This is a genomic window from Ramlibacter humi, assembly GCF_004681975.1.
In the GTDB taxonomy this organism is placed as follows: domain Bacteria; phylum Pseudomonadota; class Gammaproteobacteria; order Burkholderiales; family Burkholderiaceae_C; genus Ramlibacter; species Ramlibacter humi.
In genome coordinates this window covers 56290-112269 of record NZ_SMLK01000004.1, presented here as the reverse complement: position 1 = coordinate 112269, position 55980 = coordinate 56290, and the positions used below count along the sequence as shown (strand labels likewise).

The following is a 55980-nucleotide window of genomic DNA, read 5'->3' as shown; positions in this document are numbered from 1 at the left end:
GCCACGGGCAGCCCAGCCGCCGCGCCACGTCGGCCACCCACTGCTCGCTTTCGGCATCGGGGCCGATCAGCATGGGCTCGGGCACGTTCGCGCGCACCCAGGAGGCGATGGCCGGCGCGCTGCGCACCACCTGCGTCGGGATGCGGTAGACCTCGTCCAGCGATTGGTAGCGGTGCAGGTGCGGATCGACGGTCACCACCCAGTCAAAAGCCTGCGACGCCAGGCGCCCGAACGTGCGCGACGTGATCGCCTCGCCTTCGCGGAAGCGCGCGTCCTGGCGCATGTAGGGCAGGTAGGGCGCGGCCAGCGCGATGCGGCGGGCGCCCATCTCGCGCAGCGTGTCCGACAGGCTCCACAGCGTCATCAGCTGCGGGTCGGGGTCGCGCAGCGCAGCGGCGATCACGACGTCGTGGCCGCGCACGTCGCCGTCGATCCGCAGGTACGACTCGCCGTCCGGAAAGCGCCGGAAGTCGAGCGCGGCCACCGGCGCTTCGATGGCGTGCGCCAACGCGGCCGTGAGCCGCTCCGCCCCGGGCAGGGCCAGCAGGCGCAGGTTCATCGCGAGACCTCCCGGGTCGGCGTCATGCGGGGCGATTGTCTTGGAAGCCGGACGCTGGCGGAGCGGCAATGGCTCATCAGGGCTGGAAATTCAGGGCGCCAGCCGCTCGCGCAGCCAGCCCGCGCCTTCCCGCGTGTACCGCAGCCGGTCATGCAGCCGGCTCTTGCGGCCCTGCCAGAACTGCCACTCGTGCGGCACTAGGCGGTAGCCGCCCCAGTGCGGCGGGCGCGGCGGGTTCAGCAGGAACTGGGCGCCGTATTTGGCGGCATTGGCCACCAGCACTGAGCGGCCGCTGATGACCTCGCTTTGCGGGCTGGCCCAGGCGCCGATGCGCGAATCCAGCGGGCGGCTGGCGAAGTACGCGTCGCTCTCCGCGTCGCTGGTTTTCTCCACGCGGCCTTCGATGCGCACCACGCGTTCCAGCTCCACCCAGTGGAACTGCAGCGCGGCATAAGGGTTGCCGGCCAGCTCTCGGCCTTTGCGGCTCTGGTAGTTGGTGTACCAGACGATGCCGCGCTCGTCGTAGCCCTTGACCAGCACGATGCGCGTGCTGGGGCGCAGGTCGCTGCCCACGGTGGCCACGGTCATCGCGTTGGGTTCGGGCACCTCGCCGGCGATGGCCTCGGTCAGCCACTGGTCGAACTGCTTCAGCGGGTCGGCATGGCTGGCTTCCTCGCTCAATTCGGCGCGCTCGTAGCTTTTGCGCAGCTCCGCGAGGCGGTCGGACGTCTTGCTCATGGCGCGATTCTGGCATCCGCCGCCGCGGCGCCTCATCCTGAGAAAACCCTGCTGTTGTGCCCAGGGTTCTGTCCCGTTGCGATCGATGGGCCGACACCCAGGCTCTTCAGTGCCGATGCGTTGCCGCGCCGGGTGGACCTCCCGCGCGGCCATTAGGATGCGGCCATGACAACCGGACCCTTGTTCATCGGCTGCGGCGCCGGCTTTTCCGGCGACCGCACGGACGCGGCCGGTCCCGTGGTGGACACGCTAATCGCTCGCCTGCGTGAAAGGCCCGGTGCGCGCGCCTGCCTGATGTTCGAGACGCTGGCCGAGCGCACGCTGGCGCTGGCGCAGCTTCGCCGCCGCGACGATCCTTCTTCGGGCTACGAGCCGCTGCTGGAAGACCTGCTGGAGCCGGTGCTGGCGCGCTGCCTGCAGCACGGCATCGGCATCGTCGGCAACTTCGGCGCGGCCAACCCGCCGGGAGCTGCGCGGACGATCCGCGCGCTCGCGAAGCGGCTGGGCCTGCCTTCGCCGCGCATCGCGGTGGTCACGGGCGACGATCTCTCGTCGCCGCAGCACGCCGCGCTGCTGCGCGAACACGCCGGGCCGGCGCTGGACAGCCTGAAGGTCGTGAGCGCCAACGCGTACCTCGGCGCGCGCCCCATCGCCGATGCGTTCGCGGCGGGCGCGCAGGTCGTCGTGGCCGGGCGTGTCGCCGATCCCGCGCTGGCGCTGGGGCCCGCGATGGCGCACTTCGGCTGGCGCGACGACGACTGGGACCGGCTGGCGGGCGGCACCATGGCCGGCCACCTGCTGGAATGCGGCGCGCAGGTCACGGGTGGCTACTTCGCCGATCCGGGGCTGAAAGATGTGCCCGATCTGCACGTCGTCGGGTTCCCGGTGGTGGAGCTGTTCGAGGACGGCTCTTGCATCGTCGGCAAGGCCGAAGGCACCGGCGGCATGGTGAGCCTCGCCACCGTGAAGGAGCAGCTGCTCTACGAAGTGCACGACCCCGCGGCGTACCTCACGCCGGACGTGGTCGCGGACGTCACGGACGCGTCGGTCGAAGCGGTTGGCGGCAACCTCGTGGCGCTGCGCGGCGTGCGTGGCCACGCGCGGCCGCCGACGCTGAAGGTGAACGTCTTCCACGAAGGCGGCTGGCTGGCCGAAGGCGAGATCTCGTATGCCGGCCCACGCGCCGCGGAGCGCGCCCGCCTGGCGGCCGACGTGCTGCGCAAGCGCCTGCCGTCACTGGATGCGCGCTTCGACATCATCGGCGTGAGCAGCGTGTTCGGCGACGACGCGGGCCGCACCCCGATGTCCCTGCCTTCGCCGGCCATGCGCGATGCGCGCATGCGTGCGGCGGCCGCGCACCCCGACAAGCGCCAAGCGCAGCGCCTGGTGCGCGAAGTCACGGCGCTGTACACCTGCGGGCCCGCGGCCGGCGGCGGCGTGCGCACCGCGCTCACCGCGCGGCTGAACAACCTGTCCTGCTACGTGCCGCGCGAGAGCGTCACGCCGGCTTTCCACCTGGCGGGCGAGGGAGACCTGTGATGGACACGTTCCCGCTCTGGCGCCTGGCCCACGGCCGCACGGGGGACAAGGGCGACCGCTCCAACATCAGCGTGATCGCCTGGGACCCGGCCTTCTGGCCGGTGCTCGTGGACCAGGTCACCGAAGACGCCGTGCTGCGGCAGTTCCGCTGGCGCGAGCCGCAGGGCGTGCGGCGCTTCCTGCTGCCGAAGCTGCAGGCGATGAACTTCGTCATCGACGGCCTGCTGGACGGCGGCGTGAACGAGGCGCTGAACCTCGACACGCACGGCAAGACGCTGTCGTTCCTGCTGCTGGAATTGCCGGTGCAGGTGCCGGCGGAACTGCGGCCGCTGCTGCGCGGTTGACCGCGGGTGCGCTCAGGCCGGCGCCTGCATCTTCGTCTCGCCCCCCAGCGAAGCCAGCAGCTCCGGCAGCAGTTCCGCCAGTTCCGAAGTCGCGATCGCCGCGTCGGCGTCGAAGCCGTCTTCGCCCTTGGGCGCGTCTTCCACGCCGCGGATGTCGATCTTGCGGATGGCGAACTGCTCGGTCAGCACGAACGACACCTTGTCGTTCCAGGTCAGCGCCAGCTGCGTGGGCAGCTTGCCTTCGGAGATGTGCTGGCCGATCTCGTCCAGCTCCAGGTTGTGGCGGGCGTAGCGCACCACCGAGCGGTCTTCGCCGGAGTGCTTGAGTTCCAGGTCGCGGTCGATGGAGAAGCCGGCGGGCGCTTCCTTGGTCGTCAGCCATTCGGCCATGGCGGTGGCGGGCGCCATCGCGGTGGACAGCGGCGAGAGCACCAGGACGTGCTTCAGTTCGGCCATCACGTCCACCAGCTGGCGCACCGCGGGCTCGGCGGCCTTCATGCTGCCGGCGGCGACCACCAGCGCGCGCTGCTGCAGGTCCAGCCACACCACGTGCGTGGCGCGCTTGCTGAACGCGCGCGGCAGGAAGGTGTGGACGATCTCGGCCTTCAGCTCGGACTTTTCCTTGCGCCCCGGCTTGCGCCCGTGTTCGGCCTCGATGGCCTTGCAGCGCGCTTCCAGTTCCGCGCGCACCGCGCCGCCGGGCACTGCCTTGCGCTCGACGGCCAGTTTCAGGATCCATTGGCCGGCGACGTTCTCCACCATCGCCCCGTTCTCGGCGCCGCGCGGCGGCATCCAGCCGACCGACAGCTCCTGCGTGGGCTGGCAGGGCTGGAAGGCGAGGCGCTGCAGTTCGGCCTCCAGGGCCTCGAGCGCCGGGGGCGTCCAGTCGGGGCCGATGCGGTAGACGACGATGTTCTTGAAAAGCGGCATGCGGGAAGCGGCGGATGAAACGACTTCGAAGGGTCCGCATTCTCGCCGGTCCGCGGTGGTGCCGCCGCGGCGTACGAATGGTTGCGTGCCGCGGGACCGATCGGGGCGCGCCCAGCCCGCGCGGCCGTTCACGCCGGTGTGCCCCCAATGAGACATCCCCCGCGGCGGACCGGGGTCCATCCGCGGGGGATGCGGGGGATGCCGGGCGGCCTGGCAGCCGCCCGCGCCGTCAGCGGTCGGACGTGACGAACAGCAGCTGTTCGACGCCGCCCGGCAGCGTGACGCCGCCGTCGACGATCTGCACCAGGCTGTTGCGCGAGGCCGGCACGCGCACCTGGTCGCCTTGCGAGCCGCCGCCGCGAAGCATCTGGCGCGCCTCGCCGAGGTTGACCGGCACGCTGGACTGGTTGGCGTCGACCGCCGGCGAAACCAGCAGGTTGTCCGCGCCGCCGAACACCGCCTGCACGCTGGCCGGCGCGTTGACCACCTGCACGGCGCTGCCGCCGGCCGAGGCAGCCGGCGGCAGCGCCAGCGGCACCTGGATCACCGGCACGAGCAGCGTGCGTGCCGGCGCCAGGGCCTGCTCGGACACTTGCTGCGGCACCGGAGCGGGCGCCGGGGTGGCCGCAGCGACAGGGGCCGGCGCGGGAGCCGGGGCGGGCGCCGGCGTGGCGGTCGCGGGCGGCGTCACGGCCGTGGGCAGCGCGATCTGCGTGCCGCCGGCGTTGATCACCTGCGTGACCACGTTGCCGATCGAGGCCAGCGGCGCGGCGCCGTAGTACCACGTCACCTGGCGCGTGGCGCCGGCGCCCATGGAGCCGTAGTTCATGAAGATGCCGTACGAGCCGTCCTGGTTCGGGGTGACGACGTCGGAGGTGCGCGGGTCCTTGTTGATGATGTTGCCGAAGCTGCAGCACCAGTCGGTGACCGTGTCGGCGTCCACGTTGGTGGAGTGGAACAGTACCGCCGAGCCCGGCGCTCCGTTGGTGGAGGGATCGAACTCCGAGATCACGATCGAGCGCGCCTGGTCGGACTGCGACGAGATCGGCTGGAAGCCCGACGAGGTGATGTTGCCCTTGGTCTTGACGTTGGTGTCGGTGATCGCCACGTAGTCGTCGCGCGTGCCCACCCACAGCCGCACGTTGTCGATGGCGGAAGCGCTGGTGTTCACCGTGCGGGTGACCGCCTTGATGAACTGGTCGCCGGTGCCCAGCGAGTACTCGTGGCTCATGTGCACGGTGCTGCCGCTGGACGCGTCCGTCAGGTCGTAGCCGACCAGGATGGTGCCCACGCCGCGGGACAGGCCCACGGTGCTGACCGCCAGGTTGCTGATGGACGACTGCAGCGAATCGGTGCCGCCGTTGCTGGCGATGATGGAGCCGCCGTTGTTCCAGCCGGCCGTGCCCGCGCCGCCCAGGCCCACGCCCAGGTCCATGTCGTAGTTCCAGTAGGTGAGCTTGAACCACTGGTTCAGCACCGGGTCGCGGTAGAAGGGCTGGCGCAGGTTGCCCATTGCGTTGACCGAGTCGGTCAGGCCGTTGCCGATGGCCAGGTTGCCGTTGTCGAAGGACTTCGGCGCCACCGTCGTCAGCGCGCCGTCGCTGTACACCTGCAGCTTGTAGGCCGCGCCGCCCAGCCCGAAGTGCGCACCGGCCACGTCGGAGCCGGAATCCTCCAGCAACTGGTACAGCGTCCTGCCCGTGCCGGCCAGGTAGCCCGCGATGGTGCCGTAGTTGGCGTCGATGCCCGACACCGACGACTGCGTGGCCGCCTGCCGGGCCTTGATCGTCAGGTCGGGCGTGCCGGCGTAGGTCGCCGAGATGTCCTCGATGGACAGGTTGCCACCGGCCGACAGCACCATGGTGTCGGTGCCGGTGCCGGTCATCTGCAGCGACAGGCCGTACAGGTCGAGGTTCTGCCCGGAGGCCAGCGTCATGGACCGGCCGGCCTTCAGCACGGACTGCGACGCGGACGTGATCACCGCGCTGCCCGCCGCCGGCTGGTAGGTGCCCGACGCCGAGATGCCGTCCGTGGCCCGGATGTCCAGCGCGTCGGCTGCGGCGATGCGCACGCCGTCGACCCAGTACATGTTGAAGTGGCGGGTATCGGCGCTGATGGTGTTGCCGGACAGCGTCACGTACTCGTTCACGTTGACGTCGCGCCCGTACAGGCTGATCGCGCCCGTGCCCGCGGACAGCGAAACGTTGGGCTCGAAGGCGATGTCCACCGAGTGGTCGTTGGCGGGCACGCCGCCGGCCAGCGCGCCGCCCAGCACGACGTTGCCGCCGTGCGTGTCGACGCTGCTGCCCTGCGCGAAGCGGATCTCGCCGGTGTTGCTGCCGTCGTTGTTGGCCGATGCCACCAGGTTCAGCTTGCCGCTGGTGGAGGCGATGGACACGTTGGTGTCCACCGTCACGCTGTGGTGAGCCTGCAGCGTCAGCGTGGCGTCGCCGCCTGCGGCCTTGGCGATGTTGTCCTGCACCAGGATGTCGCCGCTGCCCGAGCCGCCCGCGCTGGTCTGGATGGTCACGTTGCCGCCGGCCAGTTGCGCGGCCAGCTGCGCGCCCGTGATGTCGCCGCCGCTGGCGGCGATGGTGAAGTCGGTCGGGTCGATCAGCCAGGTGCCCGACCGGCCCTTGGCCGCCGCGGTGGTGATGCTGGCGCCGTCGGCCACGCGCACGCGCGCGGCGCTCGTTTCCACGAAGCCGCCATTGCCGCCTTCGGGCGCGCCGGCGTCGATGCGGCCGCCCACGCTGGTGACGCCGTGCTCCATGTCGGACAGCAGCAGGATGCGGCCGCCATGGTCGGCGATGGTGCGGGCGCGCAGCTCGCCGGTGTTGTTCACCGCGGCGTCGACCAGCTCGCTGGCCGTCTTCGCGGCCAGCACGATCCGGCCGCCGTCGGCGCGGACCGCGCCGCCGTTGGCCACCAGCGCGTCCAGCGTGCCCTGCTCGATGGCCACGCCCACCAGGCTGTCGCCGCCGAAGTTCAGCGTGACCTTGTCGCCCGCGGCGCCGGCCATCGTGCCCAGGCGGGCGGTGACGGTGCCGTCGTTGCGCACGGCGCGGCCGATCAGCGCGACGTAGCCGCCGTCCGCGGCGTTGATCTGGCCGAGGTTGCGCACGTCGCCCGTGCCCGTGCCCTGGAAGGTCGCGCGTCCGGCCATGAAGTCGGCGTCGGAGATGCCGCGGGTGGACGCGACGAGGCTGCCCACGTCCACGCGGGCGCCGGCGCCGAACAGCACGCCGTTCGGGTTCACCAGCCAGACCTGGCCGTTGGCGCGCAGCGCGCCGTTGATCACGGAGCCTTCGTTGCCGACCACGCGGTTGAGCGTGATGGCCGACGCGTTCGGCTGGTTGAACTGCACGGAAGCGCCGGAGCCGACGTTGAACGACTGCCAGTTGATGGCCGCGCGCTGGCTGCCCTGGTCGATGGTCATGGTGGCGCCGGCCGAGCGGATGCCCGCCTGGCCGGCGGTCACCTGGCCGCCGGTGGGCAACGCGCCCGCGGCCACCTGCGCCAGTGCCGGCGCGGACAGCAGCACGGATGCGAGCACGGCGCCGCACACGCCGGCGGACTTGCCGCGCGAGCGCGCCGTCTCGGCAACGGCGACGAAGGCGCCCAGGCGGGCGGACCAGACTTTGCGATGGATTCGGTTCATGGTGGGGATTCGATGGGTTAGAACGTCAGGCCGGCCTGCACCAGCAGGCGCGTGCGCGGGGCGGGTTCGCTGGTGGGCGCGCCGCCGTGGACGCGGGTCGCCAGCGCCACGCGCAGCAGGCTGTTGCCGTAGCCCACGTTCAGGCCGACGCCGGCATCGGCGATCTGGCGCGTCTGGCCGGCGGCGTTGATGGGATGCGCCGCGCGGGCCAGGCCCCAGTCGGCGAAGACGGTGCCCTGCACGCGCGCGTCGCCCACGGTGCCCAGCGGCGCGGCCAGTTCGGCCTGCGCCACCAGCGCGTTGTCGCCGGCGAGTTCGCCCAGCGGGTACGCGGGCACGCCGCCCACGCCGCTGACGGTCAGGCGTTCGCTGCCGTCCAGGTTGCGGCCGTTCAGCACGTGCTGCGCGCGCACGCCGGTGGTCAGCTGCAGCCGCGAGGGCAGGGCGCTGACGCGCGTGGCGGCCAGGTTCAGCTTCGACCAGCTGCCGGCGGTTTGCGCGCCGGCCGCGTCCAGCGCGCCCGCGGCGGCGTCGCGGAAGTGCAGCGTGCCGAAGGTCACGGTGGCGCTGGCGGCGGTGATGCCGTCCATGCCGAACACGCCGTGCGTGCGGTTGGTGCTGGCGCGCAGCACCAGCGCGTCGCTGGTCTTGCGCGTGCTGGTGGCGGTGGCGCCCACTTCGTCGCGCAGGTCGCGGTGCACCAGGCCGGCGCCGAGTTCGACCGAGGCGTTGCGGGTGCGCTTCCAGGGATGCGTGGCCGACAGCTCGTAGCTGTCGGCCGTGCCCCTGGCGCCGAGCGCCGAGTACACGTCGCCCAGGCTGTAGGTGGTGCGGCCGACCGCGCCTTCGATGCGCGTGCCGTCGCTGCGCGCCAGCGCCGAATACGCGACGCGGGCGTTGAGCAGGTTGCCGTTGGTGCTGGCCAGGCCCGTGGCGCCCAGGCGGTCGCCGCGGCCGGTGGGCGAATTCCAGTTCGCGCCGAAGGTGACGCGCTCGCGGCCGGTGTAGCGGCTGCCGTGGTTGTCGGCCAGCACGAAGCCGTCGTAAGGCGCCGTGGCCGTGGTGCCGATGGCGAAGTCGGAGGTGCCCACCTTCTGGCCGGGCAGCACGTCGGCCTTGACCACCTGCACGCCGGGCGTGTCGTTGATGATCAGCATGGCGCGCTCCAGCGTGTCGAGCGACACGATGTCGCTGTCCTTCACGTCGTCCAGCAGGCCCTGCACGACGTCGTCGCGCACCAGCGAGCGGTTGTCCAGCACGAAGCGGCCGTAGTTGCCCTCCACGACGCGCACCACCAGCTGGCCGTCGGTCAGGTCCTGCGCCGGCACGTAGGCGCGGGCGACGAAGTAGCCCTGCGCGCGGTAGTAGCGCGTCAGGCGCGTGGCGAGTTCCTCCATCTGCGCCAGCGTCATCGGCTTGCCGGCGGCGTCCTGCACCTGGGCCTGGAGCACGTCGGTGGCGATCACGCGGTTGCCTTCGACACGCACGCTGCGAACGGGCACGGCCTTGCCGCCGTCGCCGGGCAGCGCTTTCATGGGCGCGGGCAGCGGCGCGATGGTGGGAAGGGCGGGCGCGGGCGCGGCGGGCGCGGCGGGAGGCGTGGCCTGGCGCAGCACGTCGCCGGCGGTGGGCGGGGTCTGCGCGAGCGCGTGGCCGGCCAGCGCGAGGGCCAGCGCGGGAGAGAGTCGGATGGAAGTCATAGGGAAGCGGCGCGCCGGACCGGGGACGCGTGAAGGGAGAAACGATCCGTTACGGCGATGCTCGCGGCGCGGCCGCCGGCGTTAAGCGCGGAAAAGCGGGGGAAAGCGCCGGGAACCGCCCGGCTGTTGCGCGGCGGCGACCGCGGTGCGGGATGTGCCGGCGCGGTGCGGCCGGTGCGGCGCCGCTCAGGATCGGGCGCGCCCGGCGACCGCTGCCTTCTCCATCGGCTCGATGTACATCCTGCGCACGTTGGGGAAGCGCTCGCGCACCTGCCGCTCGATGCGCTGAAGCGCTTCGGCCACGGCGGCGGCGCTGGCGCCTTCGCGGGCGCCGACCTCCAGGGTCACCAGCGCTTCGTGCGCGCCGATGTACATCGACAGGATCGCGCCGACGCGCTGGATGTCGGGTTCGGCGATGGCGATGTCGCGGATGCCGCGCGCGGTCTCGGGGCGGATGCCTTCGCCCACCAGCAGGCCACGCGATTCGCGGATCAGCAGCACGGCCACGCCGGCCAGCAGCAGGCCGATCAGCACCGATGCCGCGCCGTCGAGCTGCGGGATGCCGAAAGCCTGGCTCGACCAGACGCCGGCCGCCGCGATGGCCAGGCCGGCGAGCGCGGCGCCGTCCTCGGCGATGACGGTGAAGGTCGTGGGATCCTTGCTCGTGTGCAGGGCCTGCCAGAACGGCCGGTCCGGGTTGTCGCGCCGGAACTGCCGCAGGCCGATGGCGAGGCTGGCCGATTCGAACACCGCCGCGCAGCCGAGCACGACGTAGTTCCAGAACACGTCGCGGATCGGTTCGGGCGAACGCATGTGCTGGATGCCTTCGTACACCGACACGCCGCCGCCCAGCCCGAAGATGAGCACGGCGACGATGAGGCTCCAGAAGTACAGCTCCTTGCCGTGCCCGAACGGGTGGTCCGCCGAAGGCGGCCGCCGGCTGCGCCGCAGGCCCACGAGCAGCAGCACGCCGTCGCCCGAGTCCACCAGCGAATGCACGCCCTCGGACAGCATGGCCGAGCTGCCCGTGAACGCGGCCACGGTGAACTTGGTGGCGGCGATGGCCACGTTCGCGGCGATGGCCGCGTAGACGGCGCGGGCGGATTCGGCCATGGCGGCCATGGTGCGGCCGAGCCGCGCGGCGCCTTGTCGGCGGCCATCGCGTGTTCACCATGTTTCGGCCCATTCCCACATGGCGGGGCGCCCCGCGCGCGCACGCTTTGCACCCATCCCCAGCAAAAGGAGGTTCCATGGAACGACGAACGCTTCTGGATGCGATGCTCGCCACGGCATTCGCAGCCCTGGGCGGCCCGGCCCTGGCCCAGCCGCGCGACGAACCCGAGCGGCGGCGCGAAGGACCGCCGCGCGGGCCCGACATGCGCGAACGCCGCGGTCCCGAACGGTACGAACGCGACGAACGCCGCGGCCCCGAAAGGGACGGCCGCGGTCCGGAGCCGTGGCGTCGCGGCGGCCGCCTGCCGCCCGAATACCGCAACCGCAACTACGTCGTGGACAATTGGCGCGCGCATCGGCTGCCGCCACCGCCACGCGGGCACGAGTGGATCGCCGTCGGCGGCGACTACCTGCTGGTGGTCATCGCCACCGGCGTGATCGTGCAGGTGCTGGCCGGGCAATGACCCGGCGGGCGGCGCGGATGCGCCGCTCCCATGCAGCACACCTTCGACGCATTCCTGCGGGCCGCGGGCCACCATCCGGTGGTGGCGCTGGCGTTCATCGGCGCGATCGCCTTCGCCGAATCGGTCGCCATCCTCGGCACCTTCGTGCCCGCCGCCGTCGTGATGTTCGCGGCCGGCGTGCTGGTGGGACAGGGCACGCTGGATCTTGGGTGGACGCTGGGCATCACGGTTGCGGGCGCCGTGGCCGGCGATGCCATGAGCTACGAGCTGGGACGGCATGGGCAGGACCGCGTCCGCGCGTGGGCGTTCTTCCGCCGCTACCCGGGCGCGATGGACCGCGCCGGGCGGCTGATCGACCGGCATGGCGCCGTAAGTGTGGTGATCGCGCGCTTCACGGGCGCGGTGCGCGCGTTCGTGCCGCTGCTGGCGGGACTGGCGCGCATGCCGCCGGTGCGGTTCTACACGATCAACGTGGCCTCGGCCCTGCTCTGGGCGCCCGCGCACATCCTCCCGGGCGTGGTGTTCGGCGCTTCGCTGCACCTGGCCGAGCAGGCAAGCGGCCGGCTCGCGATGCTGGTGCTGCTGCTCGCGGCGCTGGTCTGGGGAGCGGTCTGGCTCGCGCGCCTGACCTTGCGCGCGATCATCCCGTTCACGCGCTGGCTGCGCGGCCGGGCCATGGGCGCGATCGGCCACCGCACGCAATGGTGGGCGCGTTTGCTGCGCCTGTTCCTCGACCCGGCCAGTCCCGGCTCGGAGGCCCTGTTCGCCGGCCTGGCGATCCTGCTCGGGTCGATGTGGGTGTTTCTGGGCATCGCCGAAGACGTGGTCTCGGGCGACCCGCTGGTGGCGGTGGACCAGACGGTGTCCACTTTCCTGCAACAGCTGCGCACGCAGCCGATGGACCACGCGATGGTCCTCGTCACCGAGATGGGGAGCGTCGGCGTGCTGATCCCCGTCGCCGTGGCCGTGCTGGCCTGGCTGCTGGCCCGCCGTTGCTGGCGCACGGCCGGCTACTGGGCGGCGACGGTGGCCAGTTCGGAACTGGTGGTGTGGGTGCTGAAGCGCACGCTGGGCAGGCACCGGCCGGTGGAGCTGTACCAGGGCCTGGAGCAGTTCTCTTTCCCCAGCGGCCACGCCACCAACAGCGCGGTGGTGCTGGCCTTCCTCGCCTTCCTGCTGACGCGCGGGCAGTCGCCCCGCTGGCGCATCGCCGTCGCCGGCACGACCGCGGTCTACGTCGCCCTGGTGGGGTTCTCGCGCCTGTACCTCGGCGCGCACTGGCTGTCGGACGTGCTGGGCGGCTTCAGCTTCGGGCTGGCGGCGGTCGCGCTCTCGTCGATGGTCTACACGCAGCACGCGGTGAGGGAAACGATCGAGCCGAGGCGGCTGGCGCTGGTGGCGGGCGCGGTGCTGCTCGTGGCCGGCGCGGCCTGGAGCGCATGGCACGCGCCCGCCGACCTCCGGATGTACGCGGTGCACGCCACGCCGCAGGCGACGACGCTGCAGGCCTGGGCCGGCGGCGGCTGGCGCCTGCTGCCCACGCACCGGCGCGAGATCGCGCATGAAGCGCGCGAGCCCATCACGCTGCAGGTGGCGTGCACGGAGCAGGCCTTGCGGGAGGCCCTGCGCCGATCGGGATGGGAGCCCGCGCCGCGGCTGTCCATGGCTTCCGCGCTGCAGGCGATCGCCCCCAGCCCCGAGCTGAGCGAGCTTCCGGTGCTGCCGAAGTACGACGGCGGGCTCGAGTCGAAGCTGAACCTCATGCAGCCCGCGGCGCGTGGCGACCGCACGCGCAACGTGCTGCGGCTGTGGCGATCCCGATGGGAGCTGCCGGGCGGCGTGCCGATCTGGTACGGCGCCTTCGCCCGCCAGCACCAGACCCACGCCAACTACGGCCTCATCCGCGAGAGGCCGCAGCCCGCGCGCGAGTTCACCGGCAGCCTGCCGGCCGCGGGGCTGGTGCCCGCGGTTGCGCACGGCCCCGCGCAAGAGCCGGAGCTTCTGGTGTGCGAGGGCGGCTAGCGCTTACGCCGGCGACGCGTCCTTCCGCACGCCGCGCAACGGCAGCGACCGCATGCGCCGCCCGGTCAGCGCGTGCATCGCGTTCGCCAGTGCCGGCGCGACGGGCGGCAGGCCCACTTCGCCCAGGCCGCCCAGAGGGCCGTCGCTCTCGACGAACGTGATGTCGATCGCGGGCACCTGGTTCATGCGAAGGATCGGGTAGTCGGGGAAGCTGTGCTGCGCGACCGCGCCGTCCTTGATGGTGATCGCCTCGCCCAGCGCCGCGCTCAGGCCCATGATGATGCCGCCCTGCACCTGCTGCGCCGCGGTGTCGGCGTGCACCACGTAGCCGCAGTCGACCACGGCCGTGACCTTGTGCACCGCCGGCAGGCCGCCGGGGTCCAGCGACGCCTCGATGACTTCGGCCACCACGCTGCCGAAGCTTTCCACCAGCGCGATGCCGTGCGCGTGCCCCGCGGGCAGCGGTGCGCCCCAGGCGGCACGGCGCGCGGCCTCGTCCAGCACGCGCAGGTGCCGCGAGCCGGGCGGCAGGTGCCTGCGGCGGAACTCCAGCGGATCCTGCCGGGCCGCTTCGGCGAGTTCGTCGATGAACGATTCGGTGAAGAACCCGTGCTGGCTGTGCGCGACGCTGCGCCACGCGCCGTAGCGCACGTGCGTGGGCACGGGGACGGCGACCATGCTCTGGTTGGCGATGGCGTAGGGCAGGGGGAAGCCTTCGTTGATCAGCTCGGGCGTGTCGATGAAGCGCTGCTGCCAGGCCTGCACCTGGCCCGCATCGTCCAGCGTCGCTTCGATGCGCGTGGTGACGGCGGGGCGATAGGCGCCTTGCGCGAAGTCTTCCTCGCGGCTCCAGATCAGCTTCACGGGCGCGGGGGCGACCACCTTCGCGATGGCGACGGCTTGCGCCAGGTGGTCCTTCTTCGGCGCGGACCGGCGGCCGAAACCGCCGCCCACCGACATCGGCGTGAACTGCACGTCGGCCATAGGCAGGCCGCTGACGTCGGCCAGGTTGGCGCGCGCGCCCAGCGCGTCCTGCTCGCTGCCCCAGGCCTTCAGCTTGCCGTCCTGCCACTGCGCGGTGACGTTGATCGGCTCCATGGTCGCGTGATGCAGGAAGGGCACGGCGTAGGTGGCGGAGAAGCGCGTGCCTTTCACCCTGGCCGCATCGCCCGCGGCGTGGACGGACTTGCCCTCGCCGCCGTCGAGCGCGGCGTTGAAGCGGCCGGCGATCGTGTCGCTGGTGACCTGCGCGTTGGGTCCGGATGAGAACTGCGGCTTCAAGGCGTCGAGCCCGGTGCGCGCGGCCCAGTAGCCGTCGGCGACCACGGCCACCGCTTCGGGCAGCTTCACCACCTTGCGCACGCCGCGCACCGCGATGGCGGGCGCTTCGTCCACCTGCACCAGCTTTTCGCCGTGCACGGGCGACGCCTTCACGGTCGCCACCAGCATGCCCGGCAGGCTGACGTCGATGCCGTACTGCGCGCGGCCCGTCACCTTGGCGGGGATGTCCAGCCGCGGCGGCGCCGTGCCCACCAGGCGGAACTCGCTTCGCTGCTTGAGCGCCACCTGCCCGGGCGCGCCGGACTCGGCCGCGCGAAGCGCGAGCTCGCCGTAGCGCAACGACCGTCCGCTGGCGGCGTGCCGCACCGTGCCGGCTTGCGTGGTGAGTTCCGCGCGCGGCACGCCCCACTGCGCGGCGGCGGCCTGCGCCAGCATCTCGCGCGCGGCCGCGCCCGCGGCGCGCAGGCCCATCTGCCCGGTGAAGCGCACGGACGCGGAGCCGCCCGTCACCTGCATGTGCGCCAGCCGGCCGATCTCGCCGAACGCCAGCAGCGCGCCGCCGCGCGCGAAGCCCGGCGCTTGCCTGCCTTTCAGCAGGAAGCCTTCGATGAAGTAGCGGTTGGCGAAAGCGGGGTCGGCCGGCGCCTGCTCGGCGCGCACCTGCTTCCAGTCGGCATCGAGTTCCTCGGCGGCCATCATGGCCAGCGCGGTGAGCGAGCCTTGGCCCATGTCCGAGTGCGGCACGTAGACGGTGACCACGTCGTCCGTGGCTATGCCGATCCAGCCGCCCAGCAGCGCCGGCTTGGCCATCTGCCGCGCGCGGCGGCCGAAATAGGCATCGCGCCCGGCCACGCCGAGCACGCCGACACCGAGCGCGCCGCCAAGGATGGCGCCCGTTCCGATCAACCAGGTGCGGCGCTTCATGATGTCACCTTCGCGGAAGCACCCGATGCCACCCGCGCCGCTTCATGGATCGCCTGCCGCACGCGCGGGTAGGTTCCGCAGCGGCAGATGTTGGTCATCGCCGCGTCGATGTCGGCGTCGCTGGGCGAAGGCTTCTGCGCCAGCAGCGCGGTGGCGGCCATGATCATCCCGGACTGGCAATAGCCGCACTGCGGCACTTGCGCCGCGATCCAGGCCTGCTGCACCAGGTGCGCGCCGCCCAGGCCTTCGATCGTGGTGACCTTGGCGCCTTCGCACGCGGAGAGCGGGTACACGCAGGACCGCACGGCCGCGCCGTTGACGTGCACCGTGCACGCGCCGCAGGCGGCGATGCCGCAGCCGAATTTGGTGCCGGTGAGTCCCGCCGTTTCGCGGATGGCCCAGAGCAGGGGCATCTGCGGATCCGCGTCGAGGCTCCTGGGCTGGCCGTTGAGGGTGAGGCTGACCGGCATGGTGTCGCTCCTTGGCTGTGGCGTGGCGCCATGGTGCGCCCGGCCCCTGCCGCGGCAGTGGCCGTGCATGCCAATCCACATTCCCAACGCGCCATCGCGCGACCTGCCCGGCATGGGCGCAGGCCGCGAGAGGAGGAGCACGCGGCCGGGCAGGGCCGGCCCGCGGTTACGGCGTCTCTACCCGGCCGTCCGGGTGGCGCGCGAAGCGTTGCGCTTCACGGCCGTGCACCGGCGCCGCGCTGTCCCAGGGCCAGCCGCCGAACTGCGTGCGCTGGTAGTCCTGGAACGCCTGCATGATCTCGGCCTTCGTGTTCATGACGAAGGGGCCGTGCTGCGCGACCGGCTCGGCGATGGGCCGGCCCTGCAGCAGCAGGAACTCGGCGCCGCTTTCACCGGCCACCAGCTCGACGTCCGCGGTGGACGCGAGCTCCAGGCCGGTGCCCGACTCGAACGGCTCGCCCGCGACGCGCGCATTGCCGCTGAACAGGTACAGCGCGCGGCGCGTCCCGGTTCGCTTTGTCGCAGGCACCGTCCACTTCGCGCCCGGCTCCATGCGGAGGGTCCAGATCGCGACGTCGGCATCGGCGCGCGAGGCCCACGAGTCTTTCGGCGGCGGCAGCGGTGCGCCCGCGCCTTCCAGCGCGCCGGCCACGACGCGCACGACCGTCTTCCTGCCCGCGCTGTCGCCGGCCACGAGCTCAGGCACGCGATCCGCCCAGAACATGCTGAACGCCGGGTCGGCCATCTTCGAGGCGGCGGGCAGGTTCAGCCAGATCTGGAACAGCTCGGCCGGATTGCCCTGGTCTTCGCGCAGCAGCGGGAACATCTCGGAGTGCACGACACCCCGGCCCGCGGTGAGCCACTGCACGTCGCCGTTGCCGTAGCGCGCGGCGGCGCCCAGCGAATCGGCATGGTCGACCAAGCCCTGGCGCATGACCGTGACGGTCTCGAAGCCGCGGTGCGGGTGGCCCGGGAAGCCGGGCACTTCCTCGCCGTGGTACATGTTCCAGCCGTCCTGGCCACTGAAGTCGTTGCCGAGCGGGCGGCCTTCCAGCGAGGCCTGCGGGCCGAGCTGGCCATTCGCAGCCGGGTAGTTGTCCACGTGGTGCACGCAGAACAGGAACGGGTCGATGGTGGGCCAGACGAAGCCCAGCGGGAAGCGGCGCAGGACGGGTGAGGTGGTCATGGCAGACAAATGGGGGCGCGAACGCGGGCGACAAGGGTGCCCGCGCGGCCCTCAAGTGTCCACCGCCAGGGGCCCGTCGAACATGCCGTTCAGCGTCTCCAGCCGCACAGGCTCGCGGCGGTCGGGCATCGCGGCCTGCAGGCCCAGCGCATCGGCCGTCACGCGAACGCGCACACTGTCGCCGCCGCCTGCCGGGCGATAGTCGTAGACGCCGGGCCGCCACACCTCCGAAGCCATGTGCAGCCGTTGCGTGCCCAGGACCTCACCGATGCGCTTCTTCAAGGCGCCGCGTTCGACCTGGATGGCCTGCACTTGCGCGAACAGCGCATCGACGCCGCGACGGTCGCCGCCGGCGCGGCTGAGTTCGAAGGCCTGGTTCAGCAGGCCGCTCTCCTGTTCGACAAGCGCCGAGACACGCGAGCGCAGCGCCACTAGGTCTTCCGCCGGGTCCATGCCATGACATTCTCCGGGCCGCCGCCGGATGGCGGGAAGGCCTGCGGCGCGCTTCGCCGTCGGGCAGGCACCGACATCGGCACCGGAAGGGGCCGCCTCCGGGGCGGCGCTTACCTCGGCGCTTGCGCGGCTTGGTCCAGCGCCGTGTGCGCCCGCTGCGCTGCTTCGGCGAGCCCCCTTCGCGCAAGCGCGTCCGCGGCGCCGCGCAATTGCCCCGCCGTGAGTCCGGCGTTCATGCCGATCCGCACGTGGGACTGCAGTTGCGACTCGACGCCGGCCAGCGCGGCGAGCGCGCCCACGGTCGCCAGCTCGCGGCTGGGCCAGTCGAGGTTGTCCCGGCCGAAGATGTCCCCGAACAGGTGAGCCTTCAGGAACTGGTCGATCGCGGGCGCGAACTCGAACAACGGTCCCTTGACCGGCGCGCCGGAAAGCCGGGTCTGGTTGGCGGTGCCGGCCGCGAGCAGTTCCTGGCCCCTGGGCACCGGCGCTGGGTCGCGCCCGGGGGCGTCCTGCACGCCACGCTGCTTGCGCGCGTCCAGGACCTTCATCAGTTCGCCAAGCGCGTTGAGGCTGCGCGGAAAGCCGGCGTACGCATAGAGCTGCACCAGGATCTCCCTGGCGTCACTGACCGTGAGGCCGGCGTCCAGCCCCTCGTTCAGGGCCGTGTTCAGCCGCGGCATGTCGCCGGTCGCCATGGTGGCGCCGATGGGGGCGATCGCTTCCTGCTTGCGTGAGAGCAGCGCGTCGGAGGTCATGGTCTGCGCCCGCGGTACTGCTCGTCGGTCACCTTCTCCATCCACACGACGTTCCTGCCGTCCAGCGCTTCCTGGATCGCGATGTGCGTCATCGCGGTGGTCGGCGTGGCGCCGTGCCAGTGCTTGTGGCCGGGCGGGCACCAGATGACGTCGCCGGCGCGGATCTCCACGATATCCTCGCCTTCGCACTGCGTCCATCCGCACCCGGCGGTGACGATGAGCGTCTGCCCGAGTGGATGGGTGTGCCAGTTGGACCGCGCGCCGGGCTCGAACGTCACGGCGGCGCACGAATGGCGGGCCGGTGCAGGGGGCGCGTTCAGCGGGTCGATGCGGACCGTGCCGGTGAACCACTCGGCGGGGCCCTTGGTGGACGGTTGCGATCCTGCGCGTTTCAGTTCCATGGTGCTGCTCCTGTGCCGGGATGGATGTGCATCAGCCGGCGCTCGCGCCGGGCGCGAGCTCGCCGTATCAGTGCGCCGCCTTCACGCGCAGCACGTTGCCGCGTTTCGCGAGCTGGCAGGCGATGACCTGGCCGATCTGGCCGGGGCCGATGACGACGACGACGTCTTTCATGGAAACCATCGTAGGCCCCGAAGCCGTTGAAGGAGAGCGGGCTGCCGGCATGGCCTCATGAGGCGCGCTCATGAATGCACGCCCCTGCCTAGAATCGGCGAGCCATCCTCTTCCATCGACCGACATTGCCGCGCGAGACCCTCAACGACCTGCTCGCCTTCCTGGCCGTTGCGCAGGAGCGCAGCTTCACGCGCGCGGCCGCGAAGCTCGGCGTGTCGCAGTCGGCGCTGAGCCACACGGTGCGCGCGCTGGAGACGCGCCTGGGCGTGCGCCTGCTGACCCGCACCACGCGCAGCGTCTCGCCCACCGACGCCGGCCAGCGCCTGTTGCAGACCGTGGCGCCCCGGCTGGAGGAGATCGAGGCGGAAGTCGCCGCGGTCAGCGAGCTGGGCGACAAGGTGGCGGGCACGATCCGCATCACCGCCACCGACGTGGCGATCGATGCGGTGCTGTGGCCGCGGCTGGCGAAGGTGCTGGCCCAGTACCCCGACCTCCGTGTCGAGCTTCACACCGACTACCGGCTGGTGGACATCGCGGCGGAGCGCTACGACATCGGGGTGCGCTACGGCGACCAGGTGCAGAAGGACATGGTGGCCGTGCGCCTGACGGCCGGCGAGCCGATGAGCATCGTCGCGGCGCCCGGCTACTTCGAAACGCATCGCGTGCCGCTGGCGGTGCAGGACCTCGCGCGGCACAACTGCATCAACCTGCGGCTCGCGTCGGGCGGCAACTACGCGTGGGAGCTGCTCCAGGACGGCAAGCCCGTCGAGGCCCGCGTCACGGGGCAGATGACGTTCAACGGCGCGTACCAGCTGCTGAACGCGGCGCTGGCTGGCCAGGGGCTGGCTTTCCTGCCGCGCCACCTGACGCAGCCGCTGGTGGAAGCGGGCCGCCTGCGCAGCGTGATGCAGGACTGCTGCCCCACGTTCCCGGGCCTGCACGCCTACTACCCGAGCCACCGCCATTCCTCGCGCGCGATGCGCGTGGTGATCGACGCCATCCGGCACGGCGATTGAAGCGCCAGCGCCGGCCGGCTTCCACGACGCAGCACGTGAGGCCGTCCGGGGGCGGTCTCAGCGCCTTCGCCGAAGGGTGGACCGTCCCTTCCTCTCCGCATCGGCAAGCTCCGCGGATCCCAGCACGAACTCCGCGGTGTTGGCCAGGCGTTCGACGGCCAGGTCGATGAATGCCCGCACGCGGGCCGGCTGCGCCGCGCGGCTTCCGTAGTAGAGGAAGACGCTGGATTGGTCCGACATGTGCTTGACCAGCAGGGGAACGAGACGGCCGGCTCGGATGTGTGAAGCGGCCGCGATGGCGGTGAGCATCCCGATGGCATGTCCCGCCAGCACCGCTTCGGTTTCCAGGGCTTCGTCGTTCACGCAGAGCGCGGGAACGACTTGCTGCGGCATCACGGTGTCCCCCTCCTTCACGTACCAGGGCACCAGGCGCCTGGTGCCCGGACTGCGGAACGCGGTGCAGCGGTGGGCCGCGAGCGCCGCAAGCGTGTCGGGGGCGCCGTGCCGGGCCAGGTAGGCGGGCGCGGCGCAGATGATCAATTGCAGCGGAAACAGCCTGCGCGCGACGACACCTTCCGCCGGAGAGGCGCCGATGCGGAAACCCACGTCCACCCGGTCCTCGACCCAGTTGCCGATCCGGTCGTCGAGCTCCACGTCCGGCTGAACCTCGGGGTACCGCCTGCAGAACTCGTCGAGCACCGGCCACAAGGCGGGCTGGAGCGCGGAACGTGGCGCGACGATCCGCATCGGGCCCGCGATCTCGTCCCTGGCGCGCCGGGTGGCGGCCAGCGAGCGCTGCAGCGCGGCCAATGCCGGCACGGCGGTGTCCAGCAACTGCCTGCCTTCGTCGGTGAGCGCCATGCTGCGCGTGGTGCGGTGGAACAAGCGCACGCCCAGGTGCTGCTCCAGCTGCGCCAAAGCTTGGCTCGCCGCCTGCGGCGTCATGCCTTGCGCGTCAGCCGCCTTGCGCAAGCTGCCCAGCTCGGCGGTTTTCGCGAAGACGGTGATTGAACGGAGTTCATTGATGGGCATGCGGGGTCAATTATCAAGTTTCGCTTGTGAATCCTTCAAGCCGTCGACGGCTAGTGCTCACTGGCAGTGAGGCCTAGATTCGCGCCATGCAGACCATCGAATTGAACAACGGCGTCGTCATGCCTCTCGCGGGCTTCGGCGTCTTCCAGATTCCCGACCCTCGACAGTGCGAGCAGGCCGTCACGGATGCGGTTCGCGCCGGCTATCGGCTGATCGACACCGCGGCCTCCTACCTGAACGAAGCGGCGGTCGGGCGCGCACTCCGCGGTAGCGGAGTGCCGCGCGGTGAGTTGTTCGTCACCACCAAGCTGTGGGTGCAGGACACCGGGTACGAGCGTACGCAGCAGGCACTGGACAAATCCCTGGAGCGCCTGCGGATGGATTACCTCGATCTCTACCTGATCCACCAGCCGTTCGGCGACGTGCATGGCTCGTGGCGGGCGATGGAAGAAGCCTTGAAGGCCGGGAAGGTCCGCGCCATCGGCGTCAGCAACTTCCATCCCGACCGGTTGATGGACATGGTCATCCAGCACGATGTGGTTCCGGCGGTGAACCAGATCGAGGTGAACCCGTTCCTGCAGCAGGAAGATAGCGCCAGGTTCATGCGCGAGAACAACGTCCAGCCGGAAGCGTGGGCGCCGTTCGCGGAAGGAAAGAACGACCTCTTCCACAATGAAGTCCTGACGGACATTGCGCGCAAGCACGGCAGGTCGGTGGGACAGGTCGTGCTGCGCTGGGTGGTGCAGCGCGGCATCGTGGCCCTGGCCAAGTCCGTGCGCAAGGAGCGCATGGAAGAGAACATCCGGATCTTCGACTTCGCGCTGGACGACTCGGACATGGCGCGCATCGTGGAACTGGAGACCGACCGCAGCAGCTTCTTCTCGCACCGTGATCCAGCCATGGTGAAGTGGATCAGCGAGCGCAAGCTGGACATCTGACCTGCACGACCACCCGGGTCGCTGCCCGCGCGGCCGGCTGAGCCAGGGCCCCGGATTGATCGACCCGACTCATAAGCCCATGCCGCGACAGGCGCGTCTGCGGCGAGGGCCCGCTCCTACCATCCTCCGACGCACTCGACCTCCGCGTGCCTACACCGCGGATGGCGCGCCTCAACCAAGCTCGCGCCCTTCAAGCGCCTGAATTCACCACGGAATGCGCAGGACCGACCGATGAACTTCCAAGACGATCTCCCCCTCACGCGGCGCGACCTTCTCATCGCGGGCGCCGCCTCGGCCGCGACGACGCTGCCGGCCACCGCATCGGCGCAGGGCGTTCCCGCAGAGCCGCCGCCCGCGATGGCGCCGGTCACGCTGGACGTGAACGGCATGCAGCGCACGCTCGAACTGGACACGCGGACCACGCTGCTCGATGCGCTGCGCGAACACCTGCACCTGACGGGCACCAAGAAGGGCTGCGACCAGGGCCAGTGCGGCGCCTGCACCGTGCTGGTCAACGGCCGCCGCACCGTGTCGTGCCTCACGCTCGCCGTGATGAACCAGGGCGCGAAGGTCACCACGATCGAAGGCCTGGGCACGCCGGCGCGGCCGCACCCGATGCAGGCCGCTTTCGTCAGGCACGATGGCTTCCAGTGCGGCTACTGCACGCCGGGCCAGATCTGCTCGGCGGTCGGCATGCTCGACGAGATCCGGCGCGGCGTGCCCAGCCACGCGGCGGCCGACATCGCCGCGCGCCCGCTGCTCTCGCCCGCCGAACTGCGCGAGCGCATGAGCGGCAACCTCTGCCGCTGCGGCGCCTACTCCAACATCGCCGAGGCGATCGGCGAAGTGGCGGGAGTGAAAGCATGAAAGCCTTCAGCTACGAGCGGGCCACCACGCCCGCGCAAGCCGCGGCGGCCGTAGCGGCGCGGCCCGGCGCCAAATTCGTCGCCGGCGGCACCAACCTGCTGGACCTGATGAAGCTGCAGATCGAGGCGCCGGTGCACCTGGTCGACATCAACGGCATCGGGCTGGATCGCATCGAGCGCACCGTCGACGGCGGCCTGCGCATCGGCGCCCTGGTGCGCAATGCCGACCTCGCCACCGATGCCACCGTGCGGCGCGACTACGGTGTGCTGGCGCGCGCGCTCGTCGCCGGCGCGTCGGGCCAGTTGCGCAACATGGCGACCACGGCCGGCAATCTGCTGCAGCGCACGCGCTGCCCGTACTTCTACGACGGCAACATGCCGTGCAACAAGCGCCAGCCGGGCAGCGGCTGTTCCGCCATCGGCGGCTACAGCCGCCAGCACGCGGTGGTGGGCGGCAGCGGCGCGTGCATCGCCACGCACCCGAGCGACATGGCCGTGGCCATGCGGGTGCTCGACGCCACGGTGGAGACCACGAACGCCGCGGGCCGATCGCGCGTGATCCCCATCGCCGACTTCCACCGCCTGCCCGGCAACGAGCCGCACGTGGACACCACGCTGGAGCCCGGCGAGCTGATCACCTCCGTGGTGCTGCCGCGGCCCGCGGGGGGACGGCAGCTGTATCACAAGGTGCGCGACCGGGCTTCGTATGCGTTCGCGCTGGTGTCGGTCGCCGCGATCGTGCAGCGCGATGGCACGGGCTGCGTGGCATTGGGCGGTGTCGCCCACAAGCCGTGGCGCGTCGAAGCCGCCGATGCCGAGTTGCCGCGCGGCGCGAAGGCCGCCGCGGACCGCCTGTTCGCGGATGCGCGCCCCACGGAACACAACGCCTTCAAGCTGCCGCTGGCCGAACGCACCATTGCCTCGGTGCTCGAGCAGGCCAGGAGCTGACCCATGAAATTCGACACTCCCGCGACGACCAACCCGATCGACCAGGGCAAGGTGGTCGGCAAGCCGGCCGATCGCATCGACGGCCTGCTCAAGACCACCGGTACCGCGCCGTATGCGTATGAGCGGCACGACGTCGCCGCCAATCCCGCCTACGGGTGGGTCATCGGCGCCGGCATCGGCAAGGGCCGCATCCGGTCCATGGACCTGGAAGCCGCGCGGCAAGCGCCTGGGGTCCTGGCCATCGTCACCGCGCAATCCGCGGGCGCGCTGGGCAAGGGCAGGATGAACACGGCGAAGCTGCTGGGCGGCCCGGAAGTCGACCACTACCACCAGGCCGTCGCAGTGGTCGTTGCGGAAACCTTCGAGCAGGCCCGCGCTGCCGCGCAGCTGGTGAAGGTGGACTACGAACGCGCTGCGGGCCGCTTCGACCTGGCGAAGGCGAAGGACGACGCCGCGAAGCCGGACGACATGTTCGACGGCAGCGCCGATTCCAGCGTGGGCGATTTCGCGGGCGCGTTCGCGGCGGCGCCCGTGCAGGTGGACTCGACGTACACGACGCCCGACCAGACGCACGCGATGATGGAACCGCACGCCACCATCGCCGCGTGGAACGGTGACCAGCTGACGGTATGGACGTCCAACCAGATGGTCGACTGGAGCCGGGGCGACCTGGCGGCCACCTTGAAGATCCCGAAGGAGAAGGTGCGACTGGTGTCGCCCTTCATCGGCGGCGGCTTCGGCGGCAAGCTGTTCGTCCGCTCCGACGCCGTGCTCGCCGCGCTGGGCGCCCGGGCAACCGGCCGGCCGGTGAAAGTCACGCTGCAGCGCGCGCTGATGATCAACAACACGACGCACCGGCCCGCGACCATCCAGCGCGTGCGCCTGGGCGCGAACCGCGACGGCACCCTCACCGCCATCGCGCACGAGAGCTGGTCGGGCGACCTGCCGGAGGGCAAGCCGGACAGTGCCGTGCACCAGACGCGCATGCTCTACGCGGGCGCCAACCGCCTGACCACGACGCGCCTGGCCACGCTGGACCTGCCGGAGGCCAACGCGATGCGCGCGCCAGGCGAGGCGACGGGCCACATGGCGCTGGAAGCCGCGATGGACGAACTGGCCGAGAAGCTGGGCATGGACCCGGTGCAGCTGCGCATCCGCAACGACACGCAAGTGGTGCCGGACCACTCGCCGCCGAAGGACGATCCGCAGGGGCGGAACGCGCAGGCGGCGAGCGGGCAATCCAGGGCGGCCGGGCAGCCGTTCTCGCAGCGGCAGCTGGTGCGATGCCTGCAGCTGGGTGCGGAACGCTTCGGCTGGAACAGGCGCAACGCGAAACCGGGGCAGGTGCGCGACGGCCGCTGGCTGGTGGGCATGGGCGTAGCGGCCGCCTACCGCGGTGCGCCGACGACGAAGTCCGCGGCGCGCGTGCGGCTGGACCGGCGCGGCATGGTCACCGTCGAAACCGACATGACCGACATCGGCACGGGCAGCTACACCATCATCGGGCAGACCGCGGCGGAGATGCTGGGCGTGCCGCTGAACAGCGTGTTCGTGCGACTGGGCGATTCCGAATTCCCGGTGTCATCGGGCTCCGGCGGGCAGTGGGGCGCCGCCAGTTCGACCGCCGGCGTCTATGCGGCCTGCGTGAAGCTGCGCGAGGCGGTCGCGCGGAAGCTGGGGCTGGATCCCGCGGCCGCGGTGTTCGCGGATGGCCAGGTGCGGGCCGGCAGCCGGCGCGTCGCGCTGCGCGACGCGGCCGCGCAAGGCGATCTCGCCGGCGAGGACGCGATGGAGTTCGGCGACTTGTCGAAGAAGACGCAGCAGTCGACCTTCGGCGCGCATTTCGTCGAAGTCGGTGTCGATGCGTTCACCGCCGAGGTGCGGGTGCGCCGCATGCTGGCGGTGTGCGCCGCGGGGCGCATCCTGAATCCCAAGACGGCCCGCAGCCAGGTGATCGGCGCCATGACCATGGGCGTGGGCAGCGCGCTGATGGAGGAACTGGCGGTCGACAGGCGCCTGGGCCTGTTCGTCAACCACGACCTGGCGTCGTACGAGGTGCCGGTGCACGCGGACATCCCGCACCAGGACGTCATCTTCCTCGACGAGACGGACCCCATGGCCACGCCCCTGAAAGCCAAGGGCGTGGGCGAGCTGGGCATCTGCGGCGTCAGCGCCGCGATCGCGAACGCGATCCACAACGCGACGGGAGTGCGGGTCCGGGACTATCCGGTGACGCTGGACAAGCTGCTGCGCCCGCGGATGCAGGCCGGCTGAGGGGCATGGCTGGAGTCACGCCGGCAGCAGCGGGTGCGCCGGGATGCTCGAGGCGATCCGTTCGCGGGCACGACCGCGGCCTTCCTGCGGCCCTGTCCCTGATTGCGCACCAGGGCGGCGCCGTTCACGAGGACAGCGCCGCCAGCAGCTTCTCGGCGGCCACCGGCTTGTACAGGCAAGGCATGCCGGTGGCCTTGATCGTCGCGATGCGCTCGGGCGCGGTTTCTCCCGTCACGAGAAGCGTGCGCACCGAGGGCATGCGGGCCCGCACGGCCAGCAGGAAGTCGAGTCCGCTGTGCGGGCCCGGCAGGCGGAAGTCCGACACCACGGTGTCGACGCGATGCGTGCGCAGCTGGCGCTCCGCATCCTCGGTGTCGGCCGCGCAGTGCACGGTGCAGCCGTAGGAGGACAGCAGCGCCGAAAGCGCGTCGCGGTTGTCCGCCTCGTCGTCGATGACCAGCACCGATCGCGGCAGGCGCGCCGGCTCGGCCAGGCCGGCTTCCGCATGCGCGTCGTGCGCCACGCCGCCCGCGTGCAGCGTGCGATCGCGCGGCACCCACACCCGAAAGCGCGTGCCGCGGCCGGGCCGCGAGCGCAGTTCCACCGGATGCCGCAGCAGCCCGGACAGGCGCTTCACCACGGCCAGGCCGATGCCCAGGCCGAACGAGCGGTCGCGCTGCGGGTTGTCCACCTGGAAGAACTCGTCGAAGATCTTCTCGCGGTGCTCGGGCGCGATGCCGATGCCGGTGTCGACGACTTCGAAGCACAACACACCGCGGCCCGGCGCCGCGCGGGCAGCCACGAGGATGCCGCCCGCGTGCGTGTACTTGATGGCGTTGTCCACCAGGTTGCCCAGCAGGCGCTCCAGCAGCTGCGGGTCGCTCAGCACCCCCAGGTCGCCCGGCGCCCGCACGCGCAGCTGCACGCCCTTGGCCGAAGCGCGGTCGGCGTACGTGGTCTGCAGCGAGAGGAACAGCTGGTGCACCGACACCTGCTGCAGCCGCGGCTGGATGGCGCCGGCATCGAGCTTGGACACGTCGAGCATGGTGTCGAGGGAGCCGCTGAGCATGCGCACCGAATGGCGCAGGCGCTCGACGGTTTCGCCTGCCGACGCCGGGAACTGCGACCGCGCCAGCACCGACGTGAACAGCGAGATGGCATGCACCGGCTGGCGCAGGTCGTGGCTGGCGGCCGCGAAGAAGCGGCTTTTCTCGCGCTGGGCCGCTTCCACCAGCGCCACCTGTTCCGCGAGCTGGCGGGCGAGTTCCTCCTTCTCGAAGCGCACCGTCAGCGATTCGGCCAGCAGGTCCGCCTGGTGGAAGGTCCAGCGCAGGCACACGGCCAGGTAGAGGGCCATCGCCAGCCCGAACACCCAGCCCACGCCGCCGGACCAGAAGTCGGCCAGCACCAGCCCCAGCCCGGCGGGCAGGCAGTACGCAGCCACCGTCTGGCGATGCGACGGCAGCATCGCGGCCGCCGTGGAGACGGCGCCCATCATGTACGTGGACAGCAGCGCGCCGTACGCGAGGTCGTGGCCGGGCTTCAGCATCCACGGCGCGAGCCCCCACGCGATGCCGTGGGCCAGGATCAGCCGGGTGCGGCGGCTCAACTCGCGCGCGAGCCCTTCGTCGGGCGGCAGCGGGCGCGTCTCGCGCTGCCGCCAGTAGTGCCAGGTGTAGAAGGTGAGGGCGAAGACCAGCGCGGTCCACGCCAGGATCCAGGGCGACCCCGTGCGCCGGTAGAACAGGCCGCACATCACGCCGGCGAAGGGAAACACCACCAGCAGCCGCATCGGCGTGACACGCCGCAGCAGGAATTCCAGCTGCACGCGCTGCACGGAGGCGGGCAATTCCTTCGCGCTGGCGCCGGTCACGTATGCCAGCAGTTGCAGGGGCGCGCGAAGCAGGGCATGCGCCGCGGAGGCGGTCGGCGGCATCGCGTGCGTCCCTAGTTGCTGAACAGGCCGATCAGTTCCGCCCGCGAGCGCACGTTGAAGACGAGGAAGATCGACGAGACGATGTTCTTCACCGACCCGAGCGACAGGCCCGTCTCGTGCGCGATGGCCTGGTTGTCGTGCGAGGAGAGGATCAGCTCCAGCACCTGCACCTGCCGCTTGTTCAGCCTGTCGTCCAGCGGGCGGGCGGCGCGCGGGGGCGATGCGGCGCGTGGCGGCCCGACGCCCGTCGCGATGGCTTCCACCCGTTCCAGCAGCGCGTGCAGGCTGGCCTCGTGGCCCGTCTTGCAGACATAGGCGACGGCGCCGTGCAGGGCCGCTTCGTCCTGGATGCGCGCGTCCTGCAGTCCCGACACCACGATGACCGGCACCGACGGGTGCAGCTGCCGGACCAGCTGCAGGCCGGCCAGGCCGCGCGTGTCGGGCAGGTGCAGGTCGAGCAGCAGCACCAGCACCTCGTGCGCATGGTCCTTCAGCCAGGCCAGCGCATCCGACAGGCTGGCCGCCTCGGCCAGCGGGAACCGGTCACCGAAGCGCTGCCCGAGCAGCGATCGCAGGCCGGCGCGCACGAGGACGTGGTCGTCCACCATCAGGATCGTCCGCGGCGATCCTGCCCGGCCTGGAGGGGGATCGCCGGCGCCTGCGTCCGGGCCAGACTGCTGGAAATGCATGCGCCGGAGAATAACGGCTCATTCCCCGGCGCCACATGACTGGAGTCAGGCCCGCGCTGCCGCGGGCCCGCAGCCGGCTACTTGTGGTAGTAGGTCTGGATGTTGCGGCGGTACGCGTCCGGCGACTCGACCCACATCACCTGCTTGGCCACGGACGCATCCGAGCCGAAGCTCAGCGAGGTGGACACCGTGCCGGTGGTGGTGGGCAGGACGCTTTCTTCCACCGCGTCGACCAGCGTGAAGTCCGAGCGGGTGCGGCGCATCTGCACGTAGCCCTGGGACCACGGGTAGGCGTTGCTCGCCGCGAAGGAGATCGTGCCGCCGCCCGTGCCGAAGGCCGTGAACGCGCCGACGGTGGTGGGGTCGATCGTGGGGAACACGCCGGCGGCGCCGGCTTCGGCCAGCGTGAGCGGGCGGCGCTCGATCTTGAAGCGGTACACGCCGTCGGTGGGCGTGCTGGCCGGCGTCAATTTGGTGCCGCTGCCGTCGTAGGTGGTCACGGTGTACTGCGCGTTGTCGGGGATGGCGGCGATCTGCGCGTCGGTGAGGCCGGCCGCGGTGACGCCCGCGCAGTTCGTGGCCAGCAGGTACGTCTCGGTGCCGCCGCCGGCGATCATCCAGCGGCCGCCCAGCACGGGCTGGTCGTAGCGCAAGCCGCTGGGCGGAAGGCCCGGGCCCGTCACGATGGCGTAGGCGACGGTGCCGCCGTCATTGGCGGTGTTCGGGTTCTCGATGTTGAACTCCAGGCCGGTCTGCACGCAGGTGCCGCCGGACAGGCCATGGTGCTGCGACGTGACGGCGAACCACTCCAGGTTCAGCGTGCGCTGGTCGCCGTGCAGGCGCCAGATGCCGTCGGTGGGGCTCTTGCGCACCTTCCAGTTGTCCAGGCGGCCCAGCTCGACGCCCTGCGCGGTCTTGATCGAGAACGACACGTGCGCGGTCACGCCGGAGGGGTTGGCGTAGTCGATCTGGCGGAACTGCACGTCGGAGAAGGTGGCGCCGACCAGGCTGCTCATGCCCGTGAACTCCGCGACCGAAGTCGCTCGGTTCATGTCGGCCCACAGGAAGTTGGTGGTCATCAGCGGCGTGATGTCGCCGGACGCCGGCAGCCCCGTCGCGAACTTGCCGATGAACGCCTGCAGCGCCTGGCGCACCAGGTCCTGGTCGCTCGCGCTGCTGGCGACGTTGGTGGCGCTGAGCGTCGCGGGCGAGGTCTCGGCCGCCGCCTTCACCGCCAGGTCGTCGGTGACCGTGACGGCGTTGACCACGTTGGAGATCGTCGCGACGTTGGCGGTCGTGTCGTAGCTCACGCGGATGACGTCCAGCGCCTTGTCGATGGCGTCGGACTTCGGCGTGAAGGACGTGTGCAGCAGGTCGATGGCCGCGTCGACGCCCAGCGCGGCCAGCACCGGCAGCAGCTTTTCCTTCAGCTTGGCCACTTCCGCGTCGATCTGGGCCTTGCTCGCCAGCCCGCTGTTGCCGGCCTGCTCGAACTTGTCGAAGTAGTTCAGCGCCAGCTGGCCGGCGATGTTGGACACCACCAGGTCGGTCAGCTGGGTGATGTTGATCCGCCCGTTGACGTCGGCCGCCGTGGCGATGGAGTGGACGGTCGCGTGGATGCCGTTGGCCGACCCGTCGGCGCGGAACACGAAGGGCGCGGTCATGCCCGACACGTCGATGGAGTAGCTGCCGTTGACGCCGATCTCCGCGGAGCGGATGGCGCCCAGGGCGTCCTTCACCGTCACGGTGCCCACCAGGGGCGCGCCGACGGCCGCGACGCCGGTGATCTGGCTTCCGGCCGCGCCATCGCCCGGGGAGGAGGAACCTCCGCCGGAGCCGCCGCAAGCGGCCAGTGAAGCCGCCAGGACCAGGGTGGCGCCGCGCAGGGCCCAGGTTCTTGTCGATCGCATGAAAGTGCCTTTCCGTCCGTCGTTGACTGTTTGTCCGACGGTGGAGGCTACCGATGCCAGCGGATCGCACCATCCCTTGTTCATGGGGTCGGGGCCGCATGAAGCGCCGGCCCGGACGTGAGAACATCCGGACTGCGTCCAACCACCGCGGCGCCGCCGCCGACATGCCGAACACCGCCCCCATCAGCGTCGCACTCGTCGAAGACGATCCCGCCATGCGCGGGATGCTGGAGCGGGTGATCCGCGCGGAGCCCAGCCTGCGCTTCGCCTTCGGCGCCTCCACGGCGGCCGAACTCCTGGCCTGGTTCGAGCGCAACGAGGTGGACGTGCTGCTGGTGGACCTGGGGCTGCCGGACCGGCCGGGCCTGGACGTCATCCGGCGCTGCCGCGAACTGCGGCCCGCCTGCGCATCGATGGTGCTGACGATCTTCGGCGACGAGGTGAACATGCTCGGCGCGTTCGAGGCCGGCGCCAGCGGCTACCTGCTGAAGGACGGCACCGAGAGCGACCTGGCCACCCACATCCTGAGCCTGCATGCCGGCGGCTCGCCCATGTCGCCCACCATCGCCCGGCAGCTGCTGGTGCGCTGGCGCGGGCAAGGCCCCGCCCCGGCCGATGCCGCGCCCGGCGCCGATTCGCTTTCGCCGCGCGAGACGGAGGTCCTCAGCCTCATCGCCCGCGGCTTCACGTATGCCGAGGTGGCGGCGCGCATGGGCGTCCTGCTCTCGACGGTGCAAAGCCACGTGCGCAACATCTACGGCAAACTGGACGTGCACAACAAGGCCGAAGCCCTGTTCGAGGCGCGCCAGCTGGGCATCCTGCGCTGAGGCCGGCGAAGGGCATGCCCGGCGAGTCTCCCAACGCCCTGCCGCACCGGTGGCGCTGGTGGCTGTTGCTCGCGGCGCTTGCCGCGCTGGCGCTGGGCTTCTGGGTGTCGTTGCGGCCGGTCGTGCTTCCCGGCGGCGACATCCTGACGATCGACCACGCGCAGGCGCAGCTTCAGCCCGATGGATTGCCGGCTTACGACGGTCCCGTGGACCTCAATCGGCGCTGGGACACCGAGTTCCCCGGGCGTGGCGGCCGCGCCCGCTACGAGGTCGCGTTGCCGCCCCACGCCGGCACCGAGCCCATGGCGCTGCTGTTCTCTCGCGTCGGCAGCCAGGTCGAAGTGCGGGTGAACGGCGCCACCGTCCATGTCTGGGGAACCCTCGGCGATCCTGCCTACGACGCGGCGAAATTCCCGGTGATGGCCCTGGTGCCGGCCGCGCTGCTGCACGCCGGCCGGCCGAACGAACTGCGCGTGGACGTCACCCTCCAGCCGATGCGCCTGGGCGGCCTGTCGGTGTTCCACTACGGCCCGCACGATGCCATCGAGCGGATCTACGACAACCACCGCCGCTGGCGGGAGATCGCCTTCCTGGTGTTCGCGGTGGGCCTGGCGGGTATGAGTGCGTTCACCGGCGCCCTGTGGCTGCGGCAGCGGGTGCCCCTGTATGGCTGGTACAGCCTGGGCGCGCTCTTCGGCGTGCTGCGGATCGTCGAGCGCGCCGCTCCCGCGGTGCCGGTCCCCTGGCCCTGGATCGGCGCGCTGGGGGCCATCTGCTACCTGTTCCACATGGTGCTGATGTGCCGCTTCTCCGTGCTCGCGACCGGGCCGGCGCCGCGGGCGACCGACCGCATCCTCGACCTGGGGACGCTGTTCAGCGCCGCGACCGCGATGCTGGCCTATGGGCTGCACTGGCCCTGGCTGCTGACGCTCGGGCTCTGCGCCACCGCCGCCGTGTCCTATGTCTGCATGTGGACCGTGGGCCGCCGCGCGTGGACCAGCGGCGACCGCAAGGCCTGGGTGCTGGCGGCCGTCCTCGGTGCTTCGATCGCCGCGGGCGCGCACGATCTCGTGTTCGTGCGGCTGTCCGGGGCCAACGGACTGCACGCCACCTACCTGCAGCACGCCATGTTCGGATTCGCGCCCGTCATGGGCTGGCTGATCGCCGAGCGCTACAGCCGCACGGTGGCCGGCTTCGAGGCGCTGAACCAGGACCTCTCGCGCCGGGTGGGCGAGCGCGAACGGCAGCTGAAGGCCGCCTTCGACGCCATGCGCGAGCAGCAGCACCACCAGTCGGTCGCCGACGAGCGTCAGCGCATCATGCGCGAGATCCACGACGGCGTGGGCTCGCAGCTGGTGGCGCTGCTGAACATGGTGGAGCGTCCGCAGGCGGACTCGCGCGAGTTGCGCGAGCACGTGCAGCTCGCGCTGGACGAGATGCGCATGGCGGTCGATTCGCTGCAGCCCGCCAACGACGACCTCGCCACGGTGCTGGCGACCCTGCGCTACCGGCTGCAGCCGCGCCTGGAAGCGGCGGGCATCGCGGTCGCGTGGGAGGTGGCGGAGCTTCCCGAGCGGCGCGAGCTGTCGCCGCACGTCGTGATGCACGTGCAGCGCATCCTGCTCGAAGCCTTCACCAACGTGCTGAAGCACGCGCGCGCGACGCACATCGCGGTGCGGGGCTACCTGGATGGCGAGGGGACGGCCGTCATCCTGCAGATCGCCGACAACGGCGCCGGCTTCCGCGGCGATGCGCAGCCGGAAGGTGCGGGCCGGCGGCGCGGCGGCCGGGGGCTGGACAACATGCGGTCGCGCGCGGCCGCCATCGGGGCGCACCTGCGCATCGAGCCGTCGCCCGCAGGCGGCGCCTGCGTCACGCTCGCCTTGAAGGTCGAGAAGGAAACGGGCCCTTAAGGCCTTTTTCACGCCCGGCGGCCGCACCCCGCTGACCGGTGCCTGACGCGCCGCGTGACGGAACTTCCGCGATGTATCAGTATCCCAATTCGCCTGGGACCGGGATGCACCGGGCGCGGAGGTCAACATGCAAACAGGCCATCACGTCGCACACACCGGCGCGCGAGAGCCGGTACGCGGCATCGCATCGCGGGAGTCGCCTTCATGGGCGACACGGGTGATCGCGATGCCGTTGTCGTTCTCCGGCGAGCTCGGCGTCGCGATCGCGTGCGCGGCCGTGGCGATCGGCATCCGGTTCCTGCTCGATCCCTGGCTTGCCCAGCAGCACGTCTACACCATCGCCTTCGCCGCCACGGCGGTGGCCGCGCTCGTCGCGGGCTGGCGCGCGGGCGTGGTGTGCGCGCTGCTGGCGCAACTGAGCAGCAACGTGCTGTTCGTCGAGCCTCGCGGGACGTTCTCGACGTCCCCGGAGGACGCAGCGCAGGCGGCGACCTTCTACCTGATGGCGCTGGTACTGCTCCTGGTCACGAATGTCGCCGTGCGGGCCCATCGCGCCCTCGGCTCGCTGGTGCTTCGCCTGCGCCATGCCGACGAAGCCAAGACCGAACTGCTGGCGACCATCGCCCACGAGCTGCGCAATCCCGTTTCTGCGATGCAACTGGCGGCCGACCGCGTCGAGATGGACGACCGGCCCGAAGTGCGGGAGAAAGCGGTCGCCGTGATCAACCGCCAGCTGGCGCATGTCACCCGGCTGGTGGAAGACCTGACCGACGCTTCGCGCATCCACAACGGGAAGATGTCCCTGTTCACGGCGCCGCACCGGGTGTCCGAGCTGCTGAACCGGGCGAGCGAACTCGTGGAGCCGTCGCTGCAGCGGCGCCGGCAGCGCCTGGTGTTGGAGTGCGCCGACCAGGTGGTGAAAGTGGACAGCGCCCGCATCGTCCAGGTGTTCGCCAACGTCCTGCACAACGCTTCGAAGTATTCGCCCGACGGCACGGGCATCCGGGTCACGGTGGAGACCCTGGGCAAGCAGGTCTGCATCAAGGTGATCGACGAAGGCGTGGGCATCCCGAACGAGAAACTCGAATGGGTGTTCGACTGCTATGCGCAGGTGAAGACGGGCGGCGACGGGCTGGGCCTGGGGCTGTCGCTGGTGCGCAGGCTGCTCGAACTGCACGGCGGCACCATCAAGGCGCTGAGCCGCGGCGCCGGGGAAGGCGCCACCTTCGAAGTGTCGCTCCCCCTCGCACCGCCCGAATGAGCTGCCGGAAGCGCCGCGCGGCTATTCCTTCACCGCGCCCGTCAGTCCGGAGACGTAGTACTCGACGAAGAACGAGTAGATGACGGCCACGGGCAGCGAGCCCAGCAGCGCGCCGGCCATCAGCGCGCCCCAGTGGTAGACGTCGCCTTCCACCAGTTCCGTCACCACGCCCACCGGCACCGTCTTGACCTCGGACGAGGACACGAAGGTGAGGGCGTAGATGAACTCGTTCCAGGACAGCGTGAACGCGAAGATGCCGGCGGAGATCAGGCCCGGCACCGACAGCGGCAGGACGATCTTCCACAGGATCTGCAGGCGGCTGGCGCCGTCGATCAGCGCGCATTCCTCCAGCTCGAACGGGATGGAGCGGAAATACCCCATGAGCAGCCAGGTGGAGAACGGAATGAGGAAGGTGGGGTAGGTGAGGATCAGCGCCCAGGTGGTGTCGAACAGCCCCAGCTTGAACACGATGGCCGACAGCGGGATGAACAGGATGGACGGCGGCACCAGGTAGGCCAGGAAGATCGACAGCCCCATCTGGCGCGAGCCGCGGAAGCGCAGGCGCTCGATGGCGTAGGCCGCGAGCACCGAGCACAGCAGCGACACGAAGGTGGCGACCACCGAGACGAACACCGTGTTCCACATCCACTCGGGATAGGACGTGTGGAACAGCAGCTTCTCGAAGTGAGCCAGCGTCGGACCGACCACCCAGAACGGGTTGCCGCCGCGCGAGAGCAGTTCGTTGTCCGGCTTGATGGACGTGACGACCATCCAGTAGAACGGGAACAGCAGCACGAAGACGAAGATGGCCAGCGGGAGGTAGACCGTCACCACCCGCCGCGGCAGCGACGAGAGGTAGGCCATGCCCTGGGTGTCGGTGTCGCCGGCTTTCATTCGTTGTCCGCGCCTTGCTGCCACGCGCGCCGCTGCAGCCCGAAGTAACTGAAGAGGATGGCCGCCAGCAGGAAGGGCACCATCGCCACCGCGATGGCCGCCCCCTCGCCGAGCGCGCCGCCGGAGATGGCGCGCTGGAACGACAGCGTGGCCATCAGGTGGGTTGCGTTCAGCGGGCCGCCGCGCGTGAGCACGTAGATCAGCTGGAAGTCGGTGAAGGTGAACAGCACCGAGAAGGTCATCACCACCGCGATGATGGGCGTCAGCAGCGGCAGCGTGATGTAGCGGAACCGCTGCCACCCGGTGGTGCCGTCGATGGCGCCGGCTTCGTACAGCGAAGGCGAGATGGTCTGCAGGCCCGCCAGCAGCGTGATGGCCACGAACGGCACGCCGCGCCAGATGTTGGCCGCGATGGTGGACAGGCGGGCGTTGATCGGGTCGCCCAGGAAATCGATGTAGCGGTCGATCAGGCCCATCTTCACCAGCGCCCAGCTGACGATGGAGAACTGCGCGTCGTAGATCCACCAGAAGGCGATGGCCGACAGCGCCGTGGGCACGATGTACGGCAGCAGGATCACGCTGCGGAAGAAGGTCTTGAGCGGAAGGTTCTCGTTCAAAAGAAGCGCCAGCCACAGGCCGAGCGCGAACTTGATGACGCTGGCCACCGCCGTGTAGAAGAGGGTGTTGAACAGCGCGAGCCGCGTGACCTGGTCGTCCCACAGGAAGCGGTAGTTCTCCAGGCCGATCCATTCGCCGCCGCGGCCGATCTTGGTGTCGGTGAACCCGAGCCACACGCCCAGCCCGAGCGGGTAGGTGAGGAACAGCAGCAGCAACACCGCCGCGGGCAGCATGAAAGCCAGCCCGAGCAGGTTGCGGCTGTTCTGCAGGCGATGCAGCGCGCCGGGCGTGCCCGGCGCGTCCGCCGCGGCGGCGTCAGACCTTGTAGTAGCGCTCGGCACGCTGCTGGGCCCGTTGCATCGCTTCCTTCGGCGTCTTGGAGCCGCTGACGGCTTCGGCCACCATGTTGACGACGATGAAGTCGGCGCCCGCGCCGGCCGAGGCGTAGCCCAGCTTGCCGGCGTAGCCGGCCGGCCGCATGTTCTTCACGGCGTCTCGGTACGGCGTGACCTTGGGGTCGGCCGTCCACAGCGGGATCTTGGTGTACGCCTCCAGCGGCGGGGCCGTGTAGCCGCCCGACGCGGCGAGCCAGGGCTCGAACTGCTCCTGCTCCATCATGAAGCGCAGGAACTCCTTGGCGGCCTTCGGGTACTTGCTGTACTTGAAGATCATCTGGTTGAAGAACAGGTGCGACTCGGTGGGCTGGCCCACCGGGCCGACCGGGAACGTCGCGTGCTGGATGTCCTGCGCGATCTCCTTCATCTTGGGATCCGGCGAGTTCTTGGCGGCGTAGTAGATGGAGATGCCGTTGTTGGTGACGGAGATCTGGCCGTCCAGGAATGCCTTGTTGTTGTTCGGGTCCAGCCACGACAGCGTGCCGGGGATGAAGTTGGCGTACAGCTCCTTGCCGTAGTCCAGCGCCTTGGCGGTCTCGGCGCTGTCGATGATCACCTTGTTGTTCTTGTCGACCAGCATGCCGCCGAAGGCCCACACCAGCCAGTTGCACCACAGGCCGTCGCCGGTGGCGTTGCCCAGCGCCATGCCGCCGGGCGTGCCCTTGTCCTTCAGGGCCTTGAACAGCTTGAGGAAGTCGTCGGTGGTCTTCGGGAAAGCGTCGAAGCCGGCGGCCTTCACCATGCTCTGTCGGTACACCATCATCGAACCCGCGCAACCCAGCGGCACGGCGATCCACTTCCTGCCGTCGGGGCGGCAGTAGGCCTGCGCGCCCGGGAACCAGCCGCCGTACTTCTTGCCCAGGTACTCGGACAGGTCGGTCACGTCCAGCAGCTTGTCCGGGTACAGGTTGGCGTCGTCGTTGGTGGACAGGATGATGTCCGGGCCGCCGCCGGTGTTGGCCGCCACCGCGGCCTTGGGACGCACGTCTTCCCAGCCCTCGTTGTCCACCCGCACGTCGATGCCGTACTTCTCGGTGAACTTCTTGACGTTGGCCATGTACTGGTCTTCGTCGCCCTGCACGAAGCGCTTCCAGCGCAGCACGCGCAGCTTGGCGCCTTTCTCCGGCTGGTTGGCCCATTGCGCCTGGGCCACGCCCGGCCAGAGCATGGGCAGCGAGACGGCGGCGGCGCCCGCGGAAGCTTTCTTCAGGAACTTGCGACGGTTGTCGGACATGGTGTCTCCTTCGTGGTTGGATGGCGCAAGGGAAAACCGGAAAGCTCAGGCGGCCAGGCGCGCGCCGGTGGACGCGTCGAACAGGTGGGCCCGCGCCGCGTTGGGACGCAGGCGGATCACCTGGCCGGGATGGAACTCGTGGCGCTCGCGGAACACGCTGGTGACGTCCACGCCCGCGAGCTTGGTGAACACCTGGGTGTCGGCGCCTGTGGGCTCGACCACGATGACCTCGGTGGGCACGCCGTCGCCTTCGCCGGCCAGCTCCATGTGTTCGGGCCGCGTGCCGTAGACGACGCTGCGGCCGTCCTCTGCCGCGGCCGCGTTGGCCGGCATGGGCAGTGACGAGCCGTCGCCGAACTCGATGCGCGCGGCGCCGGCGGCGCGGCGCACCACGCCGGGCAGGAAGTTCATCGCCGGCGAGCCGATGAAGCCGGCAACGAACTGGTTGGCCGGCCGGTCGTACAGCTCCAGCGGCGAGCCGGTCTGCTCGACCACGCCGTCGCGCATGACGACGATGTTGTCGGCCATCGTCATCGCCTCGATCTGGTCGTGCGTGACGTACACGGACGTGGTGCCCAGCCGCTGGTGCAGCGCCTTGATCTCGGTGCGCATCTGCACGCGCAGCTTGGCGTCCAGGTTGGACAGCGGCTCGTCGAACAGGAACACCTGCGGGTCGCGCACGATGCAGCGCCCCATGGCCACGCGCTGGCGCTGGCCGCCCGACAGCTGCCGCGGGTAACGGTCGAGCAGCGGCTCCAATCCCAGGATGGATGCGGCCTTGCCCACGCGCTGCTGGACTTCCGCCTTCGACTGCCTGGCCAGCATCAGGCTGAAGGCCATGTTGTCGCGCACCGTCATGTGCGGGTACAGCGCGTAGTTCTGGAACACCATGGCGATGTCCCTTTCCTTGGGCAGCATGGCGTTGACGACGCGCCCGCCGATCAGCACTTCGCCGCTGCTGATCTCCTCCAGTCCCGCGATCATGCGCAGCAGCGTGGACTTGCCGCAGCCCGAGGGGCCCACCAGCACGGTGAACTGCCCATCCTGGATGTCGATGTCGACGCCCCGGATGATGTGGGCCGCACCGAAATACTTTTCGACTCGCCTGATCTGAACGGAAGCCATCGTGTCCTTGCAGCTGGGGTCGCGAACCCGGATTCACCGGCAAGGCATTCGAATCCCCGGGGGTTCCGTCCGGCAATCGGGGAAATACCAAGCATGAGGCGTCCGGTCAGGTTGAACTGATCAGTGGTGTTTCAGTTGTTTTTCGCGAGTGCGGTCCCGTTGGCGATGCGTCCGCATTGAACGTATAAGGCACGTGGGCCAACCGGGTCCGACGCAAAAAAGGGAGGCAACCATGGTGAGAGTCCGCGCGCGCCTGTTGCTGGCAGGCGCAACGTTTTCCCTGTTCTCGTTCGCCGCGCTGGCCGCCGGCGTCAGCGTGCGGATGGACGACGCCGATCCGTCCACCGCGCCGTTCCCGAGCAACCGCTTCACGGTGTTCGACGGCACGCAGAACACCTTGCGCCGCGTGAACCTGCCCAAACCCGATTGCAGCGTGCGGGTGAGCGATTGCCAGGACATCGACGTCATCAACACGCTCGACGGCTTCTCCACGCAGCCGCGCATCACGGTGCCTTTCACCGGCGACATCGATCCGGCCACGGTCAACAGCGACACCGTCTTCCTGGTGAACCTGGGCGACACGTTGACCCTGGGCGGACTGGGCGACAAGGTCGGCATCAACCAGGTGGTCTGGGACCCGGCCACCAGGACGCTGGTGTTCCAGAGCGACCAGCTGCTGCAGCAGCATTCGCGCTACCTGCTGGTCGTCACCGACGGCGTGCGCGACGCGGCGGGCAAGAAGGTCCAGAGCGGCGGCAACGGCGACGAGTTCGGCATCGCGGTGGGACGTGGCGCCGCGGGCGCCGACTACCGGCGCGAGCTGCGCGACGCCGTGCGCGGGGTGCGCTCGGGCGACCGCAAGATCGTCGCGGCCAGCCTGTTCAGCACGCAGAGCGCCACCACGGAGCTGGCCAGGATCGGCCGCCGCATCAGGCAGTCCACCCCGGCGCCGGTGAACTTCAACATCGGCACGACGGACCAGGGCACGGTGCAGGCCCTGTTCGCGACGGCGTCGCTGATCGGCGTGCAGTTCCAGCGGCAGACCGGCACGGCACCGGTGTTCACGACCAGCCTGCTGCCGACGCCGGCGCTGAACATCGTTCCGGGCGCGGTGGCGGCCATCGCGTACGGCACCTTCAACTCGCCCGACTACCTGACGCCCGGCAAGTACATGCCCGCCACGTCGACGCTCACCGGCGAGCCGCAGCCGCAGGGCACCGGCAGCATCGTCGTGCAGATCTTCCTGCCCGCCGGCCCGAAGCCGGCGCAGGGCTGGCCGGTCGCCATCTTCGGCCACGGTTTCGGCGACAGCATGTACGGCGCACCCTGGGTGGTGGCCTCGACGCTGGCTTCACAGGGCATCGCCACCGCTTCCATCAACGTCGTCGGCCATGGCGGCGGGCCGCTGGGGCGGCTGATCGTGCTGCGCCCGAGTCCCGACGCCACCGTGGCCGTCCCCGCCGGCGGCCGCGGCATCGACCAGGACGGCAACGGCACCATCGACGCCACGGAGGGCAGCAGCGCGGCGCCGCCTCGCAGCGTGATCAGCAGCCGCGACGCCCTGCGCCAGACGGTGGTCGACCTGATGCAGCTGGTGCGGCAGATCGAAGCGGGTGTCGACGTGGATGGCGACGGCACGGTCGACCTCGATGCGCAGCGCATCTACTACGCCGGCCAGTCGTTCGGCGGCATCTACGGCGTGATGTTCCTGGGCACCGAGCCGTCGATCAAGGCCGGCGTGCCCAACGTGCCGGGCGGCTCCATCCCCGAGATCGTGCGCCTGAGCCCGGTGTTCCGCCCGCTGGGTGGCATCGCTCTGGCCGGCCGCATCCCTTCGCTCATCAACGTGGGCGGCATCCAGTTCAACGAGAACATCCCGCTGCGCGACCAGCCGCCGCTGGTCAACACCGTGGCCGGCGCGATGGACATCCAGAAGTGGTTCGACTGGCAGCAGTGGGTGCAGCAGCCCGGCAACCCGGTGTCGTACGCGGCCCAGATCCGCAAGCAGCCGCTGCCGGGCGTCGCGGCCAAGCCGGTGATCATCCAGTTCGCCAAGGGCGACCAGACGGTGCCCAACCCGACCGCCAGCGCCATCGTGCGTGCCGGCGACCTGACGGACCGCACCACTTATTTCCGCAACGACCTGGCCTTCGCGGCGAACCCCGCCGTGAGCAAGAACCCCCACACCTTCCTGACCAACGTGACGGGCGCCGGCGCGCCATTCGCCATCGCCGCGCAAATGCAGATCGCGACGTTCTTCGCGAGCAACGGCATGGTGTTCATCGACCCGGACGGCGCCCAGCCGTTCTTCGAAGCCCCCATCGCGGGTCCGTTGCCGGAAGTGACCAACTTCATCCCCTGACAGAGGAGGCCGCCATGCGATTCATGGTGATGGTGAAAGCGACCGCCGACAGCGAAGCCGGCGTGTTGCCCACGCAGGAAGAGTTCGCCGCGATGGGCGCCTTCAACGAACAGCTGGTGCGCGCCGGCGTGATGGAAGCGGGCGAGGGCCTGCACCCCAGTTCACGCGGCGCGAGGGTGGCTTTCTCGGGCAAGGACCGGCGGGTGATCGACGGCCCGTTCGCCGAAACCAAGGAGCTCGTCGCCGGCTTCTGGATCTGGAAGTGCGCTTCGCTGCAGGAAGCGATCGAGTGGGTGAGGAAGTGCCCCAACCCGATGCGCACCGATTCCGAGATCGAGATCCGGCAGATCTACTCGGCCGAGGACTTCGGCGACGCGCTGACGCCCGAGCTGCGCGAGCAGGAGGAGCGGCTGCGCAAGGAAGTGCAGTCGCGCGCCGCCTGACCCGGGCGGCCCGCGCTACTTCATCGCCGCGATCTGCGCGTCGGTCAGCAGGCCGCGGCTCGTGAGGGCCTGCTGCTCCGTCGCGGTCAGCGTGCCGCCGGCGAAGGCGCCCATGAGGTACAGCGCCGGCTTGGGATTGCCCAGCGTGTACATCAGGCCGAAGCGGTTCTCGGGCGCGCTCTTGGAAGGCTCGTCCAGCAGCTCGTAGGCGATGACGGACTCCAGGTTCACGACCTTCTGGTTGCGCAGGTCGGTCAGGTGCCTGGCGATGGACTTCAGGCACGTCTCCGTGACCGATGCGCCCGCCTGGTTCTCGAAGTTCGAGTCGTAGGTCTCGCCGCAGTTGAACTCGTTGATGGTCACCGGCTTGCCGAAAGCGGCCAGCTGCGCGAGAGGTCCGCCGGCGCCGTACCAGGTGTCGCTCAACAGGCTCGCATCACCGTAGTGCGGATAGATGTGGTAGCCCGTCACGTCCCACGTCACGCCCTGCTGCTTCATGAACGTGAGGAAGCCCCAGTCGCGCCCGACGGCGCCCAGGATCACGCGCTGGCCCTGGTCGTGCACGGCGCGCGAGATGCCGCGCGCCACCGCCGCCAGCGTCATCGCGCAAGGGCTGTTGGTGTAGGCGCCGGTGTTCGCATTCTGGCTGTTCCACGCGACCTGGCCGCCCACGTCCTGGCGCAGCTGGATCTCGTTCAGGATCTCGTAGTCATGCGCGATGTCCTTCATCGCGCCCACCATCTGCAGCGCCTGGTTGTACGAGTTCTGTTCGACCGTCGACAGGCTCTGGCTGCACGTGTAGTCCCACTGGTAGCTGTTCTGCAGCACCAGCTGCGCCTTGCCGCCGTTCTGGTTGATCCTGGTGACCTGGTCGCGCAGCAGCGTCGTGTCGCCGTTGACCACGTAGTCGAGCCGCGCCTGCCTGAGGCCGCGGCTGGCCATGATCGAAGCGATCTGGCCGTTGGCCGATGTCGAGCCGCCGCCGGTGTGGATGTTCACGCCGATGTCGATGCCGCCGGCTGAGCCCGCGGGGACACCCGTGCTGCCGGTGCCAGAGCCGGTGCCCGTGCCCGTGCCCGTGCCCGTGCCGCCGGAATTGCCGGTCCCGCGGCCGGTGCCCGTGCTGCCCGTCCCACCGGCCACGGTCACCACCGTGCCCGAGGCCGACTCGCTGCCGGCGGCCGTCGCGGCCGCATCACCGCCGCCGCCACCACCGCAGCTGGCGAGGAAGGCCATGGTGGCCAGGAATGCGGAGGTGCAGATCAAACGTTCTTTCATGCTCTCGACAGGTGTGTGGATCGTTCGCCGGCCGCCATCCGCAGCTCAGCAGAAGGCGCGAACTGTAGGCACGAACTGTCGAGCTTCCGTGCCACACACGATTGGAAACGTTACGGCCGACGACCTGGGGTCGCAGCTCTGCCGTTGAAGCGGAAAAGCGTTGCGCATCAAGTTACGGGCTGACGCACTCTGCGCGACATATTGCCGCCGCGAGAGAGCGGCGGCATGGGACCTTGCTCCTATGCTCAGCTGGTGATCATCGACCTCATCGACGGCACCTACGAGCTGTTCCGCCACTTCCATGGCCTGCGCCGCTTCACGAAGGGAGAGGACCCGTCGCACGGCGCCGTCATCGGCGTCCTGAACGGCACGCTGCAGCTGTTGGAGAACCGGGCGACGCACGTCGGCGTGGCGACCGACCACGTGATCGAGTCCTTCCGCAACCGGCTGTGGCCGGGCTACAAGACGGGCGAGGGCATCGAGCCGGCGTTGCGCGCGCAGTTCCAGCCGCTGGAAGACGGCCTCGCGGCGATGGGGGTCGTGGTGTGGCCGATGACGGACCTCGAAGCCGATGACGCGCTGGCGAGCGCCGCCCATCTCGCGAGCCAGGACGCGGCGGTGCAGAAGGTCCTGCTGTGGACGCCCGACAAGGACCTGGCCCAGTGTGTGCGCGGTGATCGCGTGGTGCAGGTGGACCGGCGGGCCAACAAGGTCCGCACGGCCGACGACATCCGGCAGAAGTTCGGCGTCGCGCCGCCACTCATTCCCGATTTCCTGGCGCTGGTGGGCGACGCGGCCGACGGCTACCCCGGCATCAAGGGCATCGGTGCCGTCGGCGCCGCGCGGTTGCTGAACATGGACGGCCCGCTGGAATTGTTCCCGCCGGATGTCCTGGGCGACCAGCACCGGACGGCGATGCTGTTCAAGAAGCTGGCGACCTTGAGGACCGACGCGAAGCTGTTCTCCCGCGTGGCGTCACTGCGCTGGAAAGGCCCGGCGGCATCTTTCGCCGCGTGGACCGAACGCATCGGCGCGCCGAAGTTGCTGGCGCGCGCGCAGGCGGCTCACGCGCTGGTGCAAGCCAGAAGCTGAACCCGTCAGGCGGGCGGCGCGGGAGGGCGACACGGGTACTGCCCGTCGATCCAGCTGTCGAGCACTCGTCCCTGCGCCGCCCGCCGCCCCGTGCTGCGGTACTGAGCCGTGGACAGTTGCATCCGGTTGGCATCCGCAGCACGCGGCCGTGCAAGAATGTTCCACGTTTTTTTTTGCAGGAGCCGCCATGAAGAAGCTCGCCGCCCTTTTTTCGCTGATCGCATTCGCGTCCCTCTCGCATGCAGCCGACTCCGCCTGCATGACCGCTGCCAAGGACAAGAAGCTGGCCGGCGCGGCCCAGAAATCGTTCGTCAAGAAGTGCGAAACCGATGCGAAGGCGAAGTGCGAAGCGGCGGCCGACGACAAGAAGCTGGCCGGCGCGGCGAAAGCCAGCAACGTGAAGAAGTGCATCCGGGAGACGCCGCCCGCTTCCTGAACAGCTTGACGTCCGTGCCGGGCCGCCGGTTCAATGGTCTTCTTCGTCCAGGAGACCCGCATGGCGCTCTTCCGGCCAATCGCTGCCCTCGCGGCTGCCTGCACCGTGGCTTTGGGCGGCTGTGCTTCGTCTCCGCCGAGTGACCCGGTGCAGACGCTCATCGACGGCTCGCGGGGCATGGACAACTTCGTGAACATGGGCGGCGCGAACTGGCATGCCGAAGGCGATGCCATCGTCGCCGACAGCCGGCCTGGCAACGAGCCGACCTACTACCTCGCGACCAGGAGCACGTACAAGGACTTTCGCCTCCACGCGGAGTTCTGGGTGAGCGACGACGCCAACACCGGCATCTACATGCGCTGCTCCGAAGTGCGGCCGATGACGGACCGCACCTGCCTGGAGGCCAACATCTTCGACAAGCGCCCCGACCCGAGCTACGCGACGGGCGCGCTCACGTGGCTGGTGAAGGCGCCCGTGCCGGTGCCGAAGACCGGCGGGCAGTGGAACACGATGGACATCCTGGCCAAGGGCACTCACATGGAGGTGACGCTCAATGGCGTGAAGACCGCGCAGACCGACGAGTCGCGCGACGTCCGCGGCGTGATCGGGCTGCAGTACGCCGGCGGCGTGGTCAGGTTCCGCAAGCTGCAGATCCAGCCGCTCTGAGGCAGGGGCTGCCGGGGCTGGATTCGTCACGGGCGGCGTATCGCCCGCGCCACGACTTTTCATGAAGTTGCCGTGCGCCGGCTTCGCTGCTCACGGATTCAGCAATCCGCTGGAAGCCGCGCAGGCCGTGGCGCGCGCGGGTTTGCCAAGGCCTTTTCCACAAGCTTCTCCACGCCGGCTGTGAGTCGTTCGGCCCGGAAGTTATGGTAGGCAGCTTCCGGGGACGGCGTCCAGGCTGTCACGGGAACTACTGCATGGGCACTACAAGAAATTCAGGCGCGCGCAAGGATCCCGGGCGACCATCTGATCGCCATGAATTACGGCGTCAGTGCGTTCGCAGGCGCTACACGCGCCTTCATCCGCCGGGCTTCCATGCCCGCCGTTCCGCGGCTGCAGGCCGGTGCTCCTCCCTACGCTGCCGACTACCAGGCGCTCGCGCGCGGGCTGCGGGTCATCCTGTCCCGCGTGCCGCGACTGGCGCTGCAGCTGGATTTCCCAGCGTCCGCGCACGCCTATTCGTACCTGCGCCGTCAGCTGGCCATCCCGGCCTACCCGGTGGGCCTGCGCGCCGGCCTGCTCATGGAACTGATGCACGAGATTGCGTCGGTGGGGGACCCACTCACACAGGCGGCCGCCCGGCGCTGCTTTGAACGCGCCAGGTCCATCGCGGCTGCTTCGGACCTGGATCGGGATCGCCTGCCGTCCTAGCTCGCTTCCTGCGAGGCGCAATGCAAAGACAGGATGGCCGTGCGCGGCCCATCCAGTTGAAATCGCATGGTCTTCAGGGAGGGGATCATGTCGGCGGGTTTGCAACTCGAGGAGCGGGGCGACGTCCGGGACATTGCGCCGCCCGGGGACCAGGAGTTCCCGGACACACAGGCGGTTCTGGCGCGGGCCGTGCTCCAGGTACTCTTCGAGGTTCTGCCCCCGGGGGGCGTGCCCTCGGGCGCATTCAGCGCCACCGTCACCGCGTGCGGCGTGGCGCCCGGAACCTGCATCGTGCTCATCCAGCTGGCATCGGGCCGCCTGCGCGCCCAGGCCGCCAAGCTGGCATCCCTCGCGAAGCTCGCGGCGGAGATCAAGGCACGGTGCTTCGACCGCCACAGGGTGAGCGTGACCGAGGTCTACTGGTCCGTCGCCGACGGCGGCTTGCGGCCGCAGGTGGCTCCCGCGCCCCGCGATGAGCGGCTGCGCGTGGACGACGCCACGTACCTGATGCTGGAGCGCGCGATCCGGGAAACCCCGCAGCACCGCAAGCGCTACGAGGTGCCGGGCCCGCGCCGCAAGCCCCGGTTCGCCTGAGCGGGTTTCGTGCGGGCGCCGATGTCCTAGGCCAGCGCCTGGACACCGAAGCTGGCCACGAGGAAGTCGCGGACGCAGGACGCCGTCTCGGCAACCGTCTGCTCCTCCGCCGCGGCCGCCGCGGCCACGCCGATGTCGACCGTGATCCGGTCCTCCTTGCGGAGCAGGCGCAGCACCACCTGCTTGCCGGTGGTTCCCTGCAAGGTCTCGGCGAGCAGGCTGCACGCGAACCCCGCCGCGATGTGCGCGAGACCTTCGAAAGCCTCGCGGGATCGCGCATAGCGCCCGGATTGGAGGCCCCTTCGCTCCAGGGCCTGCTGCAGGTACCCGAACATCGCCGGGTTGTCCCGGCGGCCGGGAAGTATGAACCGGTCGAACGCGTTGAGATCGCTGACGGCGACCAGGCGCTGCCTGGCGAGTTCGTGCGAGGCAGGCAAGGCGGCCATCATTTCGGCTTTCGCGACGCGCGTGACCTTGAGGCCTTCGCCGGCCACCGGCAGCAGGACGATGGCGGCATCGAGCTCGCCGAAAGCAAGCATGCGGGCCAGTTCGTGGCTTCCGCGCAGCTCGAGATGAACCCTCACGCCGCAGCGCCGGCGCAGGTTCTCCCGCAGCTCCGGCAGGCGGACGGCGTCCAGCGCGAAGCACACGCCGAGCCGGAGAACGGAAGGCGGGGACGCCACCCCGATCTGGCCCAGGTCTGCGGAGAGCCGGCGCATGAAGCGTTGCGCGGTCTGCAGCAGCTTCTCGCCCGCGGGCGTCAACTCGCATTTGCGGGTGCTGCGGTCGAGAAGCCTCGTGCCGAGGATCTCTTCCAGCTGCCTGATCGTGCGGGTCACCGGTGCCTGGGTGACGTGCAGCCGGGCGGCGGCGGAATGGAAGTTGAGCTCCTCGGCGACCGCTATGAACGTCCTCAGGTGCCTGAGTTCCACCGTATCGATAGCGTTCGTCATCCGCGAAGTCTAGGAATGGCGCCCGCCACGCGTCCAATCCCATTTCGAGCGATGCGTCGAACGTAACGCTGCGGCGCTCTTGCTTGCGCGGCATTGACCCGAAAGCAATTGTCGCCAGCGCTGCCGGCACCTAGATTCGCCTCACCCTGTCCTTGGCCACTGGTGCTGACGCGAAATGAAAACCTCACTGATCTTCCGCAAGACCATGTCGGGCGTCATGGAGTTCAAGAACAGGTCGATGGCGCTGTCCCACCAGCAGCGGCTCATCCTGATCATCATCAACGGCAAGAGGACCGTCGGTGACATCCTGGCGATGACCGAGGACAGCGAGGCGGGAACCAGGGACTTCGATCACCTGGCGTATTTCGGCCTGATCGCGGTGTGCGGGGACACCGAGGCGCGGGAGCCGGTCCAGGAAGCCGCGGATGATCCCGTCGAACTCCAGCGGCGATTCCGCGCGGCGTATCCCGTGGCCGTGTCCCTCACGGGCAGCCTCGGCCTGGCGGGCTTCAAGCTGAACCTGGCCGTCGAGCGCGCGACGACCTTCCACGATCTGGTCGAGGTGTCGAAGCGGTTGCGAAAGGTGGTGGGGCCGCAGCGCTTCCAGCCGCTGAAGGATGCGCTTTCGGGGCAGCAAGGCGCGCGTTCGGCGCATGCCGGTGCCGAGAGGCCGGCTTCCCGGCGCCAGAACGTCAACCCGTGAAAAGGCCGTGGGGCCTGAGCGGCGCGCTTCGATGGCAGCCGCACGACACTTTCTCCAGGCCGTCCCGGTCCAGGATGCGGAAGTGGCCGCGCGAACACCGGATGTACCCCTGCTGCTGCAGGCGCATGGCGGCCTGGCTGATCGTCTCGCGCCGCACGCCGATCATCCGTGCCGCCAGTTCGTGCGTCATCGACAGGTCTTCCCCCGCGCCGCGCTCGAACAACAGAAGCAGCAGCGAGCAAAGCTGCCGCTCGGGTGAGTGATGTCTGCCGCACAAGGCCATCTGCGCGGCTTGCATCGTCAGTTCGGCTGAATAGCCCATGAGCACCCGGCGCAGCGGCGCGGACTCGTCGAAGAGCCGCTGCAACTGGTCGGCGTCGAACCGCAGCGCCAGGCCGCCCGCGAGCACCAGCGCCTTCTCACTGTGCTGCCTGCCGAACCACCCGGTCAGGCCGATCATCCCGTCGCTTCCGACGATGCCCGTCTGCGAACTCGATCCCTGATCGTCGGTGTGGAGCAGGACCGCCAGGGCTCGCAGGGGGAAGTAGACCGAATTCGCCTCACGCGCTCCGGCACCGAGCATGCTGCCGGCCGAAAGCACGACGAGCTCGGTGACGGAGCGCAGCGCCGCATGCAATGCGGAAGGCAGCCCTTGCAGCAGGCGGTTGCAGTGAAGGGCGTCCTCGTCCCCTGTCGGCTTCGTTGGCACTGGTGTCTCCCGTCCGTTTCCTCCTTGCAGCAGGAGCTCCTCCAGACATTGGGAGGCGAATCTACGGGCGTGATGGGCGCCACGGCAATTGCTTTTGGTTTGATGCGCGAGCCGCATGCGCGCGCCTCGATGCGAGGGGCGCAGAAGGTGTGGCCGCGCACCCATGCGCTTCATCCGCAGTGGCGGCCCATGCGCCACTTCGCGCACGATTGGCCGTTGATCGAACCGCCGGCCGATGGCGCAGTTTTCCGGCCGGCAATTTCCTGGCAATCGTCCGCGCGGATCACGCGCGAGGGTGGAGACAAGCATGACCTTCCGGAAGACGCATTTCGGGCTGAAAGTGATGAAGAACCGGTCCGTCCCGATGACCCCCCTGCAGCGGCTGGTCTTCATCCTGGTGGACGGAGAGCGCACCGCCGGGGAGATCCTCGGCTGGGTTTGCGGGGATGGGGGCAGCGCACGCGACTTCGCGTTCCTGCTGGAGGAGGGATTGATCGAGCCGGTGCCGGAGAGGCAGCCCGCCTCCGCCCGCCGCGACGACAGGGTGATCACCAGCGACGAGTTGAAGCAGCGCTTCGAAGTGGCGTATCCGGTGGCCGTGGCGCTGACCAGCGAACTCGGGCTGGGCGGCATCGCGTTGAACCTGGCGATCGAACGCGCCACCACGTTCCGCGAGCTGGTGGAGGTCGCCCGCAAGATCCGCTACGTCGTCGGGAAGGAAAAGTTCGAGCCATTGAGGCAGGCGCTGACCCTGGCGCTGGCCCCGGACGTCGTGCTCCCCTGAGGGTGCGCGGGCACTTGTGAAGCCCGCCGCTGTCGCCAAGGAATCGATCTCTCCCGGGGACGCCGCTGTCGTCGAGTCAGTCATGAACCTGCAGCGTCTTCGGAGCATGAGGCTCGCTGATGCTGCTCTTCACATCCGGCTTTCTTGCGGCGAGAACATGACGGGACTTTTCCTAATCATCGGCAGCCCTGGCCAATGGCGGGCGCCAGCAGCCGCACGACATCGTTTCGAGTCCCACGCGATCCAGGACACGGATGTACCCGCGCGCATATTGCACGTAGCCGAGCGCCTGGATCCTGGTGGCGGCCTGGGTGACGGTCTCGCGCCGCACGCCGAGCAGGCGCGCGATCAGGTTGTGCGTCAGCGGAAGGTTGCCGCTTCCACCGCGGTCCATCACCTGCAGCAACAGGGAGCACAGTTGCTGCGCGGGCGCGTGGTAGCGGTTGCACACGGCGATCTGCCAGGCTTGGCCCATCAGGTCGGCCGCGTACGGAATGACGGTGCGGCACAGGGATTCCCGGTGGGCGAAAACCTTGGGCAGCCACTGCGCATCCATCCGCAATGCCCGCCCACCCACCAGCACCAGCGCGGTGAAAGGGTGCGGCTCGCCGAAGCAGACGCCCAGGCCGAGCGCGCCTTCCGAGCCGACGATGCCGACTCTCGTGCCGGCGCCTTCCCGGTCGCTGTGCAGCAGGCTCACCACCGCCTTCTCGGGGAAGTAGACGTCGCGCACCGGACGGCCTGCGATGGCGATGATGCTGCCGGTGGGAAGGTTCACCGGTTCGAGCGCCTGCCGAAGCAGCATCTGCGAATCCGCAGGAAGGCTGTCCAGGAAACTGTTGCCCGCGGCGCAGTGCTGCTCTTCGCAAACCTCCGTCATCTGCCTGCCTCCAGGTGAAAAGAAACAAGCCCCCGGCCACATGCGGGGGATGCAGATGAGTCTAGGCAGGCCACCGCGGGCCGGCTATTTCCTTCTCCATCGTTGCACCGTAAGCAAGGCTGGCGCCGCGTCAGGCCTCGGCCGCATCAATCGTCGTGGCGGCATTGCGCAAGGCTTCGAAGCAGTCGCCGCCGGGAAACGCCAGCACGCGGTAACGCGGCAGCACATAGGAAAGCTTCTCCAGCAAGTGCGCCGCGTGCTTCGAGAAATCGGCCCAGCCCACCATCAGGGGAATGCCGCGGGGATTCCAGTCGAGCGCCACCAGGTCCGTCTCGGGCAGCCAGGTCGGCTCGCCGTCGGCCAGCACCGAGAAGCTCAACAGCGCGCCGTCGCGGTTGCGCTTGACCAGCTTGTACGGGGCGACGAACACGTCTTCGCCCGTTTTCGCATGCGCCGCTTCCAGTGCCTTTTGCTGGTCGTGGTAGTCGCGGTTCCTGATGGCCCGCTGCAGCCAGGCCAGCTCCTGCCCCGCGGCCGCCGGCGGCCGCCAGGCTGACCAGGCATCGCCTTCGAGCCGGAACATCTCGCTGCTGAGCGGCCGGGATTGCTCCGTCAGCACCTGGCCCGCCGCCGAGACCATTTCGGCGAGCGCGCGCTCGTCGTCCGCGCCGCAAAGCAGCAGGCAAGCCTTGTTCGGGACCATCGCGACGGGCGCGCCAACCAGCGGCAGTTGCCGCGCCAGTTCCTTCAGCAGGATGCGCGGAGCGTCGTAGTAGTCCCTGTACTGGGAGATGAACAGCCCAGACCCGGTCCGCATGAAGGACGGCGCTGCCTTCTCGCGCAAGTTGCCGGCGGCGATCTCCAGCGCCGCGTCGAAGCTGATCCTCCAACGGTCCAGGTCGGCCTGGCCGATCCGGGCGGAGGCTGCCTCGCCGTCGATGGCGACGGCGACCCCGAGTGCTTCGGAGAAGGGCCGCCACGCCATGAGGTCCTGCATGCGCCTGGATGGGTCCCCCGACTCGATCCGGGCCAGGTCGATGCGCGCGAGATGCCGCAGCACGGGCAGCAGCCTGGGCCGGGCCGACGCGAAATCCAGTTGAACCACCGGGGAAAGCAGTTCACTCCGGGTGGGTTGCTTCGAAACCAGCCGTCGCAGTTTGCCGAACATGCAGATTCGCCTCTCTCGACACCCGATGCGGGTGGGAGCGCCGATTTTGCGGAGCGGTCCGTCCATCCGACGATGCTTCCGGAGCAACGCTTAAGAACGAAATGGACCCCGGCAGGACGGCTTTCTAGAGTTCATCCGTGTTCGATCAACGACGGAGACAAAAAAAATGGTTGGCAACGTTGTCCTGCGCAAGCGGCTTTTCGAAGCGGTGGCTCTCGCCATCCGATCGCGATTCCCGGACGCGCGCGTCGATCCGGTCGCGCACGACAACGACACCGGCATCTATTCGGTGTCGGTCATCCTGCGCAACGGGATCGATCTGGCGCTGGCGGACTACACCGACCGCTCGGACACCTGCTTCTTCGTCATGCGCGCGTCGGAGGAGATGCCGTTCAGGCTGCCCTTCGAAGGCGTGTACGAGGATGGCTGCGGGGTCACCGATTCGCTGACCCCGCAGGCAGTCCTCGAACTGCTCGGCGCATACCAGGCCGTCACGGAAACGGCCGCCGCACCGTGCTAGCCGCAAGCTTGTTCCACCCCCTTCGTGGAGTCTTCATGCGCCGCTGGCCCTTGCTCCTTGCCGCGCTGCTGGCCTTGTCCGCCCATGGCGAAATCGTCGTGGCGACGGTCGCTCCCTTCAGCGGTCCCCTCGGCGTGAACGGGGAAGCGAACTTCGCCGGGGCGACGGCCTGCGTGGGCGAGGTGAACGCTTCCGGCGGCGTCGCGGGTGAACGGCTGAAGCTCGTGAAGGAAGACGACCGCTACGATCCCGCCACGACGGTCCGCCTCCTGCAAGAGGTCGCGCAAAGGAACAAGCCGGTCGCCTTCATCAACCTGCTTGGATCCGCGAACGTCGCCGCGGTGATCAAGGACGGCGTGCTGGAAAGGCTGAAGGTGCCCGCCGTGGGCGTCACCCCCGGCGCGGAGATCCTGCGAACGCCCGGCAGCCGCTGGATCTTCCACACGCATGCCGGCGACAGCGCGCAGATCGCCCGGATCCTGGAACACCTCTCCAGCATCGGTATCCAGCGCATCGCCGTGGCCTACCAGGGCATTCCGTTCGGCGCCGCGGGCCTGAAGGCCATGGAGGACCTGGCGCCGCGGCTGAAGGTCGAGATCGTGCAGAAGGTCGCCGTGCCGTCCGCCGGAGAAGACCTCAAGGATGTCGCGGCCACCCTGAAGGCGTCGCGCGCGCAGGCGTACGTCATGGTCCTGGTGCCGAACAGCGGCGCCGCCATGGTCCGCGACGTGCGCGCCTCCGAAGACAACACGCCGATCTACAGCATGTCGTACGTGCCCGCGAAGCTGGTCCTGGACAAGGCGGGCGCGTCGCAGTCGGCGGGGCTGGCGCTTGCGCAGGTCACGCCGAACGCCGACTCCCCGGCTTCCGGCCTGGTGCGGGACTTCAAGGCGGCGATGGGCAAGTTCGTCCCCGGCGCGGAGCAGACGCAACTGCACCTGATCGGCTACCTGGGATGCCGGACGCTGGTCGCGGGCCTTCGTGCAGTGCGCGGCAAAGCGGATCCACAGGCGCTGCAGGCGGCGCTGATGAAGGTGAGGACGGACCTGGGCGGATACGCCCTCGACTTCGCCGGCGGCAACGTCGGATCGCGGTTCGTGGACATCGGCGTGATCGGGCGCGATGGCCGGCTTCGCTATTGAGACACGTCCTTCGTCATCAGCCACCGGAGGACGCCATGCCTCGACCCAGCGGTATCCAGCTGGCGGCCACCAGGCCGCGCAATCCGGTCGTGCGTGCGCTGGTTTATCTCGCACGAAGCGTCGGCAAGCGGCATGCGCCTTCCAGGGAGCGCCGCGCGGTAGACCTCGATCGCCTGGATCCCGATGCCCGCGTGCGCGAGATCGGCGAGTGGTGAGAACGCCGCGGCCGCGGCGGGACCCGCCGGCCAGCCGGAAAGTCCGATGCCAATCGATGCGCCTGTGAATACGCCAGCCAGCGACACCCTGTTCCTCTTCGGGCCGCCGCGCATCCAGTACGCGGGGGACAGTGAACCCCAGCCGCTGCCCTGGACACGGCCCATCGCGCTGCTGGCGTACCTGAACCTTCGCCCCGGGTGGCACGCGCGGGAGCAGCTTGCCTCGGTCCTGCGGCCCGACGCGGAGTCGCGGGCCGCGCGCGCCTACCTGCGGGGATTGATCCATCGCGTGCGGGACCTGCTCCCGCGGTTGTCCGGCCTGCAGATGGAAGGCGAGCGGATCCGGTGGGAAGGTTCGTCGGACACCGCGCGGTTCCTGGACGCCATCGCCAGGAGCGACTGGGAGGCGGCCGCCTCCCTTCACGCGGCACCCTTGCTGGAAGGAACGGCCGCGACCGGCGACCCGCTGCTGGACGAAACGTTCTCCATGGAGCGCGGAAGGTTCCTGGCGACACTGCGCGCCGCGTACCTCGCGCAGCTTGCCCAGCGGACCGATGAGGATCATTCCGCGCTGATGCAGTCGCTGGTGCAGCTGGACCCGCTCGACGAGCACGCCGTGCAGGAAGTCATGCGCCTCGCGAGGACCAGCCAGGAGCGAAGCGTCGCGGTCGCGGCCTTCCGCTCGCTGGAGCGAACGCTGCCGGCCCAGATCGGGGAGGAGGTCAGCCAGGCGACGAGGCGGTTGTTCGGCGAGCTGCTGTCCCGCACCAGGGTCGCGCAGTCCGCGCCGCCGGTGCGATCGCAGGGCTCCAGCGATCAAGCCACCGGGACCGCCCTGCTGGGACGCCGCGCCGAAGCGGACCTGGTGGCGAAGCTGCTGCGGGACCCGGCGGTGCAGCTGGTGACGATCTTCGGGCAGGGCGGCATCGGCAAGTCCACCCTGGCCAGGGCCGTGTTCGAACAGGAAGCCCGCAACGGGACGGACGTCCAATGGGTGGATGCAGGTTCGGCGAAGTCGGAAGATGCCTTCCTTGCGCTGCTTGCCGGCACCCTGCAGCCGAACAACGGACACAACAACGTCCTTCACCAGGTGCAGCGCCACCTGGCACGCCGCGCGGTGACGCTGTTCCTGGACAACTTCGAGCAACTGGCCGGGCAAGCCCAGCTGTTGGGCAGCCTGCTGCGCTCGAATCCACTCCTCAAGCTGGTCGTCACTTCGCGCGAAGCGCTGCGCACTCCCTGGGAGCGGCTGGTTCCACTCGCGGGGCTGGCGACCGCGGGCGATGAATCGCCCGCGCTGCAGCTTTTCCGCGAGCACACCTACCGCCTCGGCCGGGCGCTGGAGCCGTCGGAGAACGCCGCCGCGCTCGAACTCGTCTCGTACCTGGAAGGCGTCCCGCTCGCCATCGAACTGGCGGCCCAGTGGACGCCGCTGATGATGGCCGGGGAGATCCTCGAGGAGTTGCGCAGGGATACGCGGCTGATCGACGCGGCAGCCTCCGGCCCGGGCGGCGGCACCCCGCGCATGCGGGCCGTTTTCGAGGCCACATGGGCGCGGCTGAACGGTGCGGAGCGCCGCGCACTGGGCGGACTGGCGGTCGCCAGCGGCCCGCTGGACCTTGCGGCTGCGTGCTCCATCTCTGGCATCGACCCGGGACAGATGCTGCAACTGCTGTTCAAGGCCGTCGTGCATCGCGCGGCCGACCAGCGCCTGCGCCTGCATCCGCTCTGGAAGCAATACGTGCTGGCCTCCTCACCGGAAGCGGATCTCGAGGAAGCGCGTGACAGGCACGCCACCTACTTCTTCAGTCTCGCCGCGGCGGGGCCCGTCCTGCGGCTCGGCGCCGTGCTGCCTGACGCCGCGAAGCCGTGGCTGGGCCTGGCCGACGAGTTCGCGCTCGCGTGGCGCTGGGCGTGCGCCCGCGCGCGCATCGACCTGCTCGAACAGGCCGGCCTGAAGCTGGCGATCCTCTTCCACCTGGCCGGCAGGCACCCGGATGCCATCGACCTCCTGGCGCAAGCCGGGGGAGTGCTGCCGCGCGAAAGCCACCTGGCGGCGGAACTGGTTTCGTTCCGGGCGCTGCAGTGTTGCCGCCTCGGCCGGCTGGACGAAGCGCAGGCCGTTGCATCGGGCGCGCTCGGCTGGGTGGCCGAACCCGCGGCACGCGCGCGGCTGGAGGTGGCCCTGGCGCGGGTGCACCTGTTCCGGGGGCACTATCCCGCCGCGTTCCAAAGCTGCGAGGCCGCGGCGGCGCTCGTCCCCGGCCAGGACTCGCCCGTCCGCATGATGGCGGTGGAACTGCTCGGCCGGTGCGCCATGGCGATAGGCCGCCTCGCCGACGCCGAGGCTTCGCTCGAGGCCGTCATCGACGCAGCGCGGGACCATGAGGCGCAGGAACTCCATGCGCGGGCGCTCATCCTGCTGGGGACGCTGCGCGGCGAGCAGGACCGCCCGGGCGAAGGCCTGCAGCTGCTGTCGCGATTGCAGGAAAGCGGCGCGCTGTCGGACGACTACACGACAGCCTATTGGCAAAGGGCCATGAGCCGCCTCCACGGCCGCCTGCACGCCGTCAACGAGCAGTTCGCCTGCGCCCGCGATTCGCTGCAAGGCTTCCGCGAAGCCGGGTTCGATTTCGAAGCCGGCGAAAGCCTGTACACGCTGGGCCTGGCGGCATTGGC

The 55980-nt window shown here is 69.9% G+C and carries 50 protein-coding genes (2 of these 50 cut by a window edge); 25 read left to right on the top strand and 25 right to left on the bottom strand.

The window, feature by feature from the left end; translation table 11 throughout:
- Together EZ216_RS13605 and pdxH are read right to left on the bottom strand one after the other, a co-directional pair.
- Positions 1–559, bottom strand: partial view of a ribose-phosphate diphosphokinase gene (locus EZ216_RS13605; RefSeq protein WP_135250327.1) — the 5' portion only. The gene continues 344 nt to the left of window position 1, outside the view; only the first 559 of its 903 coding nucleotides appear in the window; it begins with the start codon at positions 557–559; its stop codon lies beyond the left edge, outside the window.
- A gap of 90 nt (positions 560–649) precedes the next feature.
- A complete protein-coding gene (gene pdxH, locus EZ216_RS13600; RefSeq protein WP_439126735.1) occupies positions 650–1333 on the bottom strand; it encodes a pyridoxamine 5'-phosphate oxidase in 684 nt (227 codons plus the stop codon).
- Positions 1334–1462: 129 nt separating this feature from the next.
- On the opposite strand from pdxH, the gene EZ216_RS13595 reads away from it, so the two are divergent.
- Together EZ216_RS13595 and EZ216_RS13590 are read left to right on the top strand one after the other, a co-directional pair.
- Positions 1463–2836 (top strand): acyclic terpene utilization AtuA family protein, encoded by a 1374-nt coding sequence (locus tag EZ216_RS13595; protein ID WP_135250325.1) that lies wholly within the window; start codon positions 1463–1465, stop codon positions 2834–2836.
- Positions 2836–3180, top strand: coding sequence for an AtuA-related protein (locus EZ216_RS13590; RefSeq protein WP_135250324.1), 345 nt, complete (start codon positions 2836–2838; stop codon positions 3178–3180). The genes EZ216_RS13595 and EZ216_RS13590 overlap by 1 nt, the downstream gene beginning before the upstream one ends.
- A gap of 12 nt (positions 3181–3192) precedes the next feature.
- Here EZ216_RS13590 and EZ216_RS13585 read toward each other — a convergent pair whose 3' ends face one another.
- The 4 genes from EZ216_RS13585 to EZ216_RS13570 form a co-directional block, all read right to left on the bottom strand.
- A complete protein-coding gene (locus EZ216_RS13585; protein WP_135250323.1) occupies positions 3193–4110 on the bottom strand; it encodes a recombination-associated protein RdgC in 918 nt (305 codons plus the stop codon).
- A 229-nt stretch (positions 4111–4339) separates the two neighbouring features.
- Positions 4340–7771, bottom strand: a complete 3432-nt coding sequence (locus tag EZ216_RS13580) for a two-partner secretion domain-containing protein (RefSeq protein WP_135250322.1) — start codon at positions 7769–7771, stop codon at positions 4340–4342.
- A 17-nt stretch (positions 7772–7788) separates the two neighbouring features.
- The gene (locus EZ216_RS13575; protein ID WP_135250321.1) at positions 7789–9471 is read right to left on the bottom strand and encodes a ShlB/FhaC/HecB family hemolysin secretion/activation protein; all 1683 of its coding nucleotides are present in this window, start codon (positions 9469–9471) and stop codon (positions 7789–7791) included.
- A 186-nt stretch (positions 9472–9657) separates the two neighbouring features.
- The gene (locus tag EZ216_RS13570; RefSeq protein WP_135250320.1) at positions 9658–10584 is read right to left on the bottom strand and encodes a cation diffusion facilitator family transporter; all 927 of its coding nucleotides are present in this window, start codon (positions 10582–10584) and stop codon (positions 9658–9660) included.
- A 137-nt stretch (positions 10585–10721) separates the two neighbouring features.
- On the opposite strand from EZ216_RS13570, the gene EZ216_RS13565 reads away from it, so the two are divergent.
- The gene (locus EZ216_RS13565) at positions 10722–11108 is read left to right on the top strand and encodes an RcnB family protein (RefSeq protein ID WP_135250319.1); all 387 of its coding nucleotides are present in this window, start codon (positions 10722–10724) and stop codon (positions 11106–11108) included.
- 30 nt (positions 11109–11138) lie between these two features.
- On the top strand, positions 11139–13130 hold the full coding sequence (locus EZ216_RS13560; protein WP_135250318.1) for a bifunctional DedA family/phosphatase PAP2 family protein: 1992 nt from the start codon (positions 11139–11141) through the stop codon (positions 13128–13130).
- A gap of 3 nt (positions 13131–13133) precedes the next feature.
- On the opposite strand, the gene EZ216_RS13555 is transcribed toward EZ216_RS13560, so the two are convergent.
- The 6 genes from EZ216_RS13555 to EZ216_RS13530 all read right to left on the bottom strand — a co-directional run bounded on the left by EZ216_RS13555 (position 13134) and on the right by EZ216_RS13530 (position 18600).
- Positions 13134–15335 (bottom strand): xanthine dehydrogenase family protein molybdopterin-binding subunit, encoded by a 2202-nt coding sequence (locus EZ216_RS13555; protein WP_135250317.1) that lies wholly within the window; start codon positions 15333–15335, stop codon positions 13134–13136.
- Entirely contained in the window at positions 15332–15805 is a 474-nt protein-coding gene (locus tag EZ216_RS13550; protein WP_135250316.1) for a (2Fe-2S)-binding protein, read from the bottom strand. The genes EZ216_RS13555 and EZ216_RS13550 overlap by 4 nt, the downstream gene beginning before the upstream one ends.
- A gap of 166 nt (positions 15806–15971) precedes the next feature.
- Positions 15972–16991: a pirin family protein gene (locus tag EZ216_RS13545; protein ID WP_135250315.1), complete on the bottom strand. Its 1020-nt coding sequence runs from the start codon at positions 16989–16991 to the stop codon at positions 15972–15974.
- Positions 16992–17042: 51 nt separating this feature from the next.
- Positions 17043–17444 (bottom strand): hypothetical protein, encoded by a 402-nt coding sequence (locus tag EZ216_RS13540; RefSeq protein WP_135250314.1) that lies wholly within the window; start codon positions 17442–17444, stop codon positions 17043–17045.
- Positions 17445–17554: 110 nt separating this feature from the next.
- On the bottom strand, positions 17555–18199 hold the full coding sequence (locus tag EZ216_RS13535; RefSeq protein ID WP_135250313.1) for a carboxymuconolactone decarboxylase family protein: 645 nt from the start codon (positions 18197–18199) through the stop codon (positions 17555–17557).
- Positions 18196–18600, bottom strand: coding sequence for a (R)-mandelonitrile lyase (locus EZ216_RS13530; protein WP_135250312.1), 405 nt, complete (start codon positions 18598–18600; stop codon positions 18196–18198). Before EZ216_RS13530 ends, EZ216_RS13535 begins: the two co-directional genes overlap by 4 nt.
- A gap of 297 nt (positions 18601–18897) precedes the next feature.
- On the opposite strand from EZ216_RS13530, the gene EZ216_RS13525 reads away from it, so the two are divergent.
- Positions 18898–19788, top strand: a complete 891-nt coding sequence (locus EZ216_RS13525; protein ID WP_135250311.1) for a LysR family transcriptional regulator — start codon at positions 18898–18900, stop codon at positions 19786–19788.
- Positions 19789–19845: 57 nt separating this feature from the next.
- On the opposite strand, the gene EZ216_RS13520 is transcribed toward EZ216_RS13525, so the two are convergent.
- Complete coding sequence (locus EZ216_RS13520; RefSeq protein WP_135250310.1) at positions 19846–20820, bottom strand: LysR family transcriptional regulator; 975 nt, start codon at positions 20818–20820, stop codon at positions 19846–19848.
- An 86-nt stretch (positions 20821–20906) separates the two neighbouring features.
- Between EZ216_RS13520 and EZ216_RS13515 the strand changes: the two genes are divergently transcribed.
- From EZ216_RS13515 to paoC, 4 genes are all read left to right on the top strand, one after another.
- A complete protein-coding gene (locus EZ216_RS13515; RefSeq protein WP_135250309.1) occupies positions 20907–21758 on the top strand; it encodes an aldo/keto reductase in 852 nt (283 codons plus the stop codon).
- 231 nt (positions 21759–21989) lie between these two features.
- Complete coding sequence (gene paoA, locus EZ216_RS13510) at positions 21990–22625, top strand: aldehyde dehydrogenase iron-sulfur subunit PaoA (protein ID WP_135250308.1); 636 nt, start codon at positions 21990–21992, stop codon at positions 22623–22625.
- On the top strand, positions 22622–23572 hold the full coding sequence (locus EZ216_RS13505) for an FAD binding domain-containing protein (RefSeq protein ID WP_135250307.1): 951 nt from the start codon (positions 22622–22624) through the stop codon (positions 23570–23572). Before paoA ends, EZ216_RS13505 begins: the two co-directional genes overlap by 4 nt.
- 3 nt (positions 23573–23575) lie before the next feature.
- Complete coding sequence (gene paoC / locus EZ216_RS13500) at positions 23576–25846, top strand: aldehyde oxidoreductase molybdenum-binding subunit PaoC (protein WP_135250306.1); 2271 nt, start codon at positions 23576–23578, stop codon at positions 25844–25846.
- A 124-nt stretch (positions 25847–25970) separates the two neighbouring features.
- On the opposite strand, the gene EZ216_RS13495 is transcribed toward paoC, so the two are convergent.
- The 3 genes from EZ216_RS13495 to EZ216_RS13485 form a co-directional block, all read right to left on the bottom strand.
- Complete coding sequence (locus EZ216_RS13495) at positions 25971–27782, bottom strand: ATP-binding response regulator (protein ID WP_135250305.1); 1812 nt, start codon at positions 27780–27782, stop codon at positions 25971–25973.
- Between the two features lie 11 nt (positions 27783–27793).
- Positions 27794–28387 (bottom strand): response regulator transcription factor, encoded by a 594-nt coding sequence (locus tag EZ216_RS13490; RefSeq protein ID WP_167772908.1) that lies wholly within the window; start codon positions 28385–28387, stop codon positions 27794–27796.
- Between the two features lie 161 nt (positions 28388–28548).
- Positions 28549–30381, bottom strand: a complete 1833-nt coding sequence (locus EZ216_RS13485) for a hypothetical protein (RefSeq protein WP_135250303.1) — start codon at positions 30379–30381, stop codon at positions 28549–28551.
- Between the two features lie 164 nt (positions 30382–30545).
- Between EZ216_RS13485 and EZ216_RS13480 the strand changes: the two genes are divergently transcribed.
- The 3 genes from EZ216_RS13480 (at position 30546) to EZ216_RS13470 (ending at position 34382) form a co-directional block, all read left to right on the top strand.
- Positions 30546–31208, top strand: coding sequence for a response regulator (locus tag EZ216_RS13480; RefSeq protein WP_135250302.1), 663 nt, complete (start codon positions 30546–30548; stop codon positions 31206–31208).
- 14 nt (positions 31209–31222) lie between these two features.
- Positions 31223–33121, top strand: coding sequence for a sensor histidine kinase (locus EZ216_RS13475; RefSeq protein ID WP_135250301.1), 1899 nt, complete (start codon positions 31223–31225; stop codon positions 33119–33121).
- Between the two features lie 127 nt (positions 33122–33248).
- Positions 33249–34382: a sensor histidine kinase gene (locus tag EZ216_RS13470; protein WP_135250300.1), complete on the top strand. Its 1134-nt coding sequence runs from the start codon at positions 33249–33251 to the stop codon at positions 34380–34382.
- Positions 34383–34403: 21 nt separating this feature from the next.
- On the opposite strand, the gene EZ216_RS13465 is transcribed toward EZ216_RS13470, so the two are convergent.
- From EZ216_RS13465 to EZ216_RS13450, 4 genes are all read right to left on the bottom strand, one after another.
- Positions 34404–35276 carry a carbohydrate ABC transporter permease gene (locus EZ216_RS13465; protein WP_135250299.1) on the bottom strand — a complete coding sequence of 291 codons (873 nt, stop codon included), beginning with the start codon at positions 35274–35276 and terminating at the stop codon, positions 34404–34406.
- Positions 35273–36127 (bottom strand): carbohydrate ABC transporter permease, encoded by an 855-nt coding sequence (locus EZ216_RS13460; protein ID WP_135250549.1) that lies wholly within the window; start codon positions 36125–36127, stop codon positions 35273–35275. The genes EZ216_RS13465 and EZ216_RS13460 overlap by 4 nt, the downstream gene beginning before the upstream one ends.
- 82 nt (positions 36128–36209) lie before the next feature.
- The gene (locus EZ216_RS13455) at positions 36210–37523 is read right to left on the bottom strand and encodes an ABC transporter substrate-binding protein (RefSeq protein WP_135250298.1); all 1314 of its coding nucleotides are present in this window, start codon (positions 37521–37523) and stop codon (positions 36210–36212) included.
- Between the two features lie 45 nt (positions 37524–37568).
- Positions 37569–38648: an ABC transporter ATP-binding protein gene (locus EZ216_RS13450; protein WP_135250297.1), complete on the bottom strand. Its 1080-nt coding sequence runs from the start codon at positions 38646–38648 to the stop codon at positions 37569–37571.
- 232 nt (positions 38649–38880) lie between these two features.
- On the opposite strand from EZ216_RS13450, the gene EZ216_RS13445 reads away from it, so the two are divergent.
- Together EZ216_RS13445 and EZ216_RS13440 are read left to right on the top strand one after the other, a co-directional pair.
- Positions 38881–41010, top strand: a complete 2130-nt coding sequence (locus tag EZ216_RS13445; protein ID WP_135250296.1) for an Ig-like domain-containing protein — start codon at positions 38881–38883, stop codon at positions 41008–41010.
- A 14-nt stretch (positions 41011–41024) separates the two neighbouring features.
- A complete protein-coding gene (locus EZ216_RS13440; protein ID WP_135250295.1) occupies positions 41025–41453 on the top strand; it encodes a YciI family protein in 429 nt (142 codons plus the stop codon).
- 15 nt (positions 41454–41468) lie between these two features.
- Here EZ216_RS13440 and EZ216_RS13435 read toward each other — a convergent pair whose 3' ends face one another.
- Positions 41469–42731 carry a hypothetical protein gene (locus EZ216_RS13435; RefSeq protein WP_135250294.1) on the bottom strand — a complete coding sequence of 421 codons (1263 nt, stop codon included), beginning with the start codon at positions 42729–42731 and terminating at the stop codon, positions 41469–41471.
- 252 nt (positions 42732–42983) lie between these two features.
- Between EZ216_RS13435 and EZ216_RS13430 the strand changes: the two genes are divergently transcribed.
- From EZ216_RS13430 to EZ216_RS13410, 5 genes are all read left to right on the top strand, one after another.
- Positions 42984–43823 carry a 5'-3' exonuclease gene (locus EZ216_RS13430; protein WP_135250293.1) on the top strand — a complete coding sequence of 280 codons (840 nt, stop codon included), beginning with the start codon at positions 42984–42986 and terminating at the stop codon, positions 43821–43823.
- Between the two features lie 187 nt (positions 43824–44010).
- On the top strand, positions 44011–44259 hold the full coding sequence (locus EZ216_RS13425) for a hypothetical protein (protein WP_135250292.1): 249 nt from the start codon (positions 44011–44013) through the stop codon (positions 44257–44259).
- A 147-nt stretch (positions 44260–44406) separates the two neighbouring features.
- Positions 44407–44925 (top strand): 3-keto-disaccharide hydrolase, encoded by a 519-nt coding sequence (locus EZ216_RS13420; RefSeq protein WP_167772907.1) that lies wholly within the window; start codon positions 44407–44409, stop codon positions 44923–44925.
- A gap of 312 nt (positions 44926–45237) precedes the next feature.
- The gene (locus EZ216_RS13415) at positions 45238–45633 is read left to right on the top strand and encodes a hypothetical protein (RefSeq protein ID WP_135250290.1); all 396 of its coding nucleotides are present in this window, start codon (positions 45238–45240) and stop codon (positions 45631–45633) included.
- A gap of 189 nt (positions 45634–45822) precedes the next feature.
- Positions 45823–46227 carry a hypothetical protein gene (locus EZ216_RS13410; RefSeq protein WP_135250289.1) on the top strand — a complete coding sequence of 135 codons (405 nt, stop codon included), beginning with the start codon at positions 45823–45825 and terminating at the stop codon, positions 46225–46227.
- 26 nt (positions 46228–46253) lie between these two features.
- Here EZ216_RS13410 and EZ216_RS13405 read toward each other — a convergent pair whose 3' ends face one another.
- On the bottom strand, positions 46254–47180 hold the full coding sequence (locus EZ216_RS13405) for a LysR family transcriptional regulator (RefSeq protein WP_135250288.1): 927 nt from the start codon (positions 47178–47180) through the stop codon (positions 46254–46256).
- A 238-nt stretch (positions 47181–47418) separates the two neighbouring features.
- Between EZ216_RS13405 and EZ216_RS13400 the strand changes: the two genes are divergently transcribed.
- Positions 47419–47883, top strand: a complete 465-nt coding sequence (locus tag EZ216_RS13400) for a hypothetical protein (protein ID WP_135250287.1) — start codon at positions 47419–47421, stop codon at positions 47881–47883.
- On the opposite strand, the gene EZ216_RS13395 is transcribed toward EZ216_RS13400, so the two are convergent.
- Positions 47873–48901 carry a Crp/Fnr family transcriptional regulator gene (locus tag EZ216_RS13395; RefSeq protein WP_167772906.1) on the bottom strand — a complete coding sequence of 343 codons (1029 nt, stop codon included), beginning with the start codon at positions 48899–48901 and terminating at the stop codon, positions 47873–47875. The genes EZ216_RS13400 and EZ216_RS13395 overlap by 11 nt on opposite strands.
- On the opposite strand from EZ216_RS13395, the gene EZ216_RS21410 reads away from it, so the two are divergent.
- Positions 48900–49376: a hypothetical protein gene (locus EZ216_RS21410; protein WP_167772905.1), complete on the top strand. Its 477-nt coding sequence runs from the start codon at positions 48900–48902 to the stop codon at positions 49374–49376. The two genes, EZ216_RS13395 and EZ216_RS21410, sit on opposite strands and share 2 nt — an antisense overlap.
- Before the next feature lie 172 nt (positions 49377–49548).
- Here the strand turns inward: EZ216_RS21410 and EZ216_RS13385 are convergent, their stop codons facing one another.
- Both EZ216_RS13385 and EZ216_RS13380 read right to left on the bottom strand, forming a co-directional pair.
- Complete coding sequence (locus EZ216_RS13385; RefSeq protein ID WP_167772904.1) at positions 49549–50256, bottom strand: Crp/Fnr family transcriptional regulator; 708 nt, start codon at positions 50254–50256, stop codon at positions 49549–49551.
- 130 nt (positions 50257–50386) lie between these two features.
- Entirely contained in the window at positions 50387–51424 is a 1038-nt protein-coding gene (locus EZ216_RS13380; protein ID WP_167772903.1) for a DUF1444 domain-containing protein, read from the bottom strand.
- Between the two features lie 166 nt (positions 51425–51590).
- Between EZ216_RS13380 and EZ216_RS21405 the strand changes: the two genes are divergently transcribed.
- The 4 genes in view from EZ216_RS21405 to EZ216_RS21395 are tightly spaced (at most 46 nt apart) and all read left to right on the top strand, a layout consistent with a single transcriptional unit that may run on beyond the window.
- Complete coding sequence (locus EZ216_RS21405; protein ID WP_167772902.1) at positions 51591–51944, top strand: hypothetical protein; 354 nt, start codon at positions 51591–51593, stop codon at positions 51942–51944.
- Between the two features lie 35 nt (positions 51945–51979).
- Positions 51980–53086, top strand: a complete 1107-nt coding sequence (locus tag EZ216_RS21400) for an ABC transporter substrate-binding protein (protein ID WP_167772901.1) — start codon at positions 51980–51982, stop codon at positions 53084–53086.
- Between the two features lie 35 nt (positions 53087–53121).
- Complete coding sequence (locus EZ216_RS13370; protein WP_135250281.1) at positions 53122–53301, top strand: hypothetical protein; 180 nt, start codon at positions 53122–53124, stop codon at positions 53299–53301.
- A 46-nt stretch (positions 53302–53347) separates the two neighbouring features.
- A protein-coding gene (locus tag EZ216_RS21395; protein WP_167772900.1) for an ATP-binding protein crosses the window boundary here: on the top strand, positions 53348–55980 show its 5' portion. It continues 349 nt past the right edge of the window; only the first 2633 of its 2982 coding nucleotides appear in the window; the start codon lies at positions 53348–53350; the stop codon falls past the right edge of the window.

Bases quoted from the DNA above. Each gene is read 5' to 3' on its own strand.
- EZ216_RS13570 (WP_135250320.1), bottom strand. From the start codon at position 10,584: ATGGCCGAATCCGCCCGCGCCGTCTACGCGGCCATCGCCGCGAACGTG.
- EZ216_RS13580 (WP_135250322.1), bottom strand. From the start codon at position 7,771: ATGAACCGAATCCATCGCAAAGTCTGGTCCGCCCGCCTGGGCGCCTTC.
- EZ216_RS13520 (WP_135250310.1), bottom strand. From the start codon at position 20,820: ATGCCCATCAATGAACTCCGTTCAATCACCGTCTTCGCGAAAACCGCC.
- EZ216_RS13530 (WP_135250312.1), bottom strand. From the start codon at position 18,600: ATGGAACTGAAACGCGCAGGATCGCAACCGTCCACCAAGGGCCCCGCC.
- EZ216_RS13400 (WP_135250287.1), top strand. From the start codon at position 47,419: ATGGCGCTGTCCCACCAGCAGCGGCTCATCCTGATCATCATCAACGGC.
- EZ216_RS13395 (WP_167772906.1), bottom strand. From the start codon at position 48,901: ATGCTTGTCTCCACCCTCGCGCGTGATCCGCGCGGACGATTGCCAGGA.
- paoC (WP_135250306.1), top strand. From the start codon at position 23,576: ATGAAATTCGACACTCCCGCGACGACCAACCCGATCGACCAGGGCAAG.
- EZ216_RS13475 (WP_135250301.1), top strand. From the start codon at position 31,223: ATGCCCGGCGAGTCTCCCAACGCCCTGCCGCACCGGTGGCGCTGGTGG.
- EZ216_RS21410 (WP_167772905.1), top strand. From the start codon at position 48,900: ATGACCTTCCGGAAGACGCATTTCGGGCTGAAAGTGATGAAGAACCGG.
- EZ216_RS13560 (WP_135250318.1), top strand. From the start codon at position 11,139: ATGCAGCACACCTTCGACGCATTCCTGCGGGCCGCGGGCCACCATCCG.
- EZ216_RS13370 (WP_135250281.1), top strand. From the start codon at position 53,122: ATGCCTCGACCCAGCGGTATCCAGCTGGCGGCCACCAGGCCGCGCAAT.
- EZ216_RS13380 (WP_167772903.1), bottom strand. From the start codon at position 51,424: ATGTTCGGCAAACTGCGACGGCTGGTTTCGAAGCAACCCACCCGGAGT.
- paoA (WP_135250308.1), top strand. From the start codon at position 21,990: ATGAACTTCCAAGACGATCTCCCCCTCACGCGGCGCGACCTTCTCATC.
- EZ216_RS13555 (WP_135250317.1), bottom strand. From the start codon at position 15,335: ATGAAGCGCCGCACCTGGTTGATCGGAACGGGCGCCATCCTTGGCGGC.
- EZ216_RS21405 (WP_167772902.1), top strand. From the start codon at position 51,591: ATGGTTGGCAACGTTGTCCTGCGCAAGCGGCTTTTCGAAGCGGTGGCT.
- EZ216_RS13545 (WP_135250315.1), bottom strand. From the start codon at position 16,991: ATGACCACCTCACCCGTCCTGCGCCGCTTCCCGCTGGGCTTCGTCTGG.
- EZ216_RS13505 (WP_135250307.1), top strand. From the start codon at position 22,622: ATGAAAGCCTTCAGCTACGAGCGGGCCACCACGCCCGCGCAAGCCGCG.
- EZ216_RS13575 (WP_135250321.1), bottom strand. From the start codon at position 9,471: ATGACTTCCATCCGACTCTCTCCCGCGCTGGCCCTCGCGCTGGCCGGC.
- EZ216_RS13585 (WP_135250323.1), bottom strand. From the start codon at position 4,110: ATGCCGCTTTTCAAGAACATCGTCGTCTACCGCATCGGCCCCGACTGG.
- pdxH (WP_439126735.1), bottom strand. From the start codon at position 1,333: ATGAGGCGCCGCGGCGGCGGATGCCAGAATCGCGCCATGAGCAAGACG.
- EZ216_RS13460 (WP_135250549.1), bottom strand. From the start codon at position 36,127: ATGCTGCCCGCGGCGGTGTTGCTGCTGCTGTTCCTCACCTACCCGCTC.
- EZ216_RS13495 (WP_135250305.1), bottom strand. From the start codon at position 27,782: ATGCCGCCGACCGCCTCCGCGGCGCATGCCCTGCTTCGCGCGCCCCTG.
- EZ216_RS13515 (WP_135250309.1), top strand. From the start codon at position 20,907: ATGCAGACCATCGAATTGAACAACGGCGTCGTCATGCCTCTCGCGGGC.
- EZ216_RS13595 (WP_135250325.1), top strand. From the start codon at position 1,463: ATGACAACCGGACCCTTGTTCATCGGCTGCGGCGCCGGCTTTTCCGGC.
- EZ216_RS13485 (WP_135250303.1), bottom strand. From the start codon at position 30,381: ATGCGATCGACAAGAACCTGGGCCCTGCGCGGCGCCACCCTGGTCCTG.
- EZ216_RS21400 (WP_167772901.1), top strand. From the start codon at position 51,980: ATGCGCCGCTGGCCCTTGCTCCTTGCCGCGCTGCTGGCCTTGTCCGCC.
- EZ216_RS13535 (WP_135250313.1), bottom strand. From the start codon at position 18,199: ATGACCTCCGACGCGCTGCTCTCACGCAAGCAGGAAGCGATCGCCCCC.
- EZ216_RS13540 (WP_135250314.1), bottom strand. From the start codon at position 17,444: ATGGACCCGGCGGAAGACCTAGTGGCGCTGCGCTCGCGTGTCTCGGCG.
- EZ216_RS13385 (WP_167772904.1), bottom strand. From the start codon at position 50,256: ATGACGGAGGTTTGCGAAGAGCAGCACTGCGCCGCGGGCAACAGTTTC.
- EZ216_RS13415 (WP_135250290.1), top strand. From the start codon at position 45,238: ATGAATTACGGCGTCAGTGCGTTCGCAGGCGCTACACGCGCCTTCATC.
- EZ216_RS13550 (WP_135250316.1), bottom strand. From the start codon at position 15,805: ATGCCGGTCAGCCTCACCCTCAACGGCCAGCCCAGGAGCCTCGACGCG.
- EZ216_RS13480 (WP_135250302.1), top strand. From the start codon at position 30,546: ATGCCGAACACCGCCCCCATCAGCGTCGCACTCGTCGAAGACGATCCC.
- EZ216_RS13425 (WP_135250292.1), top strand. From the start codon at position 44,011: ATGAAGAAGCTCGCCGCCCTTTTTTCGCTGATCGCATTCGCGTCCCTC.
- EZ216_RS13465 (WP_135250299.1), bottom strand. From the start codon at position 35,276: ATGAAAGCCGGCGACACCGACACCCAGGGCATGGCCTACCTCTCGTCG.
- EZ216_RS13470 (WP_135250300.1), top strand. From the start codon at position 33,249: ATGCAAACAGGCCATCACGTCGCACACACCGGCGCGCGAGAGCCGGTA.
- EZ216_RS13565 (WP_135250319.1), top strand. From the start codon at position 10,722: ATGGAACGACGAACGCTTCTGGATGCGATGCTCGCCACGGCATTCGCA.
- EZ216_RS13435 (WP_135250294.1), bottom strand. From the start codon at position 42,731: ATGAAAGAACGTTTGATCTGCACCTCCGCATTCCTGGCCACCATGGCC.
- EZ216_RS13440 (WP_135250295.1), top strand. From the start codon at position 41,025: ATGCGATTCATGGTGATGGTGAAAGCGACCGCCGACAGCGAAGCCGGC.
- EZ216_RS13405 (WP_135250288.1), bottom strand. From the start codon at position 47,180: ATGACGAACGCTATCGATACGGTGGAACTCAGGCACCTGAGGACGTTC.
- EZ216_RS13450 (WP_135250297.1), bottom strand. From the start codon at position 38,648: ATGGCTTCCGTTCAGATCAGGCGAGTCGAAAAGTATTTCGGTGCGGCC.
- EZ216_RS13455 (WP_135250298.1), bottom strand. From the start codon at position 37,523: ATGTCCGACAACCGTCGCAAGTTCCTGAAGAAAGCTTCCGCGGGCGCC.
- EZ216_RS13590 (WP_135250324.1), top strand. From the start codon at position 2,836: ATGGACACGTTCCCGCTCTGGCGCCTGGCCCACGGCCGCACGGGGGAC.
- EZ216_RS13445 (WP_135250296.1), top strand. From the start codon at position 38,881: ATGGTGAGAGTCCGCGCGCGCCTGTTGCTGGCAGGCGCAACGTTTTCC.